This is a genomic window from Alkalispirochaeta americana, from assembly GCF_900156105.1.
Classification (GTDB): domain Bacteria; phylum Spirochaetota; class Spirochaetia; order DSM-27196; family Alkalispirochaetaceae; genus Alkalispirochaeta; species Alkalispirochaeta americana.
This window is the reverse complement of record NZ_FTMS01000008.1, coordinates 57489-113442: the sequence shown is the minus strand read 5'-3', so window position 1 is coordinate 113442 and position 55954 is coordinate 57489. Positions and strand designations below refer to the sequence as shown.

General features: G+C 59.8%; 56 protein-coding genes and 1 tRNA gene (1 of these 57 running past the window's edge). 30 read left to right on the top strand and 27 right to left on the bottom strand.

Annotation, left to right across the window (positions count from 1 at the left end; all coding sequences use genetic code 11):
• The first annotated feature begins 196 nt into the window (after positions 1–196).
• Positions 197–586 carry a type VII toxin-antitoxin system MntA family adenylyltransferase antitoxin gene (gene mntA, locus BW950_RS07485; RefSeq protein ID WP_083943831.1) on the top strand — a complete coding sequence of 130 codons (390 nt, stop codon included), beginning with the start codon at positions 197–199 and terminating at the stop codon, positions 584–586.
• A gap of 160 nt (positions 587–746) precedes the next feature.
• On the opposite strand, the gene BW950_RS07480 is transcribed toward mntA, so the two are convergent.
• Positions 747–1979 carry an MFS transporter gene (locus BW950_RS07480; protein WP_076488667.1) on the bottom strand — a complete coding sequence of 411 codons (1233 nt, stop codon included), beginning with the start codon at positions 1977–1979 and terminating at the stop codon, positions 747–749.
• 159 nt (positions 1980–2138) lie between these two features.
• On the opposite strand from BW950_RS07480, the gene BW950_RS07475 reads away from it, so the two are divergent.
• The 4 genes from BW950_RS07475 to BW950_RS07460 all read left to right on the top strand — a co-directional run bounded on the left by BW950_RS07475 (position 2139) and on the right by BW950_RS07460 (position 5194).
• Complete coding sequence (locus BW950_RS07475) at positions 2139–2912, top strand: LuxR family transcriptional regulator (RefSeq protein WP_083943830.1); 774 nt, start codon at positions 2139–2141, stop codon at positions 2910–2912.
• A 128-nt stretch (positions 2913–3040) separates the two neighbouring features.
• Complete coding sequence (locus BW950_RS07470) at positions 3041–3616, top strand: hypothetical protein (RefSeq protein WP_076488665.1); 576 nt, start codon at positions 3041–3043, stop codon at positions 3614–3616.
• Positions 3617–3814: 198 nt separating this feature from the next.
• Entirely contained in the window at positions 3815–4573 is a 759-nt protein-coding gene (locus tag BW950_RS07465; RefSeq protein ID WP_143559166.1) for a hypothetical protein, read from the top strand.
• A gap of 186 nt (positions 4574–4759) precedes the next feature.
• The gene (locus tag BW950_RS07460; RefSeq protein WP_076488663.1) at positions 4760–5194 is read left to right on the top strand and encodes an arsenate reductase ArsC; all 435 of its coding nucleotides are present in this window, start codon (positions 4760–4762) and stop codon (positions 5192–5194) included.
• Between the two features lie 70 nt (positions 5195–5264).
• On the opposite strand, the gene BW950_RS07455 is transcribed toward BW950_RS07460, so the two are convergent.
• The 11 genes from BW950_RS07455 to BW950_RS07405 form a co-directional block, all read right to left on the bottom strand.
• Complete coding sequence (locus tag BW950_RS07455; protein WP_076488662.1) at positions 5265–5630, bottom strand: YlbF/YmcA family competence regulator; 366 nt, start codon at positions 5628–5630, stop codon at positions 5265–5267.
• A 42-nt stretch (positions 5631–5672) separates the two neighbouring features.
• Positions 5673–6056, bottom strand: a complete 384-nt coding sequence (locus BW950_RS07450; protein WP_159438754.1) for a YlbF/YmcA family competence regulator — start codon at positions 6054–6056, stop codon at positions 5673–5675.
• A 70-nt stretch (positions 6057–6126) separates the two neighbouring features.
• Positions 6127–6420, bottom strand: coding sequence for a hypothetical protein (locus tag BW950_RS07445; protein WP_143559165.1), 294 nt, complete (start codon positions 6418–6420; stop codon positions 6127–6129).
• Between the two features lie 17 nt (positions 6421–6437).
• Positions 6438–6665, bottom strand: a complete 228-nt coding sequence (locus tag BW950_RS07440; RefSeq protein WP_076488659.1) for an FmdB family zinc ribbon protein — start codon at positions 6663–6665, stop codon at positions 6438–6440.
• Positions 6666–6668: 3 nt separating this feature from the next.
• Complete coding sequence (locus BW950_RS07435) at positions 6669–8660, bottom strand: TRC40/GET3/ArsA family transport-energizing ATPase (RefSeq protein ID WP_076488658.1); 1992 nt, start codon at positions 8658–8660, stop codon at positions 6669–6671.
• Positions 8657–9061, bottom strand: coding sequence for an arsenite efflux transporter metallochaperone ArsD (arsD, locus tag BW950_RS07430; protein ID WP_076488657.1), 405 nt, complete (start codon positions 9059–9061; stop codon positions 8657–8659). The genes BW950_RS07435 and arsD overlap by 4 nt, the downstream gene beginning before the upstream one ends.
• Positions 9058–9474 carry an ArsR/SmtB family transcription factor gene (locus BW950_RS07425; RefSeq protein ID WP_076488656.1) on the bottom strand — a complete coding sequence of 139 codons (417 nt, stop codon included), beginning with the start codon at positions 9472–9474 and terminating at the stop codon, positions 9058–9060. Before BW950_RS07425 ends, arsD begins: the two co-directional genes overlap by 4 nt.
• A 221-nt stretch (positions 9475–9695) precedes the next feature.
• On the bottom strand, positions 9696–10895 hold the full coding sequence (locus tag BW950_RS07420; protein ID WP_076488655.1) for a permease: 1200 nt from the start codon (positions 10893–10895) through the stop codon (positions 9696–9698).
• Between the two features lie 73 nt (positions 10896–10968).
• Complete coding sequence (locus BW950_RS07415; RefSeq protein WP_076488654.1) at positions 10969–11211, bottom strand: MTH895/ArsE family thioredoxin-like protein; 243 nt, start codon at positions 11209–11211, stop codon at positions 10969–10971.
• Between the two features lie 118 nt (positions 11212–11329).
• Positions 11330–12580 (bottom strand): uracil-xanthine permease family protein, encoded by a 1251-nt coding sequence (locus tag BW950_RS07410; protein WP_076488653.1) that lies wholly within the window; start codon positions 12578–12580, stop codon positions 11330–11332.
• Positions 12581–12728: 148 nt separating this feature from the next.
• Complete coding sequence (locus BW950_RS07405; RefSeq protein ID WP_143559164.1) at positions 12729–13139, bottom strand: hypothetical protein; 411 nt, start codon at positions 13137–13139, stop codon at positions 12729–12731.
• Between the two features lie 147 nt (positions 13140–13286).
• On the opposite strand from BW950_RS07405, the gene BW950_RS07400 reads away from it, so the two are divergent.
• From BW950_RS07400 to BW950_RS07390, 3 genes are all read left to right on the top strand, one after another.
• On the top strand, positions 13287–14543 hold the full coding sequence (locus tag BW950_RS07400) for a serine hydrolase domain-containing protein (protein ID WP_076488651.1): 1257 nt from the start codon (positions 13287–13289) through the stop codon (positions 14541–14543).
• A 336-nt stretch (positions 14544–14879) separates the two neighbouring features.
• The gene (locus tag BW950_RS07395; RefSeq protein ID WP_234969052.1) at positions 14880–16568 is read left to right on the top strand and encodes a C69 family dipeptidase; all 1689 of its coding nucleotides are present in this window, start codon (positions 14880–14882) and stop codon (positions 16566–16568) included.
• A 304-nt stretch (positions 16569–16872) separates the two neighbouring features.
• Positions 16873–17178 (top strand): hypothetical protein, encoded by a 306-nt coding sequence (locus tag BW950_RS07390; RefSeq protein WP_076488650.1) that lies wholly within the window; start codon positions 16873–16875, stop codon positions 17176–17178.
• Between the two features lie 120 nt (positions 17179–17298).
• Here the strand turns inward: BW950_RS07390 and BW950_RS07385 are convergent, their stop codons facing one another.
• A complete protein-coding gene (locus BW950_RS07385; RefSeq protein ID WP_143559163.1) occupies positions 17299–17646 on the bottom strand; it encodes a TraR/DksA family transcriptional regulator in 348 nt (115 codons plus the stop codon).
• Positions 17647–17846: 200 nt separating this feature from the next.
• Here BW950_RS07385 and BW950_RS07380 point away from each other — a divergent pair, with 200 nt between their 5' ends.
• Positions 17847–18278, top strand: a complete 432-nt coding sequence (locus tag BW950_RS07380; RefSeq protein WP_200796802.1) for a hypothetical protein — start codon at positions 17847–17849, stop codon at positions 18276–18278.
• A 258-nt stretch (positions 18279–18536) separates the two neighbouring features.
• On the opposite strand, the gene BW950_RS07370 is transcribed toward BW950_RS07380, so the two are convergent.
• The 3 genes from BW950_RS07370 to BW950_RS07360 all read right to left on the bottom strand — a co-directional run bounded on the left by BW950_RS07370 (position 18537) and on the right by BW950_RS07360 (position 21623).
• Positions 18537–20240: a DEAD/DEAH box helicase gene (locus BW950_RS07370; RefSeq protein WP_076488647.1), complete on the bottom strand. Its 1704-nt coding sequence runs from the start codon at positions 20238–20240 to the stop codon at positions 18537–18539.
• 76 nt (positions 20241–20316) lie between these two features.
• Complete coding sequence (locus BW950_RS07365; RefSeq protein WP_076488646.1) at positions 20317–21444, bottom strand: GNAT family N-acetyltransferase; 1128 nt, start codon at positions 21442–21444, stop codon at positions 20317–20319.
• A gap of 105 nt (positions 21445–21549) precedes the next feature.
• Positions 21550–21623: transfer RNA gene (locus BW950_RS07360), tRNA-Arg, on the bottom strand.
• 206 nt (positions 21624–21829) lie between these two features.
• Between BW950_RS07360 and BW950_RS07355 the strand changes: the two genes are divergently transcribed.
• From BW950_RS07355 to BW950_RS15120, 5 genes are all read left to right on the top strand, one after another.
• Positions 21830–22834 (top strand): DUF6588 family protein, encoded by a 1005-nt coding sequence (locus BW950_RS07355; RefSeq protein ID WP_076488645.1) that lies wholly within the window; start codon positions 21830–21832, stop codon positions 22832–22834.
• Positions 22835–22938: 104 nt separating this feature from the next.
• A complete protein-coding gene (locus BW950_RS07350) occupies positions 22939–23424 on the top strand; it encodes an asparaginase domain-containing protein (RefSeq protein ID WP_076488644.1) in 486 nt (161 codons plus the stop codon).
• Complete coding sequence (locus BW950_RS07345; RefSeq protein ID WP_083943826.1) at positions 23421–24425, top strand: ABC transporter ATP-binding protein; 1005 nt, start codon at positions 23421–23423, stop codon at positions 24423–24425. Before BW950_RS07350 ends, BW950_RS07345 begins: the two co-directional genes overlap by 4 nt.
• On the top strand, positions 24422–25222 hold the full coding sequence (locus tag BW950_RS07340; RefSeq protein WP_076488643.1) for a hypothetical protein: 801 nt from the start codon (positions 24422–24424) through the stop codon (positions 25220–25222). Before BW950_RS07345 ends, BW950_RS07340 begins: the two co-directional genes overlap by 4 nt.
• Before the next feature lie 4 nt (positions 25223–25226).
• On the top strand, positions 25227–25385 hold the full coding sequence (locus BW950_RS15120; RefSeq protein WP_159438753.1) for a hypothetical protein: 159 nt from the start codon (positions 25227–25229) through the stop codon (positions 25383–25385).
• Between the two features lie 58 nt (positions 25386–25443).
• Here BW950_RS15120 and efp read toward each other — a convergent pair whose 3' ends face one another.
• A complete protein-coding gene (gene efp / locus BW950_RS07335) occupies positions 25444–26007 on the bottom strand; it encodes an elongation factor P (protein WP_018525826.1) in 564 nt (187 codons plus the stop codon).
• Positions 26008–26069: 62 nt separating this feature from the next.
• Positions 26070–27047, bottom strand: a complete 978-nt coding sequence (locus tag BW950_RS07330) for an EF-P lysine aminoacylase GenX (RefSeq protein WP_076488714.1) — start codon at positions 27045–27047, stop codon at positions 26070–26072.
• Positions 27048–27117: 70 nt separating this feature from the next.
• Between BW950_RS07330 and BW950_RS15115 the strand changes: the two genes are divergently transcribed.
• The 12 genes from BW950_RS15115 (at position 27118) to BW950_RS07270 (ending at position 41287) form a co-directional block, all read left to right on the top strand.
• The gene (locus tag BW950_RS15115) at positions 27118–27300 is read left to right on the top strand and encodes a hypothetical protein (protein ID WP_159438752.1); all 183 of its coding nucleotides are present in this window, start codon (positions 27118–27120) and stop codon (positions 27298–27300) included.
• A 13-nt stretch (positions 27301–27313) separates the two neighbouring features.
• Entirely contained in the window at positions 27314–28516 is a 1203-nt protein-coding gene (locus BW950_RS07320; protein ID WP_234969051.1) for a MalY/PatB family protein, read from the top strand.
• Positions 28513–29235 (top strand): 5'-methylthioadenosine/S-adenosylhomocysteine nucleosidase family protein, encoded by a 723-nt coding sequence (locus tag BW950_RS07315; protein ID WP_076488641.1) that lies wholly within the window; start codon positions 28513–28515, stop codon positions 29233–29235. The genes BW950_RS07320 and BW950_RS07315 overlap by 4 nt, the downstream gene beginning before the upstream one ends.
• A 60-nt stretch (positions 29236–29295) precedes the next feature.
• Positions 29296–31668, top strand: a complete 2373-nt coding sequence (locus tag BW950_RS07310; protein WP_076488640.1) for a glycoside hydrolase family 65 protein — start codon at positions 29296–29298, stop codon at positions 31666–31668.
• Between the two features lie 54 nt (positions 31669–31722).
• The gene (locus tag BW950_RS07305) at positions 31723–32124 is read left to right on the top strand and encodes a rhodanese-like domain-containing protein (RefSeq protein WP_076488639.1); all 402 of its coding nucleotides are present in this window, start codon (positions 31723–31725) and stop codon (positions 32122–32124) included.
• A gap of 79 nt (positions 32125–32203) precedes the next feature.
• Positions 32204–35191, top strand: coding sequence for an insulinase family protein (locus BW950_RS07300; protein ID WP_076488638.1), 2988 nt, complete (start codon positions 32204–32206; stop codon positions 35189–35191).
• 115 nt (positions 35192–35306) lie between these two features.
• Positions 35307–35981, top strand: coding sequence for a 5-bromo-4-chloroindolyl phosphate hydrolysis family protein (locus BW950_RS07295; protein ID WP_076488637.1), 675 nt, complete (start codon positions 35307–35309; stop codon positions 35979–35981).
• 67 nt (positions 35982–36048) lie between these two features.
• Positions 36049–37188 carry a toxic anion resistance protein gene (locus BW950_RS07290; RefSeq protein ID WP_076488636.1) on the top strand — a complete coding sequence of 380 codons (1140 nt, stop codon included), beginning with the start codon at positions 36049–36051 and terminating at the stop codon, positions 37186–37188.
• The gene (locus tag BW950_RS07285) at positions 37185–37976 is read left to right on the top strand and encodes an SDR family NAD(P)-dependent oxidoreductase (RefSeq protein WP_076488635.1); all 792 of its coding nucleotides are present in this window, start codon (positions 37185–37187) and stop codon (positions 37974–37976) included. Before BW950_RS07290 ends, BW950_RS07285 begins: the two co-directional genes overlap by 4 nt.
• A 155-nt stretch (positions 37977–38131) precedes the next feature.
• The gene (gene fbaA / locus BW950_RS07280) at positions 38132–39211 is read left to right on the top strand and encodes a class II fructose-bisphosphate aldolase (RefSeq protein ID WP_076488634.1); all 1080 of its coding nucleotides are present in this window, start codon (positions 38132–38134) and stop codon (positions 39209–39211) included.
• Positions 39212–39223: 12 nt separating this feature from the next.
• On the top strand, positions 39224–40567 hold the full coding sequence (locus BW950_RS07275; protein WP_076488633.1) for a condensation domain-containing protein: 1344 nt from the start codon (positions 39224–39226) through the stop codon (positions 40565–40567).
• Positions 40568–40603: 36 nt separating this feature from the next.
• Positions 40604–41287: a DUF6320 domain-containing protein gene (locus BW950_RS07270; protein WP_143559162.1), complete on the top strand. Its 684-nt coding sequence runs from the start codon at positions 40604–40606 to the stop codon at positions 41285–41287.
• Here BW950_RS07270 and BW950_RS07265 read toward each other — a convergent pair.
• The 7 genes from BW950_RS07265 to BW950_RS07235 all read right to left on the bottom strand — a co-directional run bounded on the left by BW950_RS07265 (position 41284) and on the right by BW950_RS07235 (position 48933).
• Positions 41284–42303 (bottom strand): mevalonate kinase family protein, encoded by a 1020-nt coding sequence (locus BW950_RS07265; protein ID WP_076488631.1) that lies wholly within the window; start codon positions 42301–42303, stop codon positions 41284–41286. The genes BW950_RS07270 and BW950_RS07265 overlap by 4 nt on opposite strands.
• Entirely contained in the window at positions 42300–43391 is a 1092-nt protein-coding gene (locus BW950_RS07260) for a mevalonate kinase family protein (RefSeq protein WP_076488630.1), read from the bottom strand. Before BW950_RS07260 ends, BW950_RS07265 begins: the two co-directional genes overlap by 4 nt.
• Positions 43388–44470: a diphosphomevalonate decarboxylase gene (gene mvaD, locus BW950_RS07255; RefSeq protein WP_076488629.1), complete on the bottom strand. Its 1083-nt coding sequence runs from the start codon at positions 44468–44470 to the stop codon at positions 43388–43390. The genes BW950_RS07260 and mvaD overlap by 4 nt, the downstream gene beginning before the upstream one ends.
• Complete coding sequence (locus BW950_RS07250; RefSeq protein WP_083943823.1) at positions 44460–45848, bottom strand: hydroxymethylglutaryl-CoA reductase, degradative; 1389 nt, start codon at positions 45846–45848, stop codon at positions 44460–44462. The genes mvaD and BW950_RS07250 overlap by 11 nt, the downstream gene beginning before the upstream one ends.
• A gap of 21 nt (positions 45849–45869) precedes the next feature.
• Positions 45870–47042, bottom strand: a complete 1173-nt coding sequence (gene fni / locus BW950_RS07245) for a type 2 isopentenyl-diphosphate Delta-isomerase (protein WP_076488628.1) — start codon at positions 47040–47042, stop codon at positions 45870–45872.
• A complete protein-coding gene (locus BW950_RS07240; RefSeq protein ID WP_076488627.1) occupies positions 47039–48313 on the bottom strand; it encodes a hydroxymethylglutaryl-CoA synthase family protein in 1275 nt (424 codons plus the stop codon). Before BW950_RS07240 ends, fni begins: the two co-directional genes overlap by 4 nt.
• A gap of 110 nt (positions 48314–48423) precedes the next feature.
• Positions 48424–48933, bottom strand: a complete 510-nt coding sequence (locus BW950_RS07235) for a type 1 glutamine amidotransferase domain-containing protein (protein WP_076488626.1) — start codon at positions 48931–48933, stop codon at positions 48424–48426.
• Between the two features lie 305 nt (positions 48934–49238).
• On the opposite strand from BW950_RS07235, the gene mnmA reads away from it, so the two are divergent.
• From mnmA to BW950_RS07215, 4 genes are read left to right on the top strand one after another with little or no spacing between them, the layout of a single operon-like run.
• On the top strand, positions 49239–50324 hold the full coding sequence (gene mnmA, locus BW950_RS07230; protein WP_076488625.1) for a tRNA 2-thiouridine(34) synthase MnmA: 1086 nt from the start codon (positions 49239–49241) through the stop codon (positions 50322–50324).
• Complete coding sequence (dusA, locus tag BW950_RS07225) at positions 50321–51310, top strand: tRNA dihydrouridine(20/20a) synthase DusA (RefSeq protein ID WP_076488624.1); 990 nt, start codon at positions 50321–50323, stop codon at positions 51308–51310. The genes mnmA and dusA overlap by 4 nt, the downstream gene beginning before the upstream one ends.
• 28 nt (positions 51311–51338) lie before the next feature.
• Positions 51339–53339: a methyl-accepting chemotaxis protein gene (locus tag BW950_RS07220; RefSeq protein ID WP_076488623.1), complete on the top strand. Its 2001-nt coding sequence runs from the start codon at positions 51339–51341 to the stop codon at positions 53337–53339.
• Positions 53340–53348: 9 nt separating this feature from the next.
• Positions 53349–53840, top strand: coding sequence for a hypothetical protein (locus tag BW950_RS07215; RefSeq protein ID WP_076488622.1), 492 nt, complete (start codon positions 53349–53351; stop codon positions 53838–53840).
• Positions 53841–53901: 61 nt separating this feature from the next.
• Here BW950_RS07215 and BW950_RS07210 read toward each other — a convergent pair whose 3' ends face one another.
• Entirely contained in the window at positions 53902–54963 is a 1062-nt protein-coding gene (locus BW950_RS07210) for an aldose epimerase family protein (protein ID WP_076488621.1), read from the bottom strand.
• 10 nt (positions 54964–54973) lie between these two features.
• Positions 54974–55954: the 3' portion of a dihydroorotate dehydrogenase-like protein gene (locus BW950_RS07205; protein WP_076488620.1), read on the bottom strand. The gene runs 30 nt beyond the window's last position; only the last 981 of its 1011 coding nucleotides appear in the window; the start codon falls outside the window, past its right edge; it ends in the stop codon at positions 54974–54976.

Here is a 55954-nt window from a genome sequence, read left to right as displayed (position 1 = left end):
TTCCCGTCCTGCAAGGATGAGAGGAAAAATCTCCCGCCGGGATCAGCGCCCGGTTCTGGCTGAACAAAGGGGGCCGCATAAAGTGCCCGCATTCAAGCGGTCAACGCGCCATGTCGACATTGAACCGGCGATCCATTACTCTGCACGTATGCTGCGGGCACGGGACTCACACAGGGACTCTCACAATACACAAGCAATGCACCAGAAGATTCGGGATGCCGTTACTGCCGAACTTGCTACAGATCAACGCATCCTCGCAATTTATCTTTTGGGTAGCGCGGCCTCGGGGCGCTTGCGGGCCGACAGTGATATCGACATAGCAATAATGACGCAGCCAGGTATACACATCTCCGAGCTGGATAGGGCTCAGATTGCCGCAGCATTATCTTACCGTCTTGGGCGCCAGGTCGATCTTGGAATGCTGTCATCCAGAAACCTTGTCTATGCTAACGAGGTGTTGCACACCGGCATCCAGCTCTACTCGAGAGACCCCGGAGCGGCGGCGTTATATGCCGCAAATCTCTTGGGCTTGTACCTGGAGTTCAACGAGGGACGACAGGAGATTCTGAATGCCTACACCATCTGAGGCCCCCGACAACGTTCTCATCAACAAAGCCGCAATTATTGAACGGGCTCTCAAGCGTATGCGGGTGGATATCTCTGATTGATGACCCCTGCCGCACTTCCGTGAGGGTCTTGAGCTTTTCCCGTCCTGCAAGGATGAGAGGAAAAATCTCCCGCCGGGATCAGCGCCCGGTTCTGGCTGAACAAAGGGGGCCTCTCTCCCAGGCGGGAAAGGCCAGGGCAACCGAAGGCAGCACCGTCAGCCCCAGGGTCAGGGCCGTTCCCGTGAGGATGGCGCCAAAGGGAATCCCCTGATCCAGAAGAAGCCCGAAGACCATGGGCCCCAGCGCTGTTCCTCCCACCAGAAAGGAGGTATAGACGCTGCGGATGGCTCCCAGGTTTGCCGTTCCGTGAACCTCGGCCATGACAGCGGCCTTTATCGGGCTGTGGAGTCCCAGAGAGATGCCGGCGCAGCACAGAAAGACCACGGCAACCCACCGGTCCGGCGAAACAGCCAGGACCAGGAGCCCCAGAATCATGGGCAGAAAGTGAACTGCGTAGAGCCTGCGGGCCGAGAAGCGATCCACCAGAATCCCTCCCAGGAGCCCGAAGGCGAAGCGTGCCGCAGCGTAGCCGGCAAAGACAGCGCTGTACCAGGCTACTGGCCAGCCTCTGCTTTCGGCAAGGACCAGCTGGTAAAAGAAGACTGCTGTATTGGAGAAGCTCAGAAAGATGGCCGAAGGGGCAATGCGCCTGAAGTTCGGATCCTTCAGGATTTCCCGCCGGGAGATGCCAAGGAGAGAGGTTGAGGCGGTTTCTCCTTTGGCCTGATCGAAATCATCAAGCGGGAAGAGATAGAGTGCGGGGACCAGTACGCCCAGAAGCACCGCAGCGTTCACCGCCAGGCTTACGCGCCATCCCACCAGGGGAATCAGCAGGGCCACCACCAGGGGGAACACCATCTCTCCAGCGGGAAACCCCAACGAGGCCAGGCTCAGGGCTTTTCCCCGGTCTTCCTGGAAGAACCGGCCCAGAGTGGTCTGGCTGATGTGACTCATGAGCCCCTGGCCGCCGAAACGGAGTCCCAGAAGTGCAAAGGGCAGGATCAGGGCATGGCGGGTGAGTCCCAAAAGAATTGAGGCGGCTCCCAGAATGGCGATGGTCTTGAGGACATACCCTGGCAGGGGCCGGCGGTCTATGAGTCCTCCGAACTGAATCAGCAGGAGTGCCGATCCGATAGTTGCGATGGCGTACATGCCGCCGAAGGCACTGTTGGAGATGCCCAGATCGGCCAGGATATGGGGCACGTAGAGGGAAATGAGAAAAGTCTGGCCCAGACTCGAAAAAAAGGTAAGGGCAAAGCCAAACCCCACGTGGGCGGGATACGCCCGGAGAAAGAGATAGTATTTGAACATAACGGAGCGGTCAGTTTATCTGAAGAAGATCATCACCACAAGCGGCTCTGACCGGGGGCTGCCCTGGACGTTTTTTGACAGCTCCTTTGTTGCAGGTTTTTCTGGAGGATCCTATAATTTAGATTCAATGAAAGAGAAAATAGTATTGCCGGTGAGTCCGTGCTAGGCGCAGTCCCTTCCTTTGTGGAGGATTGCCTCCTGGCGGCGTCTCCGGGAGAGCTGCTGGGGCGTTTTGCGGGGTTCATCAAGAGCTTTGGCTTTGATCAGTTCATGATCGGTGATGTTTCCTGCCGCGAACCGCACCAGATGCGGGAGACGGCCCTCCAAAACATCAGTAATTATCCCTCGGACTGGCTGGACCGATACGTAGCGGCAGAGCACTATGACCACGATCCTGTCTGTGCCATGGCCCGGATCGATGACCGGCCCTTCACCTGGAAGGAGGCTGCCCAGCGGTTTCCTGCAAAGCGGTCACAGTTGGTCATGGAAGAGGCCCGGGAGTTTTCCATCGTTGGCGGAGCTGGTTTCTCGATCTATCGACCCCGTGGAATAATTATTGGCTTTGGCCTGGCTTCTTCCGCGGGGGACATGAGGACCGATAGGGCTGCCCTGGCGATCCTCAAGACTGGAGCTGTTCATTTTCAGACAGCCTACTCACTTCTGGAGGAATCCGCCCGTAGCGACGGTGAAGAAACCCAGGGCAGGGAACGCGAGCGTTCACCGCGTGATCTCCCGCTTCTCACGGCGCGCGAGCGGGAGGTGCTTCTGTGGCTCTCCTGGGGAAAGTCAAAGAACGAGGTGGCAGATCTTCTGACGGTGAGCGAATCCTGTATCAAGCGCCATTGTGAGAACATTTTTAAAAAATTGGGAACCGCTTCCGTGGTGGAGAGCGTAGCCCGGGCGGTCCATCTGGGGGTGGTGAACCCCTTCTAGTTGTTGTGCGCCGATGTTGCCTTTATTGGCCGATCGGCCAATTGTGGCGCGGTCTCAGTGGCAGTAGCATTTCCGGGAGATACTACTGTCAAACACCCGGGAGGAGCCCGGGTCATGAGGAGGCGCGTATGAGTACAAGAAAGGGAGTGCGGGGGCGTTTACTGGTTGCCTTGATTTTTCTTGCGGGGGCTTTGGTTCTGAGCAGCTGCGAAACTCTCTCGGAGATGTTCCAGCCCACGGAGATAGAGCGGGTTGAGTACGTTCCCACGGCAAAGCCCGAGTGGGAAGGCCAGACCATATACATTGACTTTGAGGTGGCCAGCGGCATTTGGCGTTACAATTACGCCTCGGGTCTGTCCCAAAGCATTCGGGACCAGCTCATCGAAGATGTTGTTTCCGACGGTATTTTCAACGTTCAGGATCGCCGTACCGGTGCTGACTACATGTTCAAGACCGAGGTGCGGATTGCCAACCCGGTGATTCAGGTCTCTGATAACGATGTGATTCGCAGCATCTCGGCAACTTTCCGTGTTCGAACCTACGATCGGGACGATAACCTGGTCACGGCAAAGACCCGGGAGGTCCGCTACGATGCGCCTTCCTTCACCGTTACGGTGAACGATTCCCAGCAGAAGTTGGTGGAAAACTACGCCTACAACGCTGCCCAGGAGATTCGCCAGATTGTGTACGAAAGTTTCGAGTGATATCACCGTGACACCTGAACTCTGATCCTGACAGGTGGTCAGGTGATCACCTCAAGGCGGGCCGGTTCAGCGGAACCGGCCTGTTTTATTTTGGGCCGCCCCGCAGGCGTGCCTGCTGGTGTTTTTGCATTCCGCGGGTGTTCTATCGTAGAATTGAGCAGGGGGATGTTTATGTGCGCAGATATGTATAACGCAGATATGTATAAAAGGTGGTGGAAGCCTGCAAATCTTTTCCTGGTATTCTTTTTCTTTTCAACTCTGGCCGGGGCCACGGCGGATACGGAGTTTCAGTTCACCATTGCACCACCACCCGTGGGCTATCCCGTCTTTGACCAGGGCCAGACCACCCACTCTTTGCGTGGAACCTATATAAACATCAGCACCGACGAAGATTGGAGCTTCGATGGCCTTTTGGGGAGCTATTCCAAACAGGAATCGCCCTCGTCGGATCTCTCCTTTCAGCAAACCTTCACAGGGGGTATCCTCCGGGGAGACCTTCCCGGTGCAGATCTCACCGGGCTTCCTCTGCTCTACGATTTTACACCGATCCTGCGTCCCTACCACCAGGATAATCTGGATCTGCTGGTTTTTGGGGTCCTGGGAGGGCACGCCACGTTTTTTGTTCTGGATATGGACGATTCCGATATGACCATGCAGATGCTCAACTATCTTCTTGTGCCGGGAGGTGGTGTCCAGGCAAACATTCTACTCTCTGATTTCATACTGAGTCCCTTTGGCGTGTATCGCTATTCCTTCGGTGGATATATCACTGAGTATTCCGGTGACGACAGTCCCGACGGGGACTCCGGATCTATCGACGGGTACGGGTCGGTTATTTTTGGATTTGATCTTCTCTACAGGCCGCTTAATCTTTCGCTCAGTTCCATTGTGCAACACGAAAAGGATGTGACGGTTTTTACCATATCCCTGGGGTACTCCTTTACCAGATCCCGCTAGGCGCCACGGGAACCGTGTGGGGTTCAGAATGTCTCGGTGGTGCCATATATGAGTTGTATGGTATGGTTATGCCCGAAATAGTTTGAAAGATCGCTAACATGGCTATAACTTAAGGATGCTACTGTTGATGTAGTCTGCGATCTGTGGCCTGAGGATGGATCTAAAACCTGACGATAAGGACGGAATATGAGTTTAAAACCACGAGTGTTGGCGATCTGCATACATAACAGCGCCCGAAGCCAAATGACAGAAGAGTTCATCCGTCAAGCCGCCGGAGATTCTCTTGAGGTCGTGAGTGCCGGAATCGAACCGGGGACGCTGAACCCGGTGGTGGTGGAGCTGCTGAAAGAAGACGGGATCGATATAACCGGCAAGAGTACCCGCAGCGTCTTCGATCTGCATACAGCCGGGGAGCGTTTTGACTATGTGATAGCCGTGTGCGACAAGGAAGCGGCTGAGCGTTGTCCGATCTTTCCGGCTGAAAAGGAGCGGCTCCACTGGCCCTTTCCGGATCCGTCGAAGGCGACCGGAACCATGGAAGAGAAGCTTGCCTTCGTGCGGCCGATCCGGGACCAGATTCGGGCGAAGAGCAAGGACTTCGTGGAACGGGTCCTGGGTTGAGGCGGGGAGGCTGCCTGGCGGGCGGCGATCCCGCCGGTTGCCCGGCAGAATCCGCTTTCCTCGCAGCCTCTCAGCACGTCCTTGCCGGTGCTGCAGTGGCGGCATAATCAAACCCTACGATCTCGCTGATCGTCCGGTTTGCCAGACCCAGTGTTGTCACAGCTTCGTTCCGGGTGCTCAGCAGGTTTGCGGTGATCTTGTGGGTGTTTACCTGGTTCTGGATCGCGCGCAGTTCGGTGATGTTCTCCTGTGTCAGAGTGCCCTCCATCTGTTTCTGCTGAAGTTCGTGCGCCAGGGCGCTGTACTGTTCGCGCAAACCCTGAAGTTCCTCGCTGCTTTCAAAGAGGCGGTTGGCTTCCTGGAAGGTATGTACCGGTGGAGCCTTTTCAAGCGCCGCGATGAACGTGTCGGTAGCTTGCTTTAGTGCGTTGGTCATGGCAGGGTCCTTTCGTTGGTGTGGCAGTGCTGGACCTGAGGGTCAGCAACATCCGCCGGCAGGTTTGGTGAGGGTTGCAAAATCAAAGCCCAATCGTTCTGTCATATATGTATTGGTTTCCTTCAGGAGGTGCACCAGATTCTCCTGGGAGGCGAAAAAACGCGAGAGTACCGCGTTGGAGGTTACCTGGCTCCGGAGATCTTCCAGGGTTTGGGCATCGTCGGCGGTTCCGCCCCAGGCGGTCGTGCGTTGAGTCTGCTCTTGCGCCATTTGAAATGTTCGCAATAGATCCCGGGCTTCCGCATCCTGCTGATACGCCTCGGAGGCCGCTTCGTATTCCCTGTATTCCGGTGTTTCCGACAATCCGGCGGCAAAGGCCTGCGCTGCTGTTGCTATATCCTGATTTATTGTCGTGTCTGTCGTCATCTCGTGCTCCTGGTTGTTTTTGGTCCGTATCCGGCCGTATCCGTATCCGTTATTGCCGGGATCGTGCATTTCAGCCTTCCAGTGCTTCCCGTATGGTTCGTTCCCGGAGCTTTCCGCCGGCCTGAATTATCCGGTTATTGACCATGATGATCGGTGGCTTCTGTCCTGATTGAATCAGTTGGGCCACCTCGGGGTGGGCAAAGAATTCCGGGCTAAAGAGGTAGATCGTTTCGAATCGGACCTTGATGCCGGTTCGTCTTCGTAGCCGTTCCTCGATCCCCCGGGCTGCCTTCTCCCAGGTGTTGTCTCCGGCGCACTCGCCGGTAGGTGGCACAAAGATCCGCACCACCTGTTCAGCATTCATCGCTGTGCTCCCTTGATTCAGCAGCACCCGGAGCCCCTGCCGGGGCCACAGAGGCCACCGCCGAAACTTCCGCCGGGGCTGGAGGTGCCTGCGCCCGAGAGTATTCCCACTCCGCCAAAGAGTTGCGACGTCTGTTTTGATCCGCACTCCGGGCAGGCCGGCTCCAGGCCGGCCGCCTTCTCGGCGATGGAGGCGGTGACATCGAAGGTGTTCCCGCACTTTTCGCATTGGTACTCGTAGGTCACCGGTCAGCCTCCTGCTACCGTTTTTGTCTTTACCCGCGTCCCGTCCCCTGCCGTGCCGGACTGGAGTGATCCTGCCAGGAGCGAGTCGGCGGCGCGTTCCACCATGGCCAGGCCGGTGATTTCCGTCTCAAAGAGCGGCATAATTGTCACGGGCAACTGAAAACGCTGGTTGATCTTGCCCAGGTATTTTTCCTGCATCGTCCGGCGCTTTCGGAAGAAATCGTTGGTGCAGTATTCCTTCTGAAGTACCTGGTTGGCCACGACAAACTGCGTCTCGATCCCGGCAGCCCTCAGATCCACCATCGCCCGGTATGCCTCAATCACGGGAGTTGATTCCGGGTAGACCACAAAACCAAAGGCGCTGCGGTCCGGGTCCTTCATCTGTGCGATGATCCTGTCGAATCGGGCCTGGGTCTCGCTTTTGGCGGTATTCCCTTCTCCTGTGGTAGTGACCATCATCCCGACCTGGTCAGCGTAGTCAAAGGGTAACTCCAGCAATCGCAGGGTATGTCCCGTGGGAGCGGTGTCGAAGACTACCAGGTCGTATTCCTCGCGCTCCACGTACCACATGAACTTGTCAAAGGCTGCCATCTCTTCGGTGCAGGGCGACTCAAGCTCCTCCTTGACCGCTATCAGCATATCCTCGGAGTACTTCCTCCGGGCGTCGGCGAGGATCCGCTCCTTGTACTCAGCCACAGCAGCTTCCTGGTCGATCATCACGGCATCGAGGTTTTCCGCTCCCTGCACCGGAGTAATCGTGTCGCCAATTGGTTGTTCCAGCACCTGGCCAATGTGCGATGCCGGGTCTGTGGTGAGCAGCAACGTCTTGAATCCCGCGCGTCCCAAGGCAAAGGCTGTGGCGCAGGAGACGGTTGTCTTGCCAACGCCGCCCTTTCCGGTAAAGAACAGAGCCTTGGTTTTTCCCCGGACCGGGCTGATTGTGTCCAGCAAGGAGCGCGAATCCTGCTCCTCGTAGGAGGGCGAGTCGGTGAGGGATTCCGGAGAATTCTCCGTAGTGTCGGCCTGGAGCAGATAGTCCGGCCTGTGGTCCTGGCCGGCAAAGAGATCTCTGGCCACGTGGCGCAAACCGGCAAGGCCCTTGATCTCACCATCGCGCTGATACATAAAGGTCAGAGGGACGGAAAACTCGCTGCGAATCTGTTGGAGATGGCGTTGCTGCATCTCATAGCGGCTGCGGAAGAAGGGGTGCTCGCAGACAGCCTCCGGGAGTATCCCGTTGACGATCAACCGGGTATTCGCGACCCCGATTTCAGCAAGCTCGCTGGAGGATCGACGGGTCTCATAAATTGACGTTTCTTCCGGCTGCAACACAAAGGTGAACTCTGTACGGGTGGGGTCACCCAGCAGGCGGGTGGCCTCGTCGTACTTGGCCTTGTTTTCCTGGATTGAGGCCACCGGGCCGATGCAGGTGTTCCCGCTCCCCCTGGCGCTTTCCTCGATATGTTTGCTCCAGTCCACGGGCAACTCCAGGAGACGCAGGGTGTGGCCCGTAGGAGCGGTGTCAAAGATTACTACGTCCCAGGCTGCGCCAGCGCTGCCGCCAGGGGATCCATCTTCCCCTGGAGCTGCCCGGGATGCGTCGTCGCCAGACATGAAGTCCACAAAACGGTCAAAGGAGGCGATCTCCGTGGTGCAGGGGGAGTTAAACTGCTCCTCCATCACCTTCATCACGTTTTCCGGCATCACCGCGCGCATTGGTGCGAGAATGCGTTCACGGTACTCCTCGGTGGCACGATCCGGATCGATCTCCATACCCCAGAGGTTGTCGATTCCCCGGGATTTTCCCAGGGGGCGGATATTGTGACCGATCTCGGTTTCAAAGACGTCCGAGAGGTTTGACGCGGGATCGGTTGTTACGATCAGGGTCCGATTGCCTTCCTGGGCATTATGGACGGCGGTGGCACAGGCCATGGTGGTCTTTCCCACGCCGCCTTTACCGGAGAAGAAGATATAGTGTGTATCGTTTTTCGTCATAGTGATTCATCCTTGCTTGTTGTGCTTTCGGCATCGGTTTCGGCTACGGCTACGGCTACGGCTCCGGCGCCCTTTGGTTCCGGCGTTTCTCCTCCGCTCCAGGCAAGCAGCTCATGGCAGGTTGGAAAGGCCTTTGTCTTGACTACCTTGCCGTTCACAACGGTGACGGGCAGGATATCGGTGTTATGCTTCTGAAGGAGCTCCAGAACGGCCGGGTTCTCCATGAACTTTTGGCCCTGTTGCTGCAACAGGTACCGCTGAATCACGATGCCGTGGTCGTTTTTCAGCGTCAGAATCGTTTCGTTCATATCCAGAAGTGCCGGATCGATCGCAGGACCACACAAGCCCCCGGGGCAGCACATGGGCGGGTCAAAGATCTCTATGGTTACGGTATCGCTCATATGAATGTATCTCCTTTTGGTGTCGGGTCTTTGAGAGGGTTCGGGTTGAGGCCCACCACACAACATCCGTTGCTTCTCAGGGCAAGGCGGTGTGTCAGGGCCTGGTAATCCTGCTGAATTTGCTCCTGTGAGTCGGCGCTCAAGGGCGCTTCCCGCAGGAATGTCCACAGTGCCTGAATCAGGGGCGAGCCTTCTTCAAGGTAGTGATACGCCCAGGTTCCCTGTTTGGTGGCCTGTACCAAACCGGCTGCCTTGAGTGCGCTCAGGTGGCGGGAAACCTGGTACTGTGGAAGGCCCAGGGCATCTACCAGTTCGCATACGCAAAGAGAATCGCTACTGCGCAGAAAGAGGTATATCAGCCTCAGCCGGGTTTCATCTGCCAGGGTTTTGAAAAGTCCGCCCAGGGTGTTCATTGGATGGTTCGTCTCCTTTGCGGGTGGTTTGTACACCGTATGCATAAATGCGCTTTCATGCATGTAATGTAGGCATGAGAGCTGGCCGTGTCAAGGGAGTGGTCAAGGAATTGCAGGGTTTGCGGGGTTTTAGCTGGTATCTAACGGTAGAGGCCTCCAGAAAGCACGGGGCTTTCCGGAGGCCGAGGGGTATCGCTGGTCTGTTCCTGCAGCAGAAGCTCTTACAGGGCCATCACACTTCCGTAGATCATGCCGGCCAGGGTGGAGAGGGTCACCACCAGGGCCACGTAGGTGAGGGTCTTGCGCGGTCCCAGTTCGCCGCCGATCACCAGCAAAGCCGGCAGGGAGAGCGAGGGGCCTGCCAGAAGAAGCGCCAGGGCCGGTCCCTGGTTCATCCCCGCCCCCAGGAGGCCCTGCATAATGGGCACCTCGGTGAGCGTTGCGAAGTACATGAGTGCCCCCGCCAGGGAGGCAAAGAGATTGCTTGCCAGGGAGTTGGTTCCCACAGCCCGAGCGATCCACTCCTCGGGAATCAGGGCCATTTCACCGGGTCTGCCCAAGAGAAAACCTGCAACCATGACACCGGCAAAGAGCAGGGGAAGTATCTGTACCGCAAAGTCCCGGGTGGCAGCCACCCAGTTTCCCAGTTCGGTCCGGGTAAACCAGCGAACCAGCGTATACAAAAGAAGCAATCCAAAGCCACCAGCGATCACCAGGCGAAACCGGTGCAGCGTCTCCCACCAGCCGATAGTTCCATCGCCAGGGGCCCAGTTAAGGAAGACCAGAACACCGATCATGGACCCAAGATAGAGCCCCATCTGGGGTAGCGATCGTTCCTGGCTCTCGTCACCCTGGAACATCGCGGCGTTGGTGGTTCGCTCCCGGTCCTCCCGGAAAAAGATCAGGTGCATAGCCAGACCAATGATAAAGGCGAAGGCGATCGCTCCCAGAGCCCGGGCAATGCCCAGCTGCAGCCCCAGGACTTTGGCGGTGAGGATGATCGCGAGAATATTGATGGCCGGTCCGCTGTAGAGAAAGCTCACAGCGGGACCAAGACCGGCTCCTTTCTTGTATATCCCCTTGAAAAGAGGCAATACGGTGCAGGAGCACACGGCCAGGATAGTCCCCGAGACGGAGGCCACACTGTAGGCCAGGAGCTTTGGAGCATCCGGCCCCAGGTAGCGGATAACGGCCTGCTGGTTCAGAAAGACCGTGATCGCGCCGGCAATAAAGAAAGCGGGAATCAGGCACAGCAAAACGTGTTCGCGAGCGTAATAATTGAGGAGCAGGAACGATTCCTGCACCCCCGCCATCAGGCGGGGAGCCTCCCAGGGGATAAAAAAAGCAGCAAGAAATACAGCGCCCATTAATGCCAGGAGCCGGTTTTTGGGTTCCTGCCAGAGTCGTACGATCGGGTTCATAAGGTGTCCTTCTTAAGGCGGGACGGTGGTCATGCCCACCGCCCCGGAGGGGCCCGGAGGGTTAACCAGGTGGTTAGCTGACGTAGGGGGCCAGGGCTTCGGCGATCTCCTCGGGGGAAAAGACCTTGCCCGATTTTACGAGGGTGCCGTCCACAGCAAAGCCGGGTGTTCGCAGAACCCCCATGTCCATGATCTGGTTCATGTCGGTGATTTTTTCAAACTCTGCCTGGATACCCAGTGTTTCTGCGGCTGCCCGGGCGTTCTTTTCCAGGTTTGTGCAGTTGGCGCATCCTGGTCCCAAAATCTGAATCTTCATTGTCAGGCCTCCTGTGGCTTGTTCTGTATAATTGGCAATATAACCAAATACAAGAGGGAGGGTCAAGGTTTGCCGTCGTCAGATTTCAAGCCCGGGGGGTGAGCCCCGGGCGGTTGCTTCAGAGCTTCAGTTCAGCTTCGTCATCCTCTTCCTTGGGAAGAATGATGTTCAGGCCGATTCCTACGATCGCTGCCAGGGCCATGCCGACGACATTTATTTTCACAATACCAATTTCGATGGGAATCACGGCTCCGCCGAGACCAAAAACAAGGATGACTGCTCCGATGATCATGTTCCGGGTCTTGGAGAAATCTACCCGGTTGTTCACCAGCGTTCGGGCGCCGATGGAGGCGATCATTCCAAAGAGAATTACCACCGCTCCTCCGATAACGGGAGTTGGAATGGTGCTGGTGAAGGCGTTCAGTTTTGGAATCAGACCGATCAGAATGGTTATCACCGCAGCGATCCGCATAACTTTGGGATCGTAGACCTTGGTCAGTGCCACCACACCGGTGTTCTGGGAGTAGGTGGTGTTGGCCGGTCCGCCCAGAAAGGCGGAGAATGAGGTGGCGATACCGTCGCCCAGGAGGGTTCGCCCCAGTCCGGGATCAACGGAAAGGTTTTTTCGCACCACACCGCTCATGGCAAGCACGTCACCCACATGTTCTACCACTGTGACCAGCGCGATGGGAGCCACGATGGCGATGGCACCGATGTTAAACGAGGGAAGCTCGAAGTTCGGCATGCCGATCCAGGCGGCCTGGGTGATCGCGGTATAATCCACGCGCCCCAGCAGAGCTGCCACGATATAGCCCACGGCGAGCCCTACGATAACGGGAATGATCTTGAAGAAACCCCGGGAATAGGAGGCTACGCCGATGATGACGGAGAGGGTTATCAGCGCGAGCAACCAGTCCTGGGAGGCCATGTTAATCGCATTCGGAGCCAGGGTCATGCTGATGACGATAATGATCGGGCCCGTGACGACGGGCGGGAAGAAGCGCAGGATTTTTTCGGGACCAAACTTGGAGATCAGCCCTGCCAGGATCGCGTAGATCAGTCCCGCCACGACGATTCCCCCTCGGGCTGCTGCCAGGCCGTACATCTCTCCGGCCAGAAGGAGCGGCGCGATAAAGGAGAAAGACGACCCCAGATAGGCGGGCACTTTCTTTTGGGTGATCATGTGAAAGAGCAGGGTTCCCACACCAGACATCACCAGGGCCACGCCTACATCGAGTCCCGTGATGATCGGTACCAGAACGGTGGATGCGAAGAGTGTAAAGACGTGCTGCACTCCCAGTGCGAGCTGTTTGTGGTATCCCAGTGTGCTGATGTCTTCAATAGGGGCGTTTTTGATTGGTTCTGCCATGGTGTTTCCTCCTGTGTGCTGTCACAGGATACAAGTGAATTTCTGTTTTCACAACAAACATGATTGCTGGGGCGCAGAGATGTCTGGAGAGGTGTCCAGGAAAGCTCTGTCAGAGAGGCGGGGCGAGAATCCTGGCCAGGGAAGACTCTTAGCCCGGGTCGGGTTCGGGCGATGCCATCAGCCACTCCCGGGCGCTGGCTTCGTCCTTGCTCAGAAGGTAGACGTCCCTGCTCGGGATGAGCCCGATCAGTCCTGAAAGAGCTGCGTCGTGACTGGTGTCGTCCGGGGCCGTGAGGAAGGCAATTCTCATGGCTCCCGTTGTCTGCAGGCGGTTTTTTTCTATTTTCTGGTACGACCAGGATGAAGAATAATGCTCTATTACCGTTGAGACGTTGCGGGCCCGGCGAAGGTCTACAAGAACCCGTTGGAGCCCTGTTTCTGTTGCAACTCTGGTTGCCTCCTGGCCGATCAAAAGCCCTGTCTGCCAGGTTATCTCGCCTTCAACGGTGAGGATGATCATCTCTTGCTGCTGCTCGTGGCTGATCCGAAACATTTTCACTGTAGTGGATTTTACTACGGTTTTTTCCGGTTTGTAAGGATGAGTGGTGTGCAGAATGGGTCGGGGCCGTGAGGGAATCGGGAGAAGATTGCGTTGCTGTCGCGTACAAAGGGGTCTAGACTGGATAAAACGCTCAGGAGGATTTTCATGAGTATCACCCTGCCCGAGGCTGTGCGACCGGAGTCGGTTGGCATGGCATCGAAGAACTTGTCGAATATTGACGATCTTGCCCACCGGTTCATCCAGGAGAAGGCCTACCGTGGTGTGGTCGTTCTGGTGGCGCGACACGGAGAGATCTGCTATTTCAAGGCTTTCGGAGAGGCCGACCAGGACAAACCCCTGAAGAAGGATGCTGTCTTCCGGCTCGCCTCAATGTCAAAGGTGCCGAGCGCGGTGGCGGTGATGCAGCTCTTTGAGCGGGGGCAGATAAGCCTTCACGAGCCGGTGTCGAAGTATCTTCCCGAGTTTAGTGAACCGAAGGTGGCGGTCCTGGAAAACTGGGGCGCCGTACGAATGGAGCGGGCCAAGCGGGAGATAACCATCCATGACCTCTTGTCGATGACCGCGGGCATGACAAACACCTGGTGGTACAATCTCTTCACGCCGGACTGCTATCGGGTTGTTCCCAAGTTGTACAAAGAGTCGGGGCTCATGGATGATCTGGATGCTCCGAACATTACCCTTGAGGACAACGTGAAGATCCTGGCCAGGATGCCCCTGATTGCACATCCCGGTGAAATGTTTGACTATTCAAACAATAGTGTCGAGACGCTCTGCCGGCTGGTTGAGGTGGTGTCAGGGGTGGATTTTAACCGCTACCTGCAGGAGAACATCTTCGAGCCCCTGGGGATGCGGGAGACCTGGTTCTTTCCGCCCGAGGAGGAACTTCACAGGGTGCCGGCCGCGTTCTGGGCGGGTACCGGGGAAAAGCACGTGGAGAAGCATCCCCTGGGCCTCGGTATGCTGGGGCCCGATTATACCTTCAGTCCGCACAAGACCTACTTTAGTGGCGCCGCCGGATTGCACGGCACAACCTATGATTACTTCCGCTTTGCTCAGATGTTGCTCAACAAGGGGGTTCTTGAGGGCGTCCGTGTATTGAGCCGGGCGTCGGTGGAGCTGATGACTTCCAACCAGATTGGAGACCTCACTAACTGGCAGCTCACCGGGAACAAGTGGGGATACCAGCTTGATATCCAGGAGGGTGTCAACGCACCGCCAGGGTCCCTGCACTATCTGGGTGGCCCCGGCGCCTACAGTTGGCAGGGGTTCTGGAGTACCAAGTTCGTGAATAACCCGGCTCACGATACCGTTATCATGACGATGTCGACACCGGGGTTCGATGGGGCCTTGCCCAATAATCTCCGGATGATTGCTGCGGCCGCTGCTGCAGTGGAAGACTGATCGCCCCGATCTGCCCTCTGGAGCCCTGATGGTTCTTCCCCGGAGGAAGGCCGTCGGGGCGGTGGTGGTGTGCCGTGGTTTGTTTTTTCTGAATTTTTATTTCCTGCACGATATTTTTTCCGGCAAAGAAAAGAGGCTCTAATGTTTTTAGTCGAGGGAGATGGTGTTCTAATATTATGTAATACAACAACTTGATTTTCTTCTTTTAGTTGCGTGAAAGAACGTCTGTAACTGTTGACTTTTGTTTCGCTTCAAATTAATTTGAGAACGAAATAATTTAATTGGCCGGGTTGATAGTCTGCCTGGTCAGGTCATTCATGCCAAGGAGAAAGTTTCATGAAAAACCCCGTTTACTCGCGGATGCGCACCACAGCTGTGGTGGGTATCGTTTGTGCGTTCCTGCTTGCTGCGGGAGTTGTTGCAGGACTACCCAGGGATGCTCACGGTGTTGCCCAGGGGCATCCAAACCAGAAGAGCATCGGAATGTATGTGGGGAGCGAACTTACCAGTGATGGTTCTGTTCTGCTCGGCGGCTTCGGGCACGAGCCTTCCAGTCACTGGATCGAGATTGTCCCCCGGCAAGAACATCCTCAAGGGGCTACCTGGAGCGTGGGTGTTACCGAAAATGCATCGATTCCCGGCAGGCTTATAGAGATTCCCCAGGTGGCGACGACCTACAAGTATATTACCTCGCATTATTCCGAGTTTGCCGGTTTCCCCCCGCCTTTGACCAATGGAGGTCTCAACGAGCACGGCGTTTCCGCTCGTGACATATGGTCTCCGTCACGACCGGAACTGGTGGAGATGTCCGAGCGGGCTGCTCCCCAGACAGGACCGCAGTACAGTGACCTTGCCCGGGCTGCCATGGAGCGAGCCACGACAGCTCGCGAAGCGGTTGAGGTCGTGGGTGGTCTTATCGATGAATACGGCTTTTCTACCTACGGAGGAAACTCCCATATCTTTGCCGACCAGAAGGAGGGATGGGTTTTCATTAACTATGCCGGAGGAGAGGGGCTGTGGGCGGCAGAACGGCTTGGCTCAGATGAAATCCGTGTCCTCTATCCCGGTTATATCCATGATTTCCCGGTGAATCCCGAGGACCACGACGGTTATATGGCCTCCAGCAATCTTGTAGAGTTTGCCAGGGCTCAGGGTTGGTGGGACGGAGAGGGAGAGTTCATGAACCTCCAGGACGTGTTTGGTCGCCCCTTCCCCGCCGACGATCCCGAGGGATATTACCCGGATTTTTATGAGGAAGCCCGAAATCCCCTCGCTCTTGAGGCCGAGCTATACGAGATGGCCCCCGTGAGTCTTGAGGATATGCTTGCCTATGTTCGTGATCCTCGCTGGTCCACAGATTTTGCAGGCTACGGCCAGGTTGCGCACCTGCGACCGGATACACACGGAGAGCTTCAAACGCTCTGGACAGCGATCACCACCAGTCTTACCACTCCCTTTGTGCCAATTCCAATTGCAGCCGAGAGCGTTCCTCCCGAGTTTAGTCAGCACCGATACATGACGAAAGATGGGTCTTCGCATTTTCTTGATCCGGATTACCGTATGCTTGAGGCGACTCGGTACGCCACGCGTACCTTCAAGCGGCTTCTTTATTTTACATCGGAACATCCGATTGATTTTCTGCGAGCCGTTACGGGCGAGATCGAATTCTTTGAGCAGATCCTTCTTGCCGAACGGGAGTCTCTTGAACGGCGAGTCTTGGGATTATATGAGGCAGGCTTCGAGGAGCGAGCTCGTTCTGTTATTACCGACAACGTTCACAGGCGGTTGCTTGAAAGTCTTGAGCTTGGTGAGGATCTGGTTCGTGAGGTGGAGGCCCGAACCCGAAAACGCTACGGTATTCGCCTGCCGGTAGGGGAGCGTCCGGAGGGAAGCACCATTCCTGCCACAAGCGAGCACATGGCTCGTGAAGGATGGGGGGCCATGATTCACGCGTATGATGAGCGACTTGATGAGTATCCCCGTGTCTACGGTATATATGACGATTACCGGGATTTGCTTGAATAAGAACAGTGACCGGATGTGTAGTGACGAAGGTGTGGCGGGTCAGCGTGAGAAGGGTTCCCCGAAGGGGCCCGAAAGCACGGCTCGCCACGGCCTGAATCAGGATTGTTGTCGCCCGGCGCCACGGCCTGAATCAGGCTTGCTGTCGCCCGGCGCCACGGCCTGAATCAGGATTGTTGTCGCCCGGCGCCACGGCCTGAATCAGGATTGCTGGCTATTGCCCGGGTTTTTCGGTATTCTTTCAGGTAGAGCAAGCGTGGAGGCCCTTTTGCCTGTAGTCCTTCTGTAGAGACTGCAGGAGGAACGGATGGAGCAGAGCATGGATCTATCGCTGGAACAGCTGGAAGCCATAGGACGGTACGTACGGAGCAATCTCCCGGTATGGATGGGCGAGGTCTATACCCAGCGTGACGTTCAACTGAACGAGCGAATGGTTCGTCTTGAGGAAGAGCTCAAGGGGCAGCGCGAGCTCATGCAACAGGGATTTGCCCTCATGGACAAACGCTTTGAGGACATGTACCGCTTCAGCAACCGCTGGTTCATGGTGATCAGCCTCATGCTGGCCCTGGCCACACTGGGGGGTGGATACCTGGGCTATCTCGGGCTCGGCTAAGAGCTCGGCGCTTCCTTCACCCGCCGGCGATCCTCCGGAAGAACAGTCTTCGGCCCCCTGGCTAGCTGTCGCGCCAGGCGCTTTACTACCCGGGCTTATGTTGGTTCTTGAAGAAACATCTCAACGGGTCGATGATTTATCGGCGCAGGCAATGCACATCAGTGCCTCGGGGATGGCCTTGAGCCGTTCGAAGGCGATCTCCTTTTTGCAACGGATGCAGAGGCCGTAGCACCCGTCCTTCATTCGCTTTGTCGCATTGTTGAGGCGTTCAAGTCGGCGTTGGGCCTGACGCAGCATTTCCTCGTTCACACCCTTGTCGTTGATCGCTTCCATGCGTGTCAGGCGTCCAAGGGCGACGCTTGGTTCTACCGGAAGGCTTTCCCGGGTGAGGTAGGGGATGCTTTGCTGTGTCGCCATTGTTTCCTCTTCGATGCGTTTTGCAAGTTCAAGGAGATCTTCTTTGGTCATCCATGCATAGTAGCCCCCGGAAAGGTCTGTGTTCAATACCGGGATAGAGGTTTTTCCAGTGCAGGATTGTTGTCGCCCGGCGCCACGGCCTGAATCAGGATTGCTGGCTATTGCCCGGGTTTTTCGGTATTCTTTCAGGTAGAGCAAGCGTGGAGGCCCTTTTGCCTGTAGTCCTTCTGTAGAGACTGCAGGAGGAACGGATGGAGCAGAGCATGGATCTATCGCTGGAACAGCTGGAAGTCATAGGACGGTACGTACGGAGCAATCTCCCGGTCTGGATGGGCGAGGTCTATACCCAGCGAGACGTTCAACTGAACGAGCGAATGGTTCGTCTTGAGGAAGAGCTCAAGGGGCAGCGCGAGCTCATGCAACAGGGATTTGCCCTCATGGAAAAGCGCTTTGAGCAAATAGACAAACGCTTTGAACAAATAGACAGGCGCTTTGAACAGGTGGAAAAGCGCTTTGAACAGGTGGACAAACGCTTTGAGCAAATCGACAACCGTTTTGAACAAATAGACAAACGCTTTGAGGACATGCACCGCTTCAGCAACCGCTGGTTCATGGTGATCAGCCTCATGCTGGCCCTGGTCACGCTGGGGGGTGGATACCTGGGTTATCTCGGGCTCGGCTAAGAGCTCGGCGCTTCCTTCACCCGCCCCGAGCCCCCCAAAGAAGGATGCTGTTATCACGATGAGGTCGACGCCGGGGTTCGATAGGGGCCGGGTTCCGACGGGGCTTTTCCCGATAATCTCCGGATGATCGCAGCAGCCGCCAGGGCAGGGGAAGACTGATCGGCCACGATCTTACCGACCGGTTCGTTCGGGCCTTTCCTGCCGCAGCCGCCAGGGCAGGGGAAGACTGATCGGCCACGGGGCACACCACGGAGGGGGCTAATTGCGGCGGTTCGGCTTTCCCTTGCGCCCCTTGGGGCGACGTGCCTGAGGCGGGCCGTTCCCCGCCGGGCGGCGGGGGCCGCGCTGCTTTCCTGCGGGACGCTGGTTGGTGACGCGTTCTACACGTATCCTCGTGCCCTGATAGGAGTACCCGGCCAGTGCGTCTTCAACCTGCCTGGCCATGGCTCCGTCGACCTGCACCTCGCATGAGTCGGTGTTGATATTGATCCGCCCGATGTTGATATTGCCGGAATCGGTGGCCTTGTTGATCAGTCCAATAATCTGGGGCGGGAGCACCGACTGGCGGCGGCCGATGTTCAGACGGAACCAGACCATGGAGTCAGCCTCCATCCGTTTGGGCCGGGTCTTGCTGAGCGAGGGATTAAGGTCCGGAGCATCGGCATACTGTTCCAGAAATCGATTGAACTCCACCGAGATAAACCGTTGCAGCAGTTCCTCCCGTTCGATTCCGGCAAGAGAGTCCCGAACGGCCTGCAGGTACGGTCCAACGGACTCCTCGTTCACCTCGACCTCTTTCACCCGGGAGAGAAGCTCCATCAGCCGGGCTTCGCAGATATCATGGCCGCGCGGGATTTTGGCTTCCTCCATTTTCCGGCCGATAGTCCGCTCGATGTAGGCGATTCGGTGCCCCTCGCGCATATGTACGAGGGCGAGCGACGCACCGCTTCTGCCGGCCCGGCCGGTCCGTCCGCTCCGGTGGGTGTAGGCGGAAACCTCGTCGGGAAGGTCGTAGTGGATGACGTGAGTCAGGTTGTTCACGTCGAGGCCACGGGCTGCAACGTCGGTAGCGACCAGGAGCGACGGATTCCCTTCCCGGAAGCGGCTCATTACGGTGTCGCGCTGGGATTGGGCCAGTTCGCCGTGAAGCGCATCGGCGGTGTAGCCGTCGCGCGAGAGGCGAGCCGTTATGTCCTTTACCGTTTCCCGGGTGCGGCAGAAGATGATGGCGTACATGCCAGTCTTCACATCGATCAGCCGCTTGAGAGCCTCGTACTTATCGTGGGCATGGACGCGGTAGTAATAGTGCGTGACGGTACCGGCGCTCTGGTTCTTGTGACCGGAGACGATCTCGTGGGGATCGGTCATGTACGTCGCAGCGATTCTGGCCACCTCGGGGGGCATGGTCGCGGAGAAGAGCAGGGTGCGACGCTCGGGGTTTGCAGCGGCAAGAATGGCATCGAGCTCGTCCTTGAACCCCATGTCGAGCATCTGATCCGCCTCGTCGAGTACCAGAAACCGGAGAGCCGAGAGGTCGGCAATGCCCTTATCCAGGAGATCCTTCAGCCGTCCCGGTGTGGCCGTGATAATATGGGGCCCCGCCTTCAGATCGCGTATCTGGGCCCCGAAGGGAGCGCCTCCATAGACGGCTGTCGTCCGAAGGCTCGGGAGATTTGCTCCATACTCTGCAATCTCCCGCGAGACCTGCAGTCCAAGCTCACGAGTGGGGGTGAGGATCAGTGCCTGGGTTGTGCGGCTTGAAAGGTCGATATTTTGCAGAAGGGGCAGTCCGAAGGCAGCGGTCTTGCCGGTTCCTGTCTGAGCCAGTCCGGTAACATCCCGCTGCTCGGTCAGGAGGAAGGGGATCATCTCGGCTTGTATCGGAGTTGGTGTTTCAAAGCCGCGGGCGCTGATTGCGTCGAGCAGGGCCGGGATCAGGCCCAGCTGGTCAAAAGATATCATGGATTCCTCGATTCGAATATTTTTGGATGATGTATACCATTGACCGCTGAATCCCTCCGAGTGTCAAGGGGCAGGGCTACCCGGCGTAGCGGACCCAGAAGAGGGCTGCCGTCCCGATGGCCAGACCTGCCCAGAGCAGACGGTGATGATCCAGCACGCGCCGTCCGTTGAACGAAGCAAAGGGAAACCAGGGCAGGAGGACTTCGAAGACCAGGAGGGCCTGGACGGGCGCTACCGCCAGGGCCAGGATGCTGGCCAGGGCACGGGGGCTCTGCGCAAGCCCCCAGGTCTCGCAGGCAAGCAGAAACCATGCCAGGGCAAGCACCGCAAAGGCCCCGGAGAAGGCCACTGCTGCCAGTCGCGGGAGTTTGCTCCGGTAGTTCCAGCGGGTTTCCACGGGATAGTGTGATCCCGGGGTGGGAAAGAGGCCGCCAAAGAGAACGGTGATAATCAGGGAAAGAACGAGGCCGGTTTCCCAGATCCGGTAACGCAAGGAGAGCCCCAGGGCACGGGCGGTGAGCTTCATCGCTCCTGAACGCACTCCGAAGACCAGGCTCAGCGCAAGGGGCAGTTGCCACAGAAGGTGAAGATGCAACTCCCCGGCCGCACCCACCCGCAGACGATGGAGTGCGACAAGGGCCGCCACGAATATCACGTTTGCCACCCATGGCAGGGCTCCGCCGCCCGGTACGGTGCGCTCCTGCTCCCGGGGCGGCTCTGCAGCGCTCCGGGACCAGAGAAAATGGCCAGTATCAATTGTGTGAAAGGTGGGAGGGCCGATTCTGAGGAGGCTGAGGCCGTATCGGCGGAGCTGCTGCCAGGGGCTCAGCGGAGCGAACCCCAGGTCGGCGAAGCGGTTGCTCGAGGGAGTGTTAAACCCCTCCACCGTGGTAAAGAGTTCGTGGCACCCCAGTTCCTGGAGCCTGGCGACACCTTCCCTGACCAGGGCGGCTGCAACCCCCTGTCCCTGAGCTTCGGGGTCGGTGAAGAGCCATTTTATCACCCCCCCGAGCTGATTGCGTTTATATCGGAAGGTCTCGAGGACCACTGCCCCGGCAAGTTCTCCCGAGATCTCGCAGAGGAAGGTGTGGCGGGTCAGCGTGACAAGGCTTCCCTGAAGGGGCCCGAAAGCGCGGCGAGCCAGGCGTTTTACCGCAGGTTTTTCGCCGGGTTCCATGGGGCGGATAGGGGCACGATCGCTCATGGGCATCCTCTTTATTTTGCACGGGTTTTTACCGCCCCAGGCTTTGCTGCACCGGGGAGTGGTGCCCTGTACGGTGCTGCCTTGTGGCGCGGGTGCCAGAAGGGTTACCCCGGACCCGATTCGAACGGGTGACCTACGGCTTAGGAGGCCGTTGCTCTATCCTGCTGAGCTACCGGGGCGTTCCGATCTTTCCCCGAGAGTCTACGAATCAACGACGGGGCTGTCAATTAGTTGAAATGAACACCCATGGTTGGACAGGCCCGTACAAGGCGCCAGGCCGGCAGTCTTGCCCCGGGGGGCGGGATAAAATCTTTTTTTGGGAGAAACCTCGAAATACCTGGCTCCCGGTGTTACACTGTACTATGAAATACGCAGGAGGAAGACTATGAAACGAAAAGGAATTGCTGCTCTGTTCGCGGGGGCTCTTGTGCTGGCAGCGATGCCGGTTTCGGCAGATACCATTGATGATCTTAATGTCTTCAAGGGGGCTTTTGAGGACTTCTCCAAGGAGTTTGCCAATTCGCTGCCCATGAATAGCACCATCGGGCTCAACTGGTCCGATGCCTATATCGGCCAGATCTTGCCCCTGCCCAGCGTGGGCGTGGGTATTACCACGGGGTTCACCACAATTCCCCTGAAGGTTCTGGAGGATATGGTGGACGATCTGGGCCTCGATTCCGGCTCGGCCCTGGGGGATATCCCCAGCATGGGCATCCCCCTGCCGGGCTACGCCTTCGATGCCCGGATCGGGGGAATCCTCTTTCCCTTCGACGTGGGGATCAAGTTTGGCACCATCCCCGATACCAAGATTGGCGATGTCGAGGTGGGGTACACCAACGTGGGGGTGGATCTGCGCTACGCCGTCCTCTCCGGGGGCTGGGTGATGCCCAAGGTTTCCGTGGGGGTGGGGTACAACTACCTCTCGGGGTCCGTGAAGGCGCCTATGGGGCTGGGCGATGTTGATATCGGCAATGTCGATTACGATGGTGCTCCTCCTGACGAAACTGCAACGGTAACGCTCAAGGACCCCGACATCGATTTTGACTGGGAGGCCCACGTCTTTGATGTGAAGGTCCAGGTGAGCAAGCAGTTCTTTGTGATCGAGCCCCACCTGGGGATGGGCGCCTCCTACGGCCGGGCCTCGACCAACGCCGGGTTTGATGGCGATATTGAGGTTGACGGTGCCAACCTTGATGACCTGAAATCAATCTCGGGCGTGGATATCAAGAAAGACAACATCGGTGTCTCCAAGGACGTGACCCCCTTCAGCACCCGTATTTTTGGCGGTGCCTCGCTGAACCTGCCCTTCATGCGCTTTGACGTGAGCGCCATGTATAACCTCACCTCCGGTGCCGTGGGCGGAACCCTGGGAGCACGTATCCAGCTCTGAGGCCGCCGTTCTCTGGCCCATTCACGCGCCCCCGGGGAAGATTCTCCGGGGGCGTCTTTCGTCTGGTGCTTGCGCAGGGCCTGCTCCTCGGGCAAGAATGGCCCATGCTGCGCCTTCTTATCACGGGGGGAACCTTCGACAAACACTACGATGCGGTCCGGGGGGAACTCACCTTTCGGGATACCCACCTCCCCCAGATTCTGGAGACGGTGCGCTGCACCGTGCCGCTCGAGCTGGAAATATGCCGCCTGGTGGACAGCCTCTATATGGGAGACGAGGACCGCCAGGCCGTGGCCGAGGCCTGCCGGGCCGCCCCGGAGCGGTCCATCGTGATCACCCACGGAACAGATTCCATGACCCTCACGGCGGAGCGGCTTCTCCAGGAGGGGCTGGACAAGACGATTGTTCTCACGGGAGCCATGGTGCCCTTCACGGTGAGCGGCTCCGATGCGCTCTTTAACCTGGGAGGTGCCATTGTGGCGGCCCGGACCTGCCCCCCGGGGGTCTACATTGTGATGCACGGCCAGGTTTTTCCCGCTGGCAGGGTTCAGAAAAACCGGGGCCAGGGCTGCTTCGAGGAGACTCTATGACCGGCGGGACTCGCTGGACCCTGCCCTTCCGGGATCAGGCCTCGCTGGCTCCGTGCCGGGAGGGCCACGGCCCGGAGGCATCTCTCCCGGGGGCAGTTCCCCCGGAGGCAGTTCCCCCGGAGACAGTTCCTCTGGAGCCAGCTCCCCTGGAGATGGAGGGGGTTCGCTTTGCCTATTCCCGGAAACGGCCGCTCTTCCAGGATCTTGATTTTACCCTTCCTGCGGGAGGGGTGGTGGGGCTTCTGGGACGAAACGGTGCGGGCAAGACCACCCTGCTCAAGTTGGGGATGGGCCTTCTCTTTCCCCGGGAGGGCCGGGTCTCCCTCTTTGGATCACCCGCAGGGCGACGGCGCCCCGCTATTCTCTCGCGTCTGGTCTTTATCCCGGAGCAGATCGCGCCTCCGCCGGTGACGCTGGTTCAATACTTTCATCTCCAGTCAGGCTATTATCCGGCCTTCGATCCGGCCCGGGCCGAGACCTGGGCCGAGCAGTTCGAGATCCCCCTGGATCAGGCTCTGCCGTCTCTCTCCTATGGCCAGCAAAAGAAAGCGCTTCTGGTGACCGCCCTGGCCTGCGGCCCGGATCTGGTTATCCTGGATGAGCCCACCAACGGACTGGATATCCCCTCCAAGCGGGTTTTCCGCCAGCTGATCTCCCAGGCTACCCAGGAGGGGTGCTCCGTGGTGGTCTCGACCCATCAGGTGCAGGATGTGGCCAAGCTGCTCGATCATGTGATCATTCTGGAGGGGGGGAAGGTTCTCTTCCAGGCCTCCCGCAGGACCCTCCTTGAGGAACTGGAGCTGCGGCGCTTCTCCTCCGAGGAGGAGGCTCGCCAGGCAGGGGCTCTGGCCTGGGAGGTCCGGTTTGGCGTTCCCGTGGCGGTGGTCCCCAGGGACCGGACAACCCCGGCTGGGGAGGAGCTTGATCTGGAACTGCTCTTCCATGCAGCCATGACCAACCCCGAGGCCCTGGCCGCCGTCTGCCCGGGAGGTGATCGGTGAGATTCCTTCATGTCCTGCGCCATGAGGTGGTGCTCCAGTTCCGGTCTCTTCTGCTGACGGCCGGGGGGATCGCCGGGGCGGTGACGGCCTTGCAATTGCTCCGCTGGGCCCGGGGGCCTCAACTTTTCAATATCTGGGGGTCCTTTGGCGCGGTGATGATCCTGGCAGGGGTTCTGATCACCCTGGGAGCTTTCGGGGATATGCGTGACCCCCGTCGCCGGGAAGAGATTCTCCTGCGACCGGCTGCGGCCTGGGAGAAGGTGGGGGCCAAGGTGCTGGTTTCCACGGTGATCTTTGCCGCCTTTCTGACCGTGGCCTATGCCGTGGCCTCGCTCCTGGCCTTGGGCGGCTACCTTCTTCTGGGAGGGCAGGGGAACCCCCTGGTCTTTCTGGACCGGGGCCGGTGGATTCAGCGGGCCGCCGAGAGCTTTTGGGGATATCTGCCGGTGCAGGCGATCTTCACCTTCGGAGCGGTCTATTTTCGACGAAACCCTCTGGGAAGGACCCTCCTGGCGGGTGTGGCCTGGCTTGTGAGTTACGTCCTCCTGGGGGCCATCATGGTGCAGATTGTCTTCCTGCCCTATCTGTCGGGTCGCTACGGCACTGTGGCGGCGCCCCGGATCGAGGGGATCGCTCTGGACGGCTTCGAGGGGTCTCTTTTGAGTGGCAACGTCTGGGCACGGGTTGCTCCCGAGGCGCTTTTTCTGGAAGAGCCCCTCTACGGGTTATTCAATATTGCGGTGGTGTTGATATGCTGGGGGCTGGCGGTGTTGCGGTTTCGGGAAACCCAGGGGTGATGCAATGAAGATATTCCGTTTCAAGCGGGGCCGGGCGGCAGGGGCCCCGTCCTGGACCAACCGGGCTCTGGTGGTGCTTTACCTGACGGGTCTTCTGATCATGCTGGTGACGATGGTGGTAATCCGCTTCAGGCTGGATCGGCTGGTGGAGATCACGGTGTAGCAGGAGCGTCCCGGGGTCTCCTGGGGCCTCCAGGGCCCGGAAACCCCGGACAGGGGTTCTAGTCGTTTACGCGTTCGACGTACTCACCGGATTCGGTGTTCACGCGGATTTTATCGCCTGTTTTAATGAAGATGGGCACCTGCACGGTCAGCCCTGTTTCTACCACAACTGTTTTGGTGGCTCCGGTAACGGTATCGCCCTTGACCGCGTCGGGAGCGTCGGTCACGGTGTAGACAAGCTTCATGGGAATGATCACGTCGATAGGGTTTTCGCCCCACATGATGATGCGGTACTGATCCCCTTCTCTCAGGTATTTGCCGGTCTCTGCAAGAACATCGGCGGGGATCTCGAACTGTTCGTAGCTCTCGGCGTCCATGAAATGGTAGGATTCGCCGTCCACATACATATACTGGCCGTCCCGGTCGTAGACGTCGGCAACTTCCACGTTGTCGCTGGTCTTGATCGTCTCTCGCAGGACCGATCCTGTTTTTGCGTTCTTGAGTTTGCACCGGGTGAAAGCTGCGCCCTTGCCGGGGTTCACAAACTCCCGATCCGCTACAAGATACGGGTCCCCTTTGAAGAGAATATACATTCCCTTCTCGATTGCTCCGCCTTTAATCATGGCTTTGATTCCTCTCTTTGGGTGATTGATTGGACCCGCCTCCAGGCGGGCCTGCTCCCAGTTTACTCAAAAAGGGTGAAAGATATCACCCTTTTCAGGGAATCTTCTTTCAGGAGGTGCATCACCAGACGGTCTACCCCCAGGGCAACTCCCGAGGAGCGGGGAAGCTCGGCCGGAGGTTGCAGAAAGGAGGGGTCCCAGGGTTCTTCCGTCTGCCCGGGGTCGAGTCCGGGAGGGCTTTTCTCCCGCGACTGCTCTTCCAGAAACTGCCGTATTACGGCGGGGCTGGTCTCCTCGCCAAAGCAGTTGGCGATTTCAATCCCCCCCAGGTAGAGTTCCCACCGGTCTGCCCAGGGGGTTCCGGGGATGTTCCGGGCCAGGGTTGGAACTGCTGCGGGATAGCCCGTGAGAAAGACGGGGCGGTCCCTGGGTAGCCCGGGTTCCACGTGGCTCAGAAAGATGCGCTGAAAGAGGTCCTCCCAGGTCTCGCCGGGTTCTATCTGCAGGCAAAGGCCTCGCTGAAGTGCTTCCCGGGCAAGACGTTCCCGGTTTTCCCGCTCTTCTCCTGCCAGGGTTGCCGCCAGGCCGATGCCCGCCCAGCGGAGCCAGGCCTCTTCCATGGAGATCACCAGGGGCTGGTTGGTCTCGCCCAGCTCCCGCAGGAGGTCCTGTGTCAGGTGCAGCGAGTCGGTGCTGTCGGCATCTACGGTGTAGTATTCCAGCATGGTGAACTCCGGGCTGTGCCAGGGGCCGGGGGTCTCGGCGTTGCGGAAGCTGTGGGTGATCTCGTAGAGACTCCCCGATCCGGCCGCCAGAAGCTGTTTCAGGTGGTATTCCGGTGAGGGCAACAGAAAGAGCGGGTCTCCGGCCGGGGCCAGGGTCGTAGCAAAGAGCTTGATGTGTGCCTCGGGGATGGGAGTTCGTGTGAGCTGGGGGGTTTCCACCGCCAGGTATCCCCGGGTGTCAAAGAAGGAGCGAAGGCGGCGCAGAATCTCTGCCCGCGCCTGGAGAGCCGCGATCGATGCTGAAGGTCCGGTCATTCCGGGAAGATACACGAAAGGAGTGGAATCAAACAATGCGCTCCATTAAGGTATAGCTATGGGTGAAGAGATGAATGATTTTGAGGAAGACCTGGAGAACCTCGAGGACTACTGCGAGGAGCAGGACCGGGCCTATCTGGATCGCCTGGAAGAGGAGTTCTTCCAGCCTCCGTCCGATCAGGGGGCGCCCATGGAGGAGAAAAAGAGTCCCTTCGGTGAACTGGAAGATCTGGACGAGATCGGGGAAGGCTGAGAAACTGCAGGTCATGGATATGACGAACCTTCCGAACCGGCGTGGTACCGGTGCGTTCAAATGGGACCTGGCCAAATCCGGAGAGATTCCCCTCTGGGTCGCCGATATGGATTATCCCGTGGCTCCCGGGATTGTGGAGGCCCTGGAGGAGCGGGTTGCTCACCCTGTCTTTGGCTATACCCTGGTGCCGGACTCGTATTACCAGGCTTTCTGCCGGTGGCAGCTCGAGCGGAACCACTGGGAGATCTCGCCGGATCATCTGGTTGCTGCGCCGGGGGTGATGCCCTCGATTTCTCTTCTGATCGAGGCCTGGACCGCTCCGGGCGAGGCGGTGGCAATGTTTTCGCCCGTCTATTTTCCTTTCTTCGAGGTGGTGGAGCAGCTCCAGCGACGGGTGGTGACAGTTCCTCTGGGCGTGGAGAGGACGCCCGAGGGGCCTCGTCAGGTGATTGACCCTGATCGTCTTGATCAGGCGCTGGATCAGGCCCGGGTCCTCCTGGTGTGCTCTCCCCATAACCCCGGTGGAAGGGTCTGGTCCCGGCAGGAGCTGGAGACCATAGCCGAGGCGGCCCGGCGGCGGGGTGTCCGGGTTATCTCCGACGAGATTCACGGCGATCTGATCTTTCCCGGGGAGCGGTTCGTTCCGTGGCACGCTCTGAGTGGTGCAGACCCCCGGGATGTGGCGCTCCAGGCCCCGAGCAAGACCTTTAACATTGCGGGCCTTCCCACGGCGATGGCGATAATTCCTGATGCGAAAGAACGACAACTCTTTCTGGATGCCCTGCATCGGCGCAAGCAGGATCTGTCCAATATTCTGGCGATCACCGCTGCCGAGGCGGGGTATTCCCGGGGAGCCTCCTGGCTGGAGGGGGTGTGTCGGGCGGTTTGGGAAAACCGCCAGCTCCTGCGGCAGGATCTTGCCCGGGAGCCAGGGGTGGAGGTCTACGCTGCCGAAGGAACTTTTGTGCCCTGGGTAGATTGCTCTGTCCGGTGGCAGAATCGGCCTGATGCCAGTGAACAGTTTTGTCTGATGGCCCGTCGCGAGGGAGTCTGGGTCTCCCAGGGCAGGCAGTTCGGGCCCGAGGGTGAGGGACACCTGCGGGTCAACGTGGCCACCTCGCCGGGGATACTCCGGGAGGGTCTCTCGCGGTTGCGGCGAACGCTGGAACTCTTCGACGGACAAGGCCTTCGCGGTGGCCGGGCCGAGGGGAAATGAGCCAGGTCCGGGCGGCTCTTCTGACGGCCCTGCCCCAGGAGCTGGCGCCCCTTGTGGCGTCCTGGGGGGTGAGTCGCCCCAGGACGGGGGTGGTCTACCGGGGTGAGGGAGCTGAGGGTGAGGCTTTGGCGGCCTTTTGCTCTGGCCCCGGAACGATCGCCGCAGCTCTGGGGGCCGCCCGGTTTCTGAGTCAGGTCAAGCCCCGGGCTCTGGTCATGGGGGGGATCGCTGCGGCGGGCGGCGATGGTGCGCGCCCGGGGGACCTGGTTCTGGCCGACCGTTTGGGGTTCTATGGGGTTGATGTAACGGCCCTGGGAGTTGCTCCGGGAGCGCTTCGCAAGGGAGAGTCTCCGGAACGGGATGCTCCGCTGAGTCCCGATCTGGTCGTGGGGGCTGATCTCCATCGACATCTCCATCGCCGTCTCCGGGGCCAGCTGCGGAGGGGGGTGATCCTCACGGGAGATTGCTTTCTTGACTCGCGTCTTCTGGCTGAGCTGCCTCCGGTCTGGCAGGAACGGATAGCCCGGGCTCAGGCGCTGGATATGGAGAGCGCTGCCTGGGCGGTTGCTGCCGATCAGGCCGGGGTGCCCTGGCTGGCGGCTCGATACATCTCGGACGATCCCTTTCGGGACGAACGGCTCTCCTTTGCTGAATCGTGCCGCAGGGCTGGTGAAAATCTTGATCTGATTCTGCAATTATTACTTCCCTGCAGGGCCTGACCCTGTTACCATAGATTCCCGAATATCCGGGTCCGTCGGACCACCACGAGGAGCAGGCCCATGATTCCGCGAAAGTTTGAGTTGTTGCCCGAGCATCTCTATCCGTCCCAGGAATGGGCCATTGTGGAGACCGCCTTTTCCCAGCCCTGGATGGGTAACGCCGAGACGATCTTTGCGCTCTCCAATGGCTTTATTGGCGTTCGGGGGCTTCCCGAGGAGGGGCGTCCCACCATCGAATCAGCCTCGTTCTGCAACGGGTTTCACGAAACCTGGCCCATTGTTCACGCCGAGGAGGCCTACGGGTTTGCCCGCACCGGACAGACCATGGTGAACGTTCCCGATGCCACGCTCCTCAAGCTGTATGTGGATGACGAGCCGTTCTTCCTTCCCACGGCCCGCATGGTGGAGTACCACCGGGAACTCGATTTCCGTACCGGCGTGCTTTCCCGTACCATTCATTGGGCCGCTCCGTCAGGCAAGCAGGTCTATATCACCTCACGGCGACTGGTTTCTCTGGAGTACCGCCATCTGGCGGCGATCTCCTACGAGGTCACCGTCGATACCGATGCTCCCGTGGTGATCTCCTCACAACTTCTGAACCGTCAGGACAGCTTTGCTTCAGACGAACGGGGGAACGGCGGGCCTCTCTCGGATCCCCGGCGGTCCAAGGGGTTTACCCAGCGGGTTCTGAACGCCCGGCACCACCTGGAGCGGGATTTGCGGGTCTGCACGGGCTATCGCACCACTAATTCCGGCATGGTTCTCGGGGCGGGCATGGACCACATTATGGAGACCGACAATCCCTGGCAGATGCAGCGATCCTGGAGCGAGGATCTGGGGAAGGTGGTCTTTACTGTGGACGCCAGACCAAATGTGCCGATAAACATTACCAAGTTTTTCACCTACCACACCTCCCGAACCGTTCCTGCCGTTGAGGTGGTGGACCGGGCCTGCCGTACTTTGGACAGGGCGATGCGTGACGGCTACCAGCATCTGGAAGAGCGGCAGCGATCTTTTCTGGGGGAGTTCTGGAGCCATGCCGATGTCCAGGTGGATGCCGAGCCCCAGGTTCAGCAGGCTATTCGCTGGAATATCTTTCAGCTCTGCCAGGCCTCGGCCCGGGCCGAGACCACGGGGATTCCCGCCAAGGGGCTCACCGGTCAGGCCTACGAGGGGCATTACTTCTGGGATACCGAGATTTATGTTACCCCTTTTCTGACCTATACGGACCCCCGGGTTTCGCGAAACCTGCTGCGCTTTCGCCATTCCATGCTGGGCCACGCCCGGGATCGGGCCCGGGAGCTTTCGGAATCGGGAGCCCTTTTCCCCTGGCGGACGATTAACGGCGAAGAGGCTTCTTCCTACTACGCTGCCGGAACGGCGCAGTACCATATAAACGCCGATATTGCCTACGCCATAAAGAATTACCTCGACGCCCGGGGCGATTTTGACCTGGTGGCCGAGGTGGGCGCCGAGATTCTGGTGGAAACGGCCCGGCTCTGGTGTGATCTGGGCTTCTTCAGCCCCGAAACGGGGGACTTTCACATTCACGGGGTAACCGGTCCTGACGAGTACACCACCGTGGTGAACGATAATACCTTTACCAACCTTATGGCCCGACGGAACCTGCGGTTTGCTGCTGCCATGGTGCGGCGTCTGCGGGAAGAGCGGCCCGAGGCTTACGCTCACCTGGTGCACGAGACAGGGCTCATTGAAACTGAGTGGGCCGAGTGGGATCTTGCCGCCGACGCCATGTATATTCCCTTTGATATGGAACGGGGAATTCTGCCCCAGGACGACAATTTCCTGGAAAAGGAGCGCTGGGATTTTGCCGGCACGCCCATAGACCGATATCCTCTTCTGTTGCACTTCCATCCCCTGGTGATCTACCGCCATCAGGTGATCAAGCAGGCCGACGTGGTCCTGGCCATGGTTCTCCTGGGCGATGAGTTTACCCTGGAAGACAAGCGACGCAACTTCGACTACTACGATCCCCTCACCACAGGAGATTCCTCCCTCTCGGCCTGCGTGCAGTCTATTCTTGCTGCCGAGATCGGTTACGAAGAGAAGGCCCTGGAATATTTTCAGTACGCCCTTTTCATGGATCTGGCCAACGTGGCGGGCAATGTGGTGGACGGTGCCCACATCGCGTCCACCGGTGGAGTCTGGATGGCGATTACCTACGGGTTCGGGGGAATGCGGAATTACAATGGTGCCCTGAGCTTTGATCCCCGTTTGCCCTCAACCTGGGGCAGCCTCTCCTTTCGCATCCGGTATCACGAAAGCCGGATCGAGGTAACCCTTGAACGGGAGTGCTACCGGTTCGAGCTGATCGAGGGGGATCCCGCAGATATTACCGTTTGCGGAACTCCCCTGAAGCTGCTTCCCGGAAAGCCCCTGGAGGTGGCGGCCCCGGAAGCAAAACCGGAGTGAGAGGATGAGTGAGGCGGTTGCCCAAGTGACCGAAATGATGCAATTCTATCAGGCATGACCAAAAGCATCTTTCTGAACACCCTGGTGATCGCTGTGACGGTTGCTTTTGCGGCAGCGGTAGCCCTGCCTGCCCAGGAACCGGATTCGGCCCTAGGCGATCCCCGGGACGTGGATGTTCTTGCCGGCATGATCAATGACCCTCCATCGGGGTTCCTTCTCCTCGATGTCCGGACGCAGGATGAATACGAGAACGGCCATATTCCTGCGGCGCTCCACCGGGATCTGCAGGTTCTGGAAGAGGAGATGGCCCAGGGGGACCGGACGCAGCTGGTGGTTCTCTATTGCCGGTCGGGCCGGCGCAGCGCCGAGGCGGCTCGGGTTCTCCGTTCCCTGGGGTATCAGCGGGTCTACGATTTTGGCGCCCTCCACCGCTGGACCGGTGCGCTTTCCAGTTAGCCCGGCGCCGAAGCACCTGTGGTAACAGCCATCAAGATATAGCACGACACAACCAGAAAAGCAGAAATCAGAGGAAATCATGTCCAGTAATACAACCTATGGGGTGCTCCAAAGCTGGGAGCTCCCCGATTTTCGTGGTACAGGTACCCTGTACCGCCACCTCAAGAGCGGAGCCCAGGTGTTCCATCTGGCCAACGACGATCCGGAAAATATGTTTGCCTTCTCCTTCGCAACTCTTCCCGAGGATTCCACCGGTGTGGCCCATATTCTGGAGCATACCGTGCTCTGCGGATCCCGGGAGTTTCCCCTGAAGGATCCCTTCCTCCAGCTTTTGAAGGGGTCGGTTAATACCTTTCTGAACGCCATGACCTACCCCGACAAGACTGTCTACCCCGCAGCGAGCCCCGTGCGGCAGGACCTGTTCAACATGATGAAGGTCTACGGCGATGCCGTGTTTCACCCCCTTCTGAAACCGGAGTTTTTTCGTCAGGAGGGGCACCGTTTGCAGTTTACCCCCCAGGGCGATCTGGAGATTACGGGCATTGTCTACAACGAGATGAAGGGTAATTATTCCAGCCCGGATTCGATCGCTGCCGAGAAATGCTACCAGTCGCTCTTTCCCGATACGCTCTATCGTCACGATTCCGGAGGCGATCCGGCGGTAATTCCCGAGCTCACCTTCGAGGAGTTCGAAGAATTTCACCGCCGGTATTATCACCCTTCGAATGCCCGGATTATCCTCTACGGCGATATTCCTGCCGAGGAGTACCTTGAGTTTCTGGATCGGGAGTTCCTTGGTGCCTTTCAGGAGAGCACCACCTTTCTGGTTCAGGACGAGCAGCCCCGGTGGGAGGCTCCCCGGGTTTTCGAGACCACCTATCCCGTGGAGCCTCAGGAGGATCTCTCGCGGCGCAGCTCCGTTACCCTGAACTGGCTGCTTTTCCCTGTCACCGAGACACGGCGGCTCCTTGCTGCCTCAATCCTGACGGAGATTCTTCTGGGGAATAGCGGGGCACCTCTCACCAAGGCTTTGATCGACAGTGGTCTGGGGCAGGATGTCTCTCCCGTGTTTGGCCTGGAAACGGATCTGCGCGAAGCAGTTTTTTCCGTGGGGCTCCGTGGTACCGATACCGACCAGGCTCAGGCTATCGAGGAGCTCACCCTTTCGACCCTCCGTGATCTTGCCCGGAAGGGCTTCGAGCCGGAGCTGGTGGAAGGAGCTCTTCGACGGGTTGAGTTTCACCACCGGGAGCAGAAAAGCGGTCCCAGCGGAATGCGGGTGATGAACAGGGTTTTGCGCTCCTGGATGTACGGGGGGAGCCCCGCAGCGGGTCTGCGTTTCAGCGAGGATCTGGAGGCCCTGCGGGATCGCCTGAGCCGGGACCCGCGCTTTTTTGAGGCGATGATAGAGGAACTCCTTCTGGACAACACCCACCGTTCTACCGTGATCGTTCGTCCCGATCCTGATCAGACCCGGCGGGAAGAGGAGGCGCTCCGAGAGGAGCTGGCCCGGCGTCGGGATTCCCTGATCGAGGCTGAAGAGGAGCAGATCCGTCGGGAAACGGCCGATCTGGAGAGGCTTCAGACCGAGCCCGACGATCCTCGCGCGGTAGAGACGGTTCCCTTTCTCTCCCTGGAGGATGTTCCCCGGGAGATTCGCCGTACTCCCTTTCTGCTGGAGCCGCTGGGATCCGGGGCGTCGTTGTATCGGCATAACGAGGCTACCCGGGGAATCCTCTACCTGGATCTGGCTTTTGATTTCGGGCGGCTCTCCCCCCGGGAAGAGGCGCTCCTGAATCTTCTGGGCGGGGCCTTCACCGAGACAGGTCTGCCGGGCCTCTCCTTTGATCAGTTCAACCGCCAGGTGAACCTCAAGACGGGAGGCATCTCGGTCTACGTTTCCAATCAGACTCACCTGAAGGACCTTTCCCGGGTGCGCCGCCTGTTCATGGTTCGGCTCAAGGTTCTCGATCGGGCCTGGCAGGAGGGCGCGGAACTCCTGAAGCGCCTCCTGGGGGAGATCGATTTTTCCGATTCTGCCCGGCTGGTTCAAATTCTGGAGGAGATGCTTCAGGAGATGCTGGGCGGCGTGGTTCCTGCCGGGAACTATTTCGCGGGGTTGAGGGCTCTGCGGGGGCTCAACGGTCTGCTGGCGGCGGAAGAAGAGATCAACGGTATCTCCCAACTCCTGCACCTGCGCCGGATGGTTCAGGAGGACCCCGATGCTCTGGGCCGGGAGTTGCTGGCCCTTGCCCTGCGCCTGATGGACCCTGCCCGGGTGAACGTGAATATCACCGGTTCGAAGCCCCTGGCCGATGAGCTTTCCCGGTGGCTCCCCTCTTTGCTGGAGACCCTTCGAAGCCGACGGGAGGCCTTCTCCCGTGAAGGGGGCCTGGAAGAAGAGGTCTTCCTCGGCGAGGGGGATGTGCCCGGGGTGATTCTGCCTCCCGGGACCGCACCGGGCCGGGAGTATCTTTTGGCCTCGGCAGGAGTTTCCTATGTGGCAGCGGCCTTGCGGGGTGTTTCCTTCGGGGAGCCCCTGGCGGCGGCCCAGGACGTGGTTGCCCATCTTCTTCGAACAGGCCTGCTCTGGGAGAAGATCCGTATGCAGGGCGGTGCCTACGGGGCTTTCGCCCAGAGCCGCACCGCCGAAGGGGTTTTCAGCTTTGCCAGTTACCGGGATCCTCACTGTGCCAGGACGATCCGGGCCTACCAGGAGTCGCTCCGGGAGCTGGCTCGGGAAGAGGTATCTCCAGGAGTTCTCGATCTGGCCAAGGTGAGTATGCTCGGCCGGGAGCTGCGACCTCTGACGCCACGGGAAGCGGGTTTTATGAACTTTCGGCGACGCCTGCTGGGGGTCGACGACGAGCTGCGGCAGATGACACGCGATCAGGTGCGGGCTGTTTCGCCCGGCGAGATCCGCCAGGTGGCCGAGTTGCTCGGGGAAAACTTCTCGGAGGCTTCTCTGGCGGTGCTGGGTGGCAAGGCTGCCCTGAAGGAGTTGCGCCGGGACGAGACCCTGCCAGGAAGGACGGGGGAGTTCGTTCTCACAGAGCTTGGTCTCTGAACCGGAAACAGAGTTACCCCAATCAGGTAGTACAAGGCGGAGCCCTGGTGTATCTTCTGGATAGTACCTTTCGATGGTATATTCGGGATAAGATAAGCAGAGAGAGAAGGAAACCATGACCAAGGCTCTTGCCGCCTTCGGAGCGGCCGTCGTATTCGTTGTTTCTCGCCACGTTCTTTCTTTCGGACTGGTCTCGACCCTGATCGTGACGGGCTTTTGTTACACCGGGATCTCCGCCTTGGGCGAGTCCTGGCCACGCCGGCTTCGGGATCGGTTTCCCTTTGGCTCTTCCCGGATCTCCGGGGCATCCCGGGGTGGTCGGTCGGACCATTCCGGAGAAGGATCGCCTGATTCCTCCCCCGAGGACCGAAAACTTCTGGAAGCGCTCTCCCTGGGGAGCCGGAAACTGGTGCAACTGCGCCGGGCCGTGGCTGTGGTCGAGGAGCAGCGGGTTCGTGCCAAGGCTCTGGCTGTGTGCGATGCAGCGGCACGGATTCTTAGCGAGATTCGCCAGGACCCGCAGAACCTCCAAAAGGCTCGCAAGTTTCTTGACTATTACCTGGACGCTACCATAACGGTGGTCGAGCGCTACGGAGGGCTGGCAAACCGGGGTGTGCGGAGTCCCGAGATGGATTCCGCCCTGCACCGTGCCGAAGCCAGCCTCGATACGATACGGATTGCCTACGAGAAACAGCTGCTTCAGCTTGTGGAAGACGATGTGATGGATCTGGACGTGGAGTTGCGGGTCCTGGAACAAACCATCCGGATGGAAGGGCTCGGCGAGCCCTGACACGGTCTGCCGTCTCTGGCCTGATTTTTGGTCCGGGAAGGTGTATTAGTATCAAGGGGATAAGGCTATGACAGAGGACACAGGAAAAACCCGACCCGAGACCGAACCGGCTTCGCCGGAGAAGGAACTGATCAGTATCGAGGATCTTGCTCCGGAGCTTCAGAATCGTGCCCGTGAGGTTGCCTCGACGGTCGATGTCCGGGATCGTCAGACCGTTGTTCAATTCGGGGTGGCTCCCCAGCGGCGTATCTCGGAGTTTGCTGAAAAGGTTCTCTCCGAGGTTCGGACCAAGGACGGAGGCGAGGCGGGGGCGATTCTCAGCGGTCTGGTCACCACAATTCGTGCGGCCGATGTGGGGAGTCTTGCCACTGAACCCTCCGGACTGGGGCGGCTCTTTGGGGGGGCAAAACGCCGGGTTAACGCCTTTCTTCAGCGCTACGAGACTCTGGCTACTCAAATTGACGGGATCGTGCGCGAGCTGGAGCAGGCCCGCATGGGGTTGCTCAGGGATATTGCGCTCCTGGATACGCTCTACACCAAGAACGGCGAGTATCTTCAGGAGCTGGATGTTCATATCGCGGCGGGCAAGCTGCTTCTTGAGGAGGTGCGCGACACGGTCCTTCCCGAATATCAGGAACGGGCTCGTACTTCGGGGGATCCCTCCCGGGCGCAGGAGCTCCAGGACATGAACCAGCTTGTTTCCCGGTTCGAGAAAAAACTCCACGATATGCAGCTCTCCCGCATGGTGGCAATTCAGACAGCTCCCCAGATCCGCCTCATCCAGGGGAACAACGAGACGCTGGTGGAGAAGATCCAGAGTTCGATCCTCACAACGATTCCCCTCTGGAAGAGCCAGGTGGTGATCGCCCTGGGGCTGGTGCGGCAGAAAAAGGCTCTGGAGTTGCAACGCCAGGTTACGGATACCACCAACGAGCTTCTGCAGAAGAATGCCCGAATGCTGCGGGAAGGCTCAACCGGTGTGGCCCGGGAGAGTGAGCGGTCCATTGTAGAGATCGAGACCCTTCAGTCGGTGAACGACGAGCTGATCGCCACGATTGAGGAGACGCTCCAGATTCAGCAGGAGGGACGGGAAAAGCGCGCCCAGGCCGAGGTGGCTCTGGCTGAAATGGAGAGCACCCTGTCCCGGAGGCTCCAGCGGATAACCGCCGAAAGCAACGAATCCTCCCGGGAGGACCGGTCGTTGTGACCGCTCCGGGGTGGGCCCTGATCACAGGAGCTACCTCTGGCCTGGGGAGAGCGCTGGCCCGACGGTGCGCCCTGGCCGGGTGGGACCTGGTGCTGGTGGCTCGCCGCGATGCGGTTTTGCAGGAACTGGAGCGGGAGATCACCCGGGAGCTGGTTGAGCGTTGTACCTCGCGGCGGATACGGCTGGTTTGCCTTGATCTTTCCGTGCCTTCGGCGGTGGATGTTCTGGAGCGAAGCCTGGCAGAGCAGGGGGTGGATCCCGAAGAGATCAACCTGTTGATCAATAACGCCGGTGTGGGCGATTACGGTCCCTTCCAGGAGCTTTCCCGGGAGCGAATCGAGCAGACCATCGCCCTGAATGTTTGCGTTGTCACCCAGGCAATTCACCGCTTTGCTCCCCGGATGAAACGGGGAAGCACCGTTTGTACTGTGGCCTCCGTGGCTTCCTTTACGCCGGGGCCGCTCATGGCTGTCTATTACGCAAGCAAGGCCTACGCCCTGAGCCTCTCGGAGTCCTTGCGGGAGGAATATCGGTCCCGGGGAATCCGCTTTGTGGCGGTCTGTCCCGGCCCCTTCCAGAGTGGCTTCCACGCCGCTGCAGGGATTGGTCCCGCAGGGCGGCTGCCCGGGGCCGACGCGGTGGCGGCCCGGGTGATGGGGGCGATCCGCCGGGGGAACGCCGTGGTGCCCGTGGGGGCAGGAGCCTGGGTCTGGTCGATGGCAGGGCCGCGGCTCCCCCGGTGGGCAGCACGCCGGATTATGCATCTTCTTCAGCGCCGACGTTCCTGAATCTACATCTTGAACCAACGTTCTTGAACGGTTGTCCTCATTGGTCTACAATACCCGAGGTGTTTGTAAACACTCTGGCCCGGGCATTCCCGCCAGGGTGAGCTTGCAAGCAGTTTGGATAATCACAATTCCAGTTCCCACGAAGGAGAGACGGTATGTCTAAAATGAAAGTACGGTCGGGAGTTCTTACCGGCAACGAGTTGCAGGAGGTTTTTGCCTACTGTAAGGAGACCAAGTGTGCCCTTCCTGCGGTGAACGTGATCGGTTCGTCCACGATCAACGCAGCTATGTACGCAGCAAAACAGGCAAATAGTCCTATTATTATTCAGTTTTCCAACGGCGGGGCTGTCTTTAACGCAGGAAAGTACCTGGACAACACCAACCAGCGTGCGGCCGTGGCGGGGGCTGTGGCAGGAGCGCATCACATTCGGATGCTTTCCAAGCTCTACGAGGTTCCCGTGATTCTTCATACCGACCACTGCGCACGGAAGCTTCTTCCCTGGGTAGACGGTATGCTCGAGGCGGGCGAAGAGTACTTCAAGTCCACAGGAGAGCCCCTCTACAGCTCCCACATGCTGGATCTCTCGGAAGAGGATCTGGAGGCAAATATCAAGACCTGCGCCGAGTACCTGGAGCGCATGGCAAAGATCAACATGACTCTGGAGATCGAACTGGGTGTTACCGGTGGCGAAGAGGATGGCGTGGACAACAGCCACATCGATTCTTCCCGTCTCTACACCCAGCCGGAAGAGGTGCTCCAGGCCTACGATGCCCTGAACCCTCTTGGCAAGTTCACCGTGGCTGCCGCTTTCGGAAACACCCACGGGGTGTACAAGCCCGGTAACGTGATGCTTCGTCCCGAGATTCTCAAGCATTCCCAGGCCATGATCCGTCAGGAGCGGGGCCGAAGCGAGGAGAAGCCCCTGGATCTGGTTTTTCACGGAGGGTCCGGCTCGGAGCAGGCCAAGATCACCGAGGCGATCGAGTACGGTGTGATCAAGATGAACATCGACACCGATACCCAGTGGGCCTTCACGCGGCCTGTCCGGGAGTACATGGATGCAAACCATGACTACCTGATGGCTCAGATCGGAAACCCCGAGGGCGAGGACAAGCCCAACAAGAAGTATATCGATCCCCGGGCCTGGATGGTGGCGGGCGAGAAGGGGTATGCCGAACGCCTGGTTCAGGCCTTCCGGGACCTGAACGCTTTTGATCAGTTTGATCTTGGTTGATCGGATCAGCCGGTGATATCCTTCGGTGCAGCGCGGGGAGAACACTCCCTGCGCTGGTATCCGCTTGATACTACGGCGATCATCTTTCCCCCGGCCCTCTCCTCCCGTTTTACCACGGTCTTCAGAATCTCGGCGCGTCTGGAAGAGCCTGTTGATCTTGCTTCACTGGAGCAGGCAACGGCTGCGCTCTATCGTCGCGCACCCTATTTCTGTGTTCGACTCCGGCAGGGGCTTTTCTGGTACTATCTGGAAGAGTGTCCTCCTGCGGGAGTGCTCCGGGACGACGGGTTTCCCTGCATGGATTTTCCCAAGCGGGGTGGGGCTCGGCCTCTTATTGTGGTGCGGGCCCGGGGATGCCGCATAGCGGTGGAGGTCTCCCACGTCCTCACCGACGGAAGGGGCGCGCTGCTCTTCTTGAGGACTCTTCTGGAGATGTACAGCGCTGTCCTCCGGGGTGAACCCTTCGATGGTGCTTCTCAATTGGACAGTGAACGTTCCGGCGAAGACCGGCATCCCCCCGGGGTTGGCGATATCCTGCGGCCGGGCGAACCCGAGTCCTGGGAGACCCGCTACGCCAGCAGGCTTTTCTATCGGCCGGGGCAGCCGCATCCGCCCTCCTATTCCTTGGCCTGGCATGTGCCTGGTCCTCTGCTTGCGCGGGGGCGTTATCGTGTCACCACCGGACGTTATCCCCTGGAGCGGGTCAAGGAGATCGCTCGTGGCATGGGCGTTTCTGTAACGGATCTCTTCCTGGCTCTTTTCATGTACGCCTTCCAGATATGTTACCACCGGGAGCACCAGCCCCGGCGGCATCGACGGCCCCTTCGCATTCTGGTTCCCGTGGATATGCGTCCTGGCACGGGGTTGCGGACGATGCGGAACTTTTTTGTCTACGCCATGGTGGAACTTGATCAGCGGCTGGGGGTCTACCAGGTGGATGAAATCGCCCGGAACGTGCACCATCAGCTTCGGGCGCAGCTGGATCCCCGGAGTCTGCGAAAGCAGGTGGCGCGCAACGTGGCCGCCCGGAAAAACTGGTTCAACCGGTCAATTCCGGTCTTCCTGAAGGATCTGATCCTGCGGGGAGTCTATCGCTTCCAGGGCGAGGCGGTTAATACGGCGAGTTTTTCCAATCTGGGTGAGGTTTCGCTCTCCCGGGAGACCGCCGGGAAGGTTCTCGATTTCGACTTTCTGCCGCCCCCCTCGGCTGTGACGGGGCCGAACATGACGCTTGTTTCCTTTCGGGGAATCGTCTCGGTGAGTTTTGGAAGTCTCCGACGCGATCCTGTGGTGGAGCGGAGTTTCTTCCAGACCCTGGCATCCCTGGGAATCCAGGGGGATCTCATAACGAATTGACCCTGCGCGGCAGGAGAAAAGCGGAGGTACATAAAGATGTTCTGCACACACTGTGGTGTCAGGCTGGAGCCCCACCGGGAGCGGTGCCCTCTGTGCGGCATGGAAGAGTTGCAGGAGGAGGTGCCTGGCCTCACGGAGTATCCCGAGAATCCGCAGGTGGGCGAGATCCCTTCGGGACGGAAGATCGTTTTTCGCTTCATTACACTCCTTCTTGTCGCCGCCGGGGCGGTGGTCCTGGTGGTTGATGGCCTGTTTAATGGAGGAGTTTCCTGGTCGCCTCTGGTGATCTACAGCTTGGGCACCGCCTGGGTTTTTCTTGCTCTGCCTTTTACGGAAGTTCCCCCCTGGGGGGCCTATCTTCTGGATGTCATAGCCGTGGCAGCCTTGCTCTACGGTATCGCCCACGCCACGGGGGGGACCTGGAGTTGGTACCTCGATGTGGCCCTGCCGATTCTTCTGGTGTGCGCTCTGGTGATCGCGGTCACGGTGGTGGCGGTACAGCGGGTTCGGGGAGGGGTGCGTCTTGCCGTTTCCCTGGCCATGGCGGGGGTGGTCTGCGTGGGAGTCGATCTGGTTATCAGGAATTACCGGGGGCAGCCTCTGCACCCGGGGTGGTCCGGGCTGGTCCTGCTCACGGCTCTCCCGGCAGCGCTGTTCTTTCTGATTTTTCACGCCACGGTATTGCGGTATATTGACCTGCGGCGGCGCCTGCACCTCTAAATCCGCAGGGAGAAGAGCGTTCCTTCAGGGGGGATATATGGCGCCAGAGCCTTCAGGACGGGGATATCCCCGCCCTCTTCGGGAGGGCAGATCAGGAAGAAGGCGCCGCCCCCTCCGGCTCCGCTGAGTTTTCCCCCCAGGGCTCCTGCCCGGCACCCTTCCCGAAGCAGATGGTCAAGCTCGGGGGTGGAGAGATCCAGGCGCCAGAGGGCTTCCTGGGCTTCCGAGGCAGCCCGGCCCCACTCATCCGGGGGGGGCGGGGGATCATCGGTGATGATCGTGCGTGCAATTGCTCCCAGATTTTGCAGAAGACCTTCTGTCTCCTCCGGGCGGGTTTTGCGCCGTTCTGCCACAGCGGCTACCAGTTGGGCTGTCTTTTTTTGTCGGGGGATCGAGCCCACCACCAGATTCAGCGGCGGGAGCGTCAGAGGGATCGCCCGGGGCAGTTCTGCTCGGGAGGAGAAGAAAAAGGCCCGGGGGCTTTCCAGGGTGCTCAAGCCCGTATCGATTCCGCTGGGGGTGCCGTGAAAGAACCGCTCCAGGTCGTGGGCTATCTGCCAGACCTCTTGAGGTGACGCAGGATGGGCCTCCGAATCCGGCCAGGCCCAGCTGATACCCAGGCGTGCCAGGGCTGTGCAGAGGGCCGCGCTGGAGCCGAAGCCGCTTCCCAGGGGAAGGCGGGTCTGGAGCTCCAGCGTGCCGGGAGGCAACCCTCCTGTGGCTGCCAGGGGCGCCAGAGAACGAGACAAGACCGCTTGCAGATGGGGAAAAAACCCCTCGACCCCTCGGGGGGGAGGAATCTCCCGGGGGGCAGGGGGCGTTCCTGGTGCTCCCGAGGGCGATGCCAGGCCCGGAATTTCCCCGGTGTAGACGCGGAAGGCCCAGTCCGAACCGGGCCGATAGTTCAGGCGGACGCCCCGATCCAGAGGAAGCCCCAGGGCCGGGAATCCGTAGACGGCGGCGTGTTCCCCAAAGAGCAGAAGTTTTCCCGGTGCTTCCAGGGATATGTCTCTCACGGGTGCTCCTCCCTGATCAGCCCCAGGGGCTCCACCGTCAGGCTGGTGCTTTCCCCGGGGTAGTCTTCCGGGGCGCCCTCCCGGGACGATCCGGTAGCGAAGATGATGATCTGTTCGTCGCCGGCCCCGCTGGTTTTCGCCTGCCAGTGAGAGCCGGGAGAGGGGATAGGTGCGGCGGCGGGCACCCCTATCTGCTCTCCCAGGTGCCGGGAGATCTCCCTGGCCCGAGCCAGGGCAGAGAAGAGCTCTTCCGACGATGTTGCCTGTCTTAGGGCCTCCACGACAGCGTTGTTTCGTTTTAGAAACCGTTTCAGAGCATGATTATCTATCCCGGAACCGGGGGGAAAGGCCTTGTTGAAGGCTTCCACGGCGGCTGAGCTCTTCACGGGTGTTCCCGAAGTTGAAGAGAAAAGCGAGAGTCCTGTCGCGGCCCATTGGGTGTGCAGCTCCAGGGGGGTCCACTCGGGAGGGTCTCCCCCCGTGAAGTGGATTGTTCCTCCCGTGATGGAACAGGCCAGATCGTAGCCGCTGCCACGGCCTCCCTGCAGGAGACGATGCGCCCTGTGAGCAATCCGGAAGAGAAGCGGCTTGTTTCGCAAAGGGTCCAGGCCGATCAGATGAAGCACGGCCACCGTGAGAAGGACTGTGGCGGCCGCGCTGGAGCCCAGGCCCTGTTTGAGCCCCCCCCGGGCAGAGAAAAACCGGCTTGTATCGATCGTGATGGTCCAGAGGGGGTCTTTCTTCCGGGGTGGCGTCCCGGGTTGCGGAGGCTGGTCCTCGGGCGGGTTCTGATCCGGGATATCCCGGGGAAGGATTTCCGTGAGAGCTGTCAGGACAGGCTGAACCACCGGCAGGGGATCGTCGGGCCAGTGGCTGGTGCCTGCCGACCCCTGAAGGGCCTGTACCCCCAGGCAGGGGCGCTCCCGGAAGAGATCCCGCCGGAAGGCGGCCCTCCCCCGGGAACTCAGATCACCCTGAAGAGAGACCCACGCCCGGGGAGAGACCGCCAGGGCGAGCCCTTCTCCGCCGGGGCGGGTAACGGCGTATTCCCCCGCCAGGAGCAGGGACGCAGGAACGCTGTAGGTCACGCGTGATCGCCCCCGCTCACGGTCCTGTCCGAAGCCGTGCCTACCGTCACACCAGGCCCCACTTCGCTGATTATGGCCGGTGATACCAGAAGGTCCCGGAACTCTTCGGCCACCTGGCGGGCGTGGGCAGCATCGGTGATGACTTTCACCTGAGGCCCGGCGTCCATGGTTTCCCACACGGGGAGACCCATTCGGCGCAGTTCTTCCAGTCCCCGAATGATCTCAAGCGATTGGGGAAGCCAGTACATGATGGGGGGGGCTGCTGCGAACATGGTGCTGAACATCCGCAGATAGCTCAGGCGGGCGGTCTGACCCAGCCTCTCCAGATCACGTTGGGCGATCGCTTCCCGGGTTTCTCCGGCCAGGGAAGGAGCATCAGCGACCCAGGCGTCGTAGAAGGGTGAGGTGTCTCTGGTTCGGTTCATGGCATCCCGCGAGGAGAGCGGTTTCTCGGCGGAGCTCACGGGGAGCACCACCACACGCAGATCGGGCCACCACGTCTCGGGATAGAGTTGTTCTGCCGCAGGGGCTCCCGCATCCCATCGGGTAAAGCCGCCGTAGACGCTCCGGCAGGCCGAGCCGGAGCCGATCCGTGCCAGGCGGGAGATCTCTTCGGGGGGGCGTTCTCCCAGGGTCGCCGTGAGGGCGCTTGCTGCCAGGGCAGCAAAGCCTGCGGCAGAGCTGGCAAGACCGGCGGCGGTGGGGAAGTCGTTATCGGAGCGAACGGTAAAGAAAAGGCATTCCCCCGCTTGATCGGATCCTCCGTCCTGGTGGGGGCAATTGAGGGTGATCACCTCTCTCACGGCATCGAAGAAGGGCCGGAACCGTCGCGGGTCCTGGGAGACCCCGTTGAGAACCACCTGGTCCCGGCAGGGTTGATCCCCCTCACTTGCGCAGTCCACGGTGAGGGTTGTGCGGGCGGCGATTGCTCCCAGGGTTATGGCTACACTCGGGGTTGCCGCCGTGTTGATCGCTCCCGTCTGTTTCCCCCAGTATTTTGCCACAGCCAGGGATGGATGAGCCGTGGCGCTGATCGTTCTGGGAAAGGATTCGGGGCCTTGACCCGGGTCATGACTCATGGTGGTCTCCTGGATTCCGGCTGGCCCTGGCCTGGCCGCGGTCCGGCTGCAGGCCGGCCCGCAGGGTTTGAAGCAGCCTGTGGGCCGCCTCAAGGTTAAAAACTCCCTGGTTCCAGAGGTCTTCGGCGAGAAGGGGAATCTCTTCCTCCCGGGCGCCGCTTGCCCAGGCCAGACGGCGGGCGTGCTGGCGCATATGGCCCTTCTGGATTCCTTCGCTGACCAGAGCCATCAGGGCCGCCAGATTTTGGGCCAGCCCCAGCGAGGCTGCTATTCGTCCAAGCCGGCTGGCGGAACGTTCCAGCCTGGGGTCCATGAAGAGAATCTTGAGCGAGAGGCTGCTCACCGGGTGGAGGCCCGTGGCTCCTCCTACGATCCCCAGAGCCAGGGGGAGTTCCAGCTCCCCCTCCAGATGGTCTCCCACGATCTGGTACTCCGTAAGGGCCTGGTAGGTCCCGCTCCGGGATGCGTAGGCGTGGGCTGCGGCTTCCACCGCCCGGGTGTCGTTTCCTGTAGCCGTCGCCAGTGCGCTAATCCCGTTCATGATTCCCTTGTTATGCGTCACGGCCCGAAGGCGGTCGGCCCGGGCAAAGTGATTCGCCCGGACAATTCGTTGTCCCATGAGTGGGCCGTCAAAGGGTGGACGCGCCAGGTGTCGCAGGGGGATCGAAAAAGATGCCCGGGCCCGGCGGCGGGGCGCAGCATTGGTCAGAATCGACATGAGCACCGAGCCGCCGCTCAAGCGCTCCAGGGGAGCCCGCAACGCCTCGGCTGCGGTATTGATGATATTGGCGCCCATGGCATCGCAGGTATCCACGTGCAGATAGACCACCAGCATATCTTCCTCGGGAAGACGGGAGACCTCGATGCCCCGGTAGCCTCCTCCCCGCTGTGTCATGGGGGCGAGAATCCCCTGGAGGGCTTTGCGGAGCTCCCGCTCGGCTCCTGCGATGGCCTCTTCCGCCCCCGGCAGGGGTTGATCCAGGGCGATCTGGGCAGTCATGACCTGGCCGGTTCCCGTGGTGCAGAAGCCGCCGCCACGTCTGGCGACCAGTTGTCCCGCAAAGGAGGCAGCGGCGATCACCGACGGCTCTTCCACGGCCAGGGGAATGTTAACGACATGGTCGTCGATAAGAAATCCCGGAGCCACCCCCAGGGGCACGGGCATGACACCCAGGGCGGACTCCACCATAACATCGGCCAGATCCAGCATATCCCCGCCGGAGGCTTCCATTTCCTGGGGAGAAATTTCCAGCATGTGCCTCAAAAGATCCCGCTTGCGCCTCACCGGCAATTTTCGGAAGTTCCGGGGCAACCCGGGAGATTCCGCAGAGAAGGTTCGGGAAAAAAACTCGTCTTGTCTGTCTGCTCTATCAGCCATGGGATACCTGCTTTTCAATATCTATTCTGAGGGGTCGGGGCTGCTTTTTTCCAGCGAATCGGCTCCGATATCTCCTGAATCGGCCCGAAGGATCGCTGCATCCCGAAGAAGGGCCTCCCCCGGCAGCAACGGAACCCGGCGCAACTCCTCAACTCGGGTGCACCCCGTGAGCACCAGGGCGTTCCGGATTACCTGAGCCAGGGCCTCGCCGAAAGCCAGGCCCTGCGGAATTCCCCCCCGGGCCAACTCCCGGACAAAGGGCAACGCCATTCCCACGGCCTCCGCCCCCAGAGCAAGGCAGGTTACCACCTCCAGGCCTGTGCGGATACCTCCCGAGGCCAGAACACCCCGCCGGTGTCGCCCCAGGGCGGCCAGGGCCAGACCGGTGGGTATGCCCCAAGTATCGAACTCCCGGGCAACCCTCTGCTCCACCGGGTTCTCGCTTCGAAAGGACTCCACTCGAACCCAATTGGTTCCGCCTGCTCCGGCCAGATCAACATAGGTGGCTCCCGCCGCAAAGAGGTGTTCCACTTCCCGGGGCGGTATTCCGAAGCCTGTCTCCTTCACCATGACCGGCACGGGTGATCTCTCAATGAACCGGGCGATCGCATCCAGAACTCCCTGGAAGTTTCGGTCTCCCTCGGGCTGAAAGAGCTCCTGTCCCGGATTCAGGTGAATCGCAACGCCATCCACCTGGAGCGTCTCCAGAAGCCGGTACAGCGGGTCGTGGGAAGTACGGGGTAACTGAACCCCCCCGATATTGGCGAAAACCGGCACCGAGGGAGCAAACCGTTTGAGACGGAAATCATCGATCACCTGGGGTTTCCGCAGGAGAATCCGGATTGAGCCCATGCCTACGGGAATTCCCAGTTCCGCAGCCAGAGTGGCAAGATCCTTGTTGGTCCGGTAGCTCTGGCTGGACCCCCCCGTCATGGAGGAGATAAAGAAAGGCAGGCGACAGGGCATTCCCAGGAAAGATACCCCCGTATCCACCTTTGAGGCATCAACCTCGGGAAGGGCCCGGTGGACCAACCGGACCTCGTCCAGGCGGGTGCGGGAGGTCTCTACGGCAAACCGCTCCTGGTCCAGGCATATTTCCAGATGCTGTGCTTTGCGCTGAGCGAGGCCCCCCGCTTCGGGGACGCTCACATCAGGGTGATCCGCCTGGGGATTATCCGCTTCGAGGTGGTTCATGGGGTGCTACATTCATAGATCCGGTACTGGTCGTCCCTGATCTCCTTGAGGTAGTACCGGCCCGGGGGTATCGAAGAGGTGTCGCTGGTCTCCTTCGGGGGAACCTCTCCCACGAAGGTCTGGTAATCGGCAAAACTGGCGGGCCGGGCTTCACTCAGGACGTGTTCCATATCCCAGGAGGCCAGAACCTGTGGGGCATCGGGGGCCACCGTAAGGGAAACCACCGACATGGTGTTGCCCGATCCGTAGGATGCCAGGAGAATCTTTTTTCCCGCCAGGGCATCACCCTCTGCCTGGTAGCGTTCGGCAAGGGTGAACATGAGGGATATGAAGGCCGAGGCAGAGTAGGTATTCCCGATATGCCGGATCGCCTCGATTCCGGCCTGAAAATTGCGCTCCTGAAGGAAGGCCCTGGTTTCGGCCGGAGCTGTTTCCAGGTAGCGCTCCACCAGACGGGACATCCCCATGAGGGCCATCTTGTGGAAAGGGACGTGTACCACAAAGAGGTCTGTCTCTTTCAGGGTGCGCGCCGGATCGGTTCCTGCCCTGGCGCAGTGGTCCAGGAAGGCTATCTCCAGAGCCTCGTTGTAACAGTCCACGGAGTAGCGGCCTTTCACCCGGGCTGTAACAGACCCCAGAGGACGGAAAAAATCGTCCACATCGCTCGAGGAGAAGCCCGTGGATGCTAGGTTCATCTCCAGCAACCGGGGGTTTTCCTCGACCAGCATGGCCACCGCGCCTGCTCCCTGGGTAATCTCCGCCGTGGAAGGAGTCTCGTAGCGGGCGATATCGGTGCACATAACAAGCCCCCGATCACCCTGGCGGCCCGTTGTTTGCAGGAGCGAGGCCACGCTCATCAGCGCCAGGGTTCCCCCGGCGCAGGCGTGCTGTACCTGGAAAGTTGAGAGGGTCTGGGGCAGATCATGACCGTTTCGCTGGAGCGCGCCCTGGACGTAGGCGGAGATCGGTTTCGACATATCCACGGAGGTCTCGGTTCCTGTGGCCAGAAACCGAAGGGACCGGGCCCGGCCCTCGGCATCGCCGCCGCGGCGAAGGAGTTCATCCGAGGCCTGGGCTGCCAGGGTGACGGGGTCCTCCCAGGGAGCGGGGAAGCGCATCGCCAGTTGGTTGGTCGATTCGATGGCCAGCCGCAGGCGCCGCGCGAAGCGGGGATCTGCAGCGGCGCGAGTTTCAAGGAGGGTAGAGAGATCTATCTTCGGGGTTGGCACGAAGAGGGTCATATCGCTGATTCCAACCGGTTTTCCAGTCATTCAAAGTCCTTTCTTGGTCGGCTCCGGGCTCCAGGAACTCCCCGGGGCCTCATCAGATTCCCGGGGGGCGTCTGTATTCCTTCCAAATATACCGTTCCCGGTCTGTCGGTTCAACGGCCGAGAAGGGCCTCGACCAGAGCCTTCCCGTAGTGGGGCAGATCGGGCGGGCGGCGGCTGGAGACGAGATTGCCCTCTACCACCACCGGTTTGTCAACCCAGATCGCCCCGGCGTTGGTCATATCGTCGCGAATGCCGGGGGTGCTCGTGACGGTTCGTCCCTGAAGGATACCTGCCGAGGCCAGAACCCACCCGGCGTGGCAGATCTGGCCGATGATCTTCCCCGAGTCGTTCATGGTGCGAACCAGGTCCAGCACTGCAGGAAAGCGCCGGAGTTTGTCGGGAGCCCAGCCGCCGGGAACGAGGAGCATATCGTAGTGGTCGGCCGAGACCTCTTCAAAACTGTGGGTGCTCTCGGCGGGGACTCCGTATTTTCCGCGCCAGGTCTCACGGGCCCGCTCTCCCAGAACGTGCACGGTATGGCCTGCCTCCTGCAAGCGAAGGCTGGGGTACCAGAACTCCAGGTCTTCAAAATCGTGGTGAATCAGACTTGCTACTACCATGAAACACTCCTTCTGTCGTTAATCTGTCGTTAATCTGCTGATCTCTTATGGGCTGATCGTTTTTTCTCCCGGCCTCGTGCCGTCTCCATCGGTGTCCGGTACTCGCTCCGTGCCATACCAGGTCTTACCGTACCATGGAGTTTGCTTCTCTTGAGAAAAATATACAAAAAAAGGTGTCCTGCGGGGTCCTGCCACAGGGAATAATCCGGTAATAATCCGGTAATAACTTGCCCCGGCGGAATAAATTTGCAACCATGTCTGACTATGAACCTGTCCTGTGAAACATACGGCGCGAGGTCTGCGCCATGAGGTACGCCGCGCTGGTCTCGGGCGGGGTCGACAGCGCCGTGGCGCTCCACCAGGTTGCGCGCCAGGCCCCGGGATGCGTCCGGGCTTATTATCTGAAAATCTGGCTCGAAGAGGAACTCTCCTTTCTGGGGGCCTGTCCCTGGGAGGAGGATCTTCACCACGCCCGGGCAGTGTGCGCCTCGGCGGGGGTTCCGCTGGAGGTGGTTCCCCTCCAGGAGGAGTATTACCAGCGGGTGGTGAGTTACACCCTGGATGAACTCCGGGCGGGTCGCACCCCCTCGCCGGACATTTTCTGCAACCAGCGAATCAAGTTCGGAGCGTTTTTTGATGCCCTCCAGGAGGAGGCCGATCGTGTCGTCACGGGCCACTACGCCCGGGTATACCGGGATGAAGGTGGGGGGCTCGCCCGTCTGGCAATGGCACCGGATCCCGTGAAGGATCAGACCTATTTCCTCTCCCATCTCTCCCAGGAGCAGCTTGCCCGGGCGGAGTTTCCCCTGGGGGAGCTCACAAAGGCGCAGGTCCGCGAGCGGGCCGTGGGGCTGAATCTCTCCAACCAGGATCGCCCCGACAGCCAGGGGATCTGCTTTCTGGGGAAAATTCGCTACAGCGATTTTGTCCGCCACTACCTGGGTGAGCAGGAGGGCCTCATTGTGGAGCACGAGACGGGCCGCGAGCTGGGCCGTCACCGGGGAGCCTGGTTCTTCACCGTGGGTCAGCGTCAGGGGCTGGGCCTCGGCAACGGCCCCTGGTACGTAACGGACCGGAACATCGATACCAACCTGGTCAGGGTCTCCCACGCCGAACGGGTGGCTCATCAGGCGCGGGATACCTTCGAGGTCGGCTCCGTGAACGCCCTGGCCGACCCGCCCGGGGAATGGGCGGGATCATCATCGTTGCAGCTGAAACTTCGCCACGGGCCGGATCTCATTCCCTGTCGTCTTGAACCCTCGGCCCGGGGATTTCAAGTCACCATGGAGCGGGCCGACCGGGGCGTTGCTCCGGGCCAGTTTGCAGTCTTCTACCGATCCCTGGAGTGTCTCGGCTCGGGAATGATTCTGCCCCGGGAGGATTACCCGTGATCCCCGTAAGCGTGGCTCCCATGCTGGACTGGACCAATCGGCACTACCGCTACTTTGCCCGGCGGCTTACCCGGCGAACGCTTCTGTATACCGAGATGGTCACCTCGGCGGCGGTGGTCCACGGTAATCGGGAGGGGCTCCTGGCCTTCCATCCCGACGAGCACCCCCTGAGCCTTCAACTCGCCGGGGACGATCCCGATGAGCTGGCCCGGGCCGTGGAGCTGGCCGAGCCTTTCGGGTACGACGAGTATAACCTCAACGCGGGATGTCCCAGCGAACGGGTCCAGAAGGGGAACTTTGGGGCCTGCCTGATGGCAGACCCTCCTCTGGTTGCGCGCCTTCTCCAGGCAATGCGTTCGGCCACGGACAAACCGGTGACGGTGAAGCACCGGATCGGTCTGGAAGAGACCCCCCGCTACGAGGATATGCTCTCCTTTGTGGACACCCTGGCAGCCACGGGTGTTCGGCGCTTTACCGTTCACGCCAGAATCGCGGTCCTCCGGGGGCTCTCGCCGAAGCAGAACCGATCGGTGCCGCCCCTGCGGTATGATGATGTCTACCGGCTCAAGGAAGATCGCCCCCATCTGAAGATCGAGATAAACGGCCAGGTGCGGTCCCTCCAGGACGTTCAGGACCACCTGAAGCATCTGGACGCAGTCATGATAGGACGGGCCGCCTTTGCTGATCCGGCGCTGCTGGCGCGCCTGGATGGGGCGGTTTTTGGAGATTTCCGGCTACAGGCCGAGGGGCTGACCCGGGAGAAGGTGGTAGAGCAGATGATCCCCTATCTGGAGGATCTTTGTTCCCGGGGGGGCTCCCCCCGCTGGGTCTTCACGCCCATGCTGGGGCTCTTCGCCGGACGGCCCGGGGCCCGCAGCTGGAAACGGGGTCTGAGTGGCGCCTTGCCCGACCTCCCTCCGGAGCAGCTCCTCGGACACGCTCTGGCCTCAGTGCCCCGGGATGTTCAAAAAGAATCCCTTGCCTGATACAGATGGTCGTACTACACTAGCAACTGTGAAAATTCGATCGCAAATAAACATTATCGTTATTTCTCTCCTGGTAGCCTTTGCCCTGGTGGCAGGGGGGATTCTGGTGGCCTACCGGATCGTCAACCAGATTGACGATTTCAACTTGCAAACAAACATCGTTCTGCGCCATGTCTATCGGCTCACGGATATCAACAAGGAACTTCTGGTCTCGGAGCGCACGGTGGACCGCATGGTAGAGCAGTGGGACAGCCGGTTCCAGCAGTTTGATCAGGCCCTGGCGGAGCTGGGAGAACACTCGGCCCTGGCCTATGTGCCTCGTGCTCTGGCGGATTCCCTGGAACGAACCCAGTTTGTCTGGGCCGGTTCGCGGGAGCGCTTTGCCGGAGCCCGGAATCAGCTTCAGGAAATCCTCGACGACGAGACGATCCCCATGTTCCGCAAGCGGGGGCTTCTTTTGCTGAATCAGTACCTCATGGAGGATGGGTCGTACCCTTTCATCCAGTTTCAGCTGAGCCGCCTGATTTCGGAACTGCGTTCCTTTGACCTGGCCGCGCGGGATCTGGTGGAGGGCAACCTCCTGAACGTTGCCGGAGCGGTGGAACGCCAGGCCGACGCGATCCGGTTGATCATCCACCGGGCCATCGCGATCCTTGCCACGGTGGTTACCATCGTCTCGGTGGTGGCGGTCTATTATTTCACCCGGGGGATCACCCGCCGGGTCTACAGCCTGGAGACGGCCATGAGCCGGGTTGCTACCCGGGATGTGACCGTTCGCTCCACCCTCTCGGGAAACGACGAGCTTTCGCGTCTGGGGGGGAACCTCAACCAGACCCTGGAGGTGATCGAGCAATTTATCATCTCCGTCCGTGAGGCCGTGGATGCCACGGAGGAGCTCACCGACGGCCTTGCGGCGGGTTCATCCCAAAGCGCCTCGGCGCTTCACGAGATCAGTCAGAACATCGCCTCCCTGACGGCGCAGTTTCGCAACCTCGATACCGGTATCGACAACAGCACAACCGCTGTCAGCGATATAGACCAGCGGATTCAGTCCCTGCGAGAGAGCATCCAGCGCCAGGCCGAGAGCGTTCAGCGCAGCAGCACCGCCATAGACGTCATGAACGGTTCCATCCAGGATGTGACGCGCCTTTCCCAGGATCGCAAGGACGCCGCCGAGAAGCTGGTCCAGGTCATCCTCGAAGGCGGGGAGAAAATAAACAACACCAAGGATATCATCGGGTCTGTTACGGCCGAGATCGACGATATCCTGGAAATCATCGAGATCATCAACGCCGTGGCGGAGCAGACAAACCTCCTCTCCATGAACGCCGCGATTGAGAGTGCCCACGCCGGGGACGCAGGACGGGGCTTTGCCGTTGTGGCCGAAGAGATCCGGAAACTTGCGGAAAGCACCAGTGATAACGCGTACCAGATCGATTCCTTGCTGAAATCGATCACCGGCAAGATCAGAAATGCCCTTGAGGCCAGTCAGGTCGGTGCTGAAACCTTTGATGTTATCAGCAAGGATGTAAACCTCTTCCGTACCGCCCTGGAGGAGATCAGCTCCAACATGGTGCAGCTCAGTAGCGGAAGCGAGTCCATCGTGGAAACCACCCGGGAGATTGCCGGAATAACCGAAGCGGTGAATGACTCGGCCGGGACGATCGCCGATAACACCCGGGAGATCGCCGCTGTTATGGATCAGGCCGAGGCGATGTCCGGAACCATTGCCAACGGGCTGGAGGAGATAGATCATGGAGCGCGGGAGGTCCTGGGCTCGCTTACGGACATCTCCCGCCTGTCCGACGAGAGCCGGGGGCGCACCCAGGTGCTCTCGGAGCTGGTGGAGACGTTCAGGATAGGATCCCAGGATTCGTCCGAAGAAGAAGGAGAAGCCTCGTCCGGGGAGAACCTCAGCGCAGGCAGTACGGGCGGACGGGGCGGTACAGGCAAAAATGGAAAACGAGAGGAAGATCATGAAACGGGTGTTGCCCTCAAGCCCGAAGAAGCGCCTCTCCCTTCGTCCTGAGGAGGGGTGATGACTGATTTTATCGACGAGACCGGCCAGGAGCGGCATGACTTCTGGCGCACCCGGGAGGAAGAGCTGGGGTGCCCTGTTCGATCCTACGCACTGGGTCGATACCTTTCAGGAAGGGAGGTCTCGGGTCCCCTCTGGGGGTTGCTCTACCTCACGGAGGAAAGCTTCTTTTTCCACCACTTCCCCCAGCAGAACTGGATTTCTGCTCTCGGAGGAGGGGCCTCAGTCGGGGGCGGCGCGTCCTCGTCGGGAGAGGTGGTGCTCGAGGTTCCGCTTTCGGAGGATCTCCTGCTGGATCGGGGGGAAGAGCCGGGGCCCCTGGCGCGTCTTCTTGGTTCTCAGGGGAGCCCCTGTTGCCTCACGGATATCACAGGACAGGATCGGCCCTTTGTCTTCTCGGTAGAGCAAAAAGGCTCGTCCCTGCTGGATCATCTGGCTGAGGCTGTTCTCCCCGGGGTGCCTGGTTCGGAGCCTTCCGGCCCGGAGGCCTGAAGGCCTCTCCGAAGCCTGGCGAGGCTCCGGAGAGAGTTCGGGGAAGGGGGGCGCCCCCCTTCTATGAAAAGGTCGAAAACCGATGCACCGTCTGGTGCCGGTAGCGTTCTCCCGGCACCAGGGTGATCGGAGGAAACTCCGGCCGGTTGGGCGAATCCGGAAAGAACTGGCACTCAAAGCAGATAGCCTCCTGTCCCGAGAGGGTCTCGCCTGCCCTTCCTGTTTCTCCCGTCAGGTTGTTTCCTGAATAGACGTGCACCGCTGGATAGGTGGTGGCTATTTCCATGGCCCTGCCCGTTGCGGGAGCGCGCAGTACTGCCGCCTTCCGCAGAAGGGGCTCTCCCGGATTCCACCCCCGTATTGCCAGGGAGTGGTCGTAGCCCTTTATCCCCGCAGTCTGAAGCTCCTGGAAACCCTGCCGGACCGTCCGGGGATGGTTCAGGTCAAAGGCTGTTCCCTCCAGGGGCAGAAGTCGGCCCGTGGGGATATAGTTTTCATCTACCTCCATGATTGCCTCGGCCATCACCTGGACCTCGTGATCCATGATAGCGGGCTCCCCCGAGAGGTTCCAGTAACAGTGGTTGGTCATGTTCACCACCGTGGGCGCGTCGGTTTCCGCCTCGAAATCAAAGACAAGCTGATTGTCCTCTGTAAGGGTTATGGTGTGACAGACCTCCAGATTGCCCGGGTACCCTTCCTCGCCGGAGGGGCTGAGTCGGCGAAAGATGACCTTGCTCCAGGATTCGTCCTGAACCGTCCCGGTCTCGTAGAGATGCTTGTCGAACCCCCGGATACCCCCGTGGAGATGGATCTTCCCAAGATTGGAGGGCAGGTTGTGGCGGATCCCTTCCAGGGAGAATCCCCCCGAAGAGATGCGGTTGCACACCCGGCCCACCAGGGCCCCGTAGTAGGGGTGCCCCTCGAGATACTCCTCCAGGGTGTTGCGGGCCAGGGTTATCTCCCCGCTTCGGCCCAGGCGATCCGGGGCGGTTACACTGGTCACCAGGGCCCCCCAGGAGGAAAGGGAGACGCTCATGCCAGCGGCATTGCGAAGTGTAAAAAGAGAGACCGCCCTCCCGTCGGGAAGGCGGCCGAAATCACTCTCGGTGATTGATACATTCATCAGCAGAACCTCATACGGAGGGGCGGGCCACGTAGTCGTCGGCCTTCAGAAGCATCTTCACATACTGGGCCCGGCGGTAGGTCCATTGGTCAGGGGTCTTCTTGACGCTGAGCTTGCCCCGGAAATCATCAAGCGAGGAATAACCCTTGCGATCCATCCAGGTGGAGATCTCTCCCAGAATGCTCTCGATGGCGGTGATGCGGTTCTTGTAGAGGGTGCTTACAGCCTGGAAGACATCAGCCCCGGCAAGAAGAACTTCGATCGCGTCCTCGCCCGTATGGATACCGTTGGAGGCGCAGATTGACCCCTTCAGCTCGCCGTGGAGGAGCCCCGCAAAGCGCAGAGCCAGACGGTGATCGTTGGAGGAGCTCAGGTTGAAGGGGTATTTCCCTGTTTCTTTCTCGATATTGAAGCTGGGGTGAAAGAGCCTGTTGAAGAGAACGAACCCGTCCACGCCAGCCTTGTCCATGCGGTGGATCAGCTCCAGGGGGCTGGTATAGAAGGGACTCAGCTTGACCGAGACGGGGATCGATACCTTTTGCTTTACCTGGCGAAGGGTGTCCAGCTGCTCCTCTTCTATGGCTGCGGCGCTTCTGGATGAATCCAGGGGAATGGCGAAGAGGTTCAGTTCCAGAGCGTCCACGCCGGTCTCTGCCAGTTTGACCGCCCACTCTGACCAGGTCTCGGGGTTTACACAGTTCAGACTTCCGATAACGGGGATATCCACGGCTTCCTTGGCCTTCCGAACCCACATGAGGTGTTCGTCGGGGCCGCTGTGCTTGATATCGGGGAAGAGATCCTGTATTTCCGCATCCAGGTTGTCGCTGATCGTCAGCTCCTCCTCAAGGCGGGCCTTCTGGAGCTGAATCTGTTCCTCAAAGAGCGACTGGATAACGATTGCTGCTGCGCCGGCGTCGGCGATCCGTTTTATGGAATCCATGTGTGCGGTCATGCTGCAGGCACCAACGACAAGGGGGTTTTTCAGGGGCAA

Coding starts and splice junctions, on each gene's coding strand:
- BW950_RS07465 (WP_143559166.1), top strand. CDS start 3,815: ATGTATAAAAGGTGGTGGAAGCCTGCAAATCTTTTCCTGGTATTCTTT.
- BW950_RS07395 (WP_234969052.1), top strand. CDS start 14,880: ATGAAAAACCCCGTTTACTCGCGGATGCGCACCACAGCTGTGGTGGGT.
- efp (WP_018525826.1), bottom strand. CDS start 26,007: ATGATTAAAGGCGGAGCAATCGAGAAGGGAATGTATATTCTCTTCAAA.
- BW950_RS07305 (WP_076488639.1), top strand. CDS start 31,723: ATGACCAAAAGCATCTTTCTGAACACCCTGGTGATCGCTGTGACGGTT.
- BW950_RS07240 (WP_076488627.1), bottom strand. CDS start 48,313: ATGACTGGAAAACCGGTTGGAATCAGCGATATGACCCTCTTCGTGCCA.
- BW950_RS07310 (WP_076488640.1), top strand. CDS start 29,296: ATGATTCCGCGAAAGTTTGAGTTGTTGCCCGAGCATCTCTATCCGTCC.
- fbaA (WP_076488634.1), top strand. CDS start 38,132: ATGTCTAAAATGAAAGTACGGTCGGGAGTTCTTACCGGCAACGAGTTG.
- BW950_RS07365 (WP_076488646.1), bottom strand. CDS start 21,444: ATGAGCGATCGTGCCCCTATCCGCCCCATGGAACCCGGCGAAAAACCT.
- BW950_RS07410 (WP_076488653.1), bottom strand. CDS start 12,580: ATGGCAGAACCAATCAAAAACGCCCCTATTGAAGACATCAGCACACTG.
- BW950_RS07445 (WP_143559165.1), bottom strand. CDS start 6,420: ATGAATGCTGAACAGGTGGTGCGGATCTTTGTGCCACCTACCGGCGAG.
- arsD (WP_076488657.1), bottom strand. CDS start 9,061: ATGAGCGATACCGTAACCATAGAGATCTTTGACCCGCCCATGTGCTGC.
- mnmA (WP_076488625.1), top strand. CDS start 49,239: ATGAGGTACGCCGCGCTGGTCTCGGGCGGGGTCGACAGCGCCGTGGCG.
- BW950_RS07315 (WP_076488641.1), top strand. CDS start 28,513: ATGAGCCAGGTCCGGGCGGCTCTTCTGACGGCCCTGCCCCAGGAGCTG.
- BW950_RS07385 (WP_143559163.1), bottom strand. CDS start 17,646: ATGACCAAAGAAGATCTCCTTGAACTTGCAAAACGCATCGAAGAGGAA.
- mntA (WP_083943831.1), top strand. CDS start 197: ATGCACCAGAAGATTCGGGATGCCGTTACTGCCGAACTTGCTACAGAT.
- BW950_RS07415 (WP_076488654.1), bottom strand. CDS start 11,211: ATGAAGATTCAGATTTTGGGACCAGGATGCGCCAACTGCACAAACCTG.
- BW950_RS07470 (WP_076488665.1), top strand. CDS start 3,041: ATGAGTACAAGAAAGGGAGTGCGGGGGCGTTTACTGGTTGCCTTGATT.
- BW950_RS07345 (WP_083943826.1), top strand. CDS start 23,421: ATGACCGGCGGGACTCGCTGGACCCTGCCCTTCCGGGATCAGGCCTCG.
- BW950_RS07450 (WP_159438754.1), bottom strand. CDS start 6,056: ATGACGACAGACACGACAATAAATCAGGATATAGCAACAGCAGCGCAG.
- fni (WP_076488628.1), bottom strand. CDS start 47,042: ATGAACCACCTCGAAGCGGATAATCCCCAGGCGGATCACCCTGATGTG.
- BW950_RS07270 (WP_143559162.1), top strand. CDS start 40,604: ATGTTCTGCACACACTGTGGTGTCAGGCTGGAGCCCCACCGGGAGCGG.
- BW950_RS07480 (WP_076488667.1), bottom strand. CDS start 1,979: ATGTTCAAATACTATCTCTTTCTCCGGGCGTATCCCGCCCACGTGGGG.
- BW950_RS15120 (WP_159438753.1), top strand. CDS start 25,227: ATGAAGATATTCCGTTTCAAGCGGGGCCGGGCGGCAGGGGCCCCGTCC.
- BW950_RS07460 (WP_076488663.1), top strand. CDS start 4,760: ATGAGTTTAAAACCACGAGTGTTGGCGATCTGCATACATAACAGCGCC.
- BW950_RS07235 (WP_076488626.1), bottom strand. CDS start 48,933: ATGGTAGTAGCAAGTCTGATTCACCACGATTTTGAAGACCTGGAGTTC.
- BW950_RS07295 (WP_076488637.1), top strand. CDS start 35,307: ATGACCAAGGCTCTTGCCGCCTTCGGAGCGGCCGTCGTATTCGTTGTT.
- BW950_RS07300 (WP_076488638.1), top strand. CDS start 32,204: ATGTCCAGTAATACAACCTATGGGGTGCTCCAAAGCTGGGAGCTCCCC.
- BW950_RS07420 (WP_076488655.1), bottom strand. CDS start 10,895: ATGAACCCGATCGTACGACTCTGGCAGGAACCCAAAAACCGGCTCCTG.
- BW950_RS07215 (WP_076488622.1), top strand. CDS start 53,349: ATGACTGATTTTATCGACGAGACCGGCCAGGAGCGGCATGACTTCTGG.
- BW950_RS07210 (WP_076488621.1), bottom strand. CDS start 54,963: ATGAATGTATCAATCACCGAGAGTGATTTCGGCCGCCTTCCCGACGGG.
- BW950_RS07425 (WP_076488656.1), bottom strand. CDS start 9,474: ATGAACACCCTGGGCGGACTTTTCAAAACCCTGGCAGATGAAACCCGG.
- BW950_RS07435 (WP_076488658.1), bottom strand. CDS start 8,660: ATGACGAAAAACGATACACACTATATCTTCTTCTCCGGTAAAGGCGGC.
- BW950_RS07350 (WP_076488644.1), top strand. CDS start 22,939: ATGCTGCGCCTTCTTATCACGGGGGGAACCTTCGACAAACACTACGAT.
- BW950_RS07320 (WP_234969051.1), top strand. CDS start 27,314: ATGGATATGACGAACCTTCCGAACCGGCGTGGTACCGGTGCGTTCAAA.
- BW950_RS07250 (WP_083943823.1), bottom strand. CDS start 45,848: ATGGCTGATAGAGCAGACAGACAAGACGAGTTTTTTTCCCGAACCTTC.
- BW950_RS07390 (WP_076488650.1), top strand. CDS start 16,873: ATGGAGCAGAGCATGGATCTATCGCTGGAACAGCTGGAAGCCATAGGA.
- mvaD (WP_076488629.1), bottom strand. CDS start 44,470: ATGAGTCATGACCCGGGTCAAGGCCCCGAATCCTTTCCCAGAACGATC.
- BW950_RS07290 (WP_076488636.1), top strand. CDS start 36,049: ATGACAGAGGACACAGGAAAAACCCGACCCGAGACCGAACCGGCTTCG.
- BW950_RS07330 (WP_076488714.1), bottom strand. CDS start 27,047: ATGACCGGACCTTCAGCATCGATCGCGGCTCTCCAGGCGCGGGCAGAG.
- BW950_RS07380 (WP_200796802.1), top strand. CDS start 17,847: ATGGAGCAGAGCATGGATCTATCGCTGGAACAGCTGGAAGTCATAGGA.
- BW950_RS07400 (WP_076488651.1), top strand. CDS start 13,287: ATGAGTATCACCCTGCCCGAGGCTGTGCGACCGGAGTCGGTTGGCATG.
- BW950_RS07355 (WP_076488645.1), top strand. CDS start 21,830: ATGAAACGAAAAGGAATTGCTGCTCTGTTCGCGGGGGCTCTTGTGCTG.
- BW950_RS07370 (WP_076488647.1), bottom strand. CDS start 20,240: ATGATATCTTTTGACCAGCTGGGCCTGATCCCGGCCCTGCTCGACGCA.
- BW950_RS07455 (WP_076488662.1), bottom strand. CDS start 5,630: ATGACCAACGCACTAAAGCAAGCTACCGACACGTTCATCGCGGCGCTT.
- BW950_RS15115 (WP_159438752.1), top strand. CDS start 27,118: ATGAATGATTTTGAGGAAGACCTGGAGAACCTCGAGGACTACTGCGAG.